This is a genomic window from Telluria sp. ZB4P36, assembly GCF_059685865.1.
The window spans coordinates 54452-107495 of the sequence record NZ_JCASIE010000018.1 but is presented as its reverse complement, the minus strand read 5'-3'; the positions used below and the strand labels follow the sequence as shown (position 1 = coordinate 107495).

At 65.7% G+C, this 53044-nt stretch carries 45 protein-coding genes and 1 pseudogene (1 of these 46 only partly in view); 22 read left to right on the top strand and 24 right to left on the bottom strand.

Annotated features, from left to right (window positions below):
• Together AC56LK_RS20310 and AC56LK_RS20305 are read right to left on the bottom strand one after the other, a co-directional pair.
• A partial coding sequence (locus tag AC56LK_RS20310; protein WP_497184478.1) for a transposase occupies positions 1-101 on the bottom strand: 101 nt, incomplete at its 3' end.
• A 63-nt stretch (positions 102-164) separates the two neighbouring features.
• On the bottom strand, positions 165-737 hold the full coding sequence (locus tag AC56LK_RS20305) for a hypothetical protein (protein WP_497186286.1): 573 nt from the start codon (positions 735-737) through the stop codon (positions 165-167).
• Positions 738-1615: 878 nt separating this feature from the next.
• Between AC56LK_RS20305 and AC56LK_RS20300 the strand changes: the two genes are divergently transcribed.
• The 7 genes from AC56LK_RS20300 to AC56LK_RS20270 all read left to right on the top strand — a co-directional run bounded on the left by AC56LK_RS20300 (position 1616) and on the right by AC56LK_RS20270 (position 10316).
• On the top strand, positions 1616-2599 hold the full coding sequence (locus AC56LK_RS20300) for a PEP-CTERM sorting domain-containing protein (protein WP_497186285.1): 984 nt from the start codon (positions 1616-1618) through the stop codon (positions 2597-2599).
• Between the two features lie 306 nt (positions 2600-2905).
• Complete coding sequence (locus tag AC56LK_RS20295; RefSeq protein ID WP_497186284.1) at positions 2906-3250, top strand: DUF5710 domain-containing protein; 345 nt, start codon at positions 2906-2908, stop codon at positions 3248-3250.
• A 106-nt stretch (positions 3251-3356) separates the two neighbouring features.
• Positions 3357-4337, top strand: coding sequence for an MBL fold metallo-hydrolase (locus tag AC56LK_RS20290; protein ID WP_497186283.1), 981 nt, complete (start codon positions 3357-3359; stop codon positions 4335-4337).
• Positions 4338-4440: 103 nt separating this feature from the next.
• Complete coding sequence (locus AC56LK_RS20285) at positions 4441-6162, top strand: energy transducer TonB (protein WP_497186282.1); 1722 nt, start codon at positions 4441-4443, stop codon at positions 6160-6162.
• Between the two features lie 152 nt (positions 6163-6314).
• Positions 6315-7400, top strand: coding sequence for a polysaccharide biosynthesis/export family protein (locus AC56LK_RS20280; protein WP_497186281.1), 1086 nt, complete (start codon positions 6315-6317; stop codon positions 7398-7400).
• 70 nt (positions 7401-7470) lie between these two features.
• Positions 7471-9747, top strand: coding sequence for a polysaccharide biosynthesis tyrosine autokinase (locus tag AC56LK_RS20275; protein WP_497186280.1), 2277 nt, complete (start codon positions 7471-7473; stop codon positions 9745-9747).
• A 272-nt stretch (positions 9748-10019) separates the two neighbouring features.
• Entirely contained in the window at positions 10020-10316 is a 297-nt protein-coding gene (locus AC56LK_RS20270) for a hypothetical protein (protein WP_497186279.1), read from the top strand.
• Between the two features lie 41 nt (positions 10317-10357).
• On the opposite strand, the gene AC56LK_RS20265 is transcribed toward AC56LK_RS20270, so the two are convergent.
• The 16 genes from AC56LK_RS20265 to AC56LK_RS20190 all read right to left on the bottom strand — a co-directional run bounded on the left by AC56LK_RS20265 (position 10358) and on the right by AC56LK_RS20190 (position 28056).
• A complete protein-coding gene (locus tag AC56LK_RS20265; protein WP_497186278.1) occupies positions 10358-11548 on the bottom strand; it encodes an acyltransferase family protein in 1191 nt (396 codons plus the stop codon).
• Between the two features lie 25 nt (positions 11549-11573).
• A complete protein-coding gene (locus tag AC56LK_RS20260) occupies positions 11574-12203 on the bottom strand; it encodes a hypothetical protein (protein ID WP_497186277.1) in 630 nt (209 codons plus the stop codon).
• A 13-nt stretch (positions 12204-12216) separates the two neighbouring features.
• Positions 12217-12807 (bottom strand): sugar transferase, encoded by a 591-nt coding sequence (locus tag AC56LK_RS20255; RefSeq protein ID WP_497186276.1) that lies wholly within the window; start codon positions 12805-12807, stop codon positions 12217-12219.
• A complete protein-coding gene (locus AC56LK_RS20250) occupies positions 12804-14012 on the bottom strand; it encodes a DegT/DnrJ/EryC1/StrS family aminotransferase (RefSeq protein ID WP_497186275.1) in 1209 nt (402 codons plus the stop codon). The genes AC56LK_RS20255 and AC56LK_RS20250 overlap by 4 nt, the downstream gene beginning before the upstream one ends.
• Complete coding sequence (locus AC56LK_RS20245) at positions 14005-15252, bottom strand: glycosyltransferase family 4 protein (RefSeq protein WP_497186274.1); 1248 nt, start codon at positions 15250-15252, stop codon at positions 14005-14007. Before AC56LK_RS20245 ends, AC56LK_RS20250 begins: the two co-directional genes overlap by 8 nt.
• Positions 15253-15295: 43 nt before the next feature.
• Positions 15296-16081: a hypothetical protein gene (locus tag AC56LK_RS20240; protein ID WP_497186273.1), complete on the bottom strand. Its 786-nt coding sequence runs from the start codon at positions 16079-16081 to the stop codon at positions 15296-15298.
• Positions 16078-16764: a hypothetical protein gene (locus tag AC56LK_RS20235; protein WP_497186272.1), complete on the bottom strand. Its 687-nt coding sequence runs from the start codon at positions 16762-16764 to the stop codon at positions 16078-16080. Before AC56LK_RS20235 ends, AC56LK_RS20240 begins: the two co-directional genes overlap by 4 nt.
• Before the next feature lie 87 nt (positions 16765-16851).
• A complete protein-coding gene (locus AC56LK_RS20230) occupies positions 16852-18033 on the bottom strand; it encodes a glycosyltransferase (RefSeq protein ID WP_497186271.1) in 1182 nt (393 codons plus the stop codon).
• Positions 17939-19240: an O-antigen ligase family protein gene (locus tag AC56LK_RS20225; RefSeq protein ID WP_497186270.1), complete on the bottom strand. Its 1302-nt coding sequence runs from the start codon at positions 19238-19240 to the stop codon at positions 17939-17941. The genes AC56LK_RS20230 and AC56LK_RS20225 overlap by 95 nt, the downstream gene beginning before the upstream one ends.
• Complete coding sequence (locus AC56LK_RS20220) at positions 19237-20496, bottom strand: lipopolysaccharide biosynthesis protein (RefSeq protein WP_497186269.1); 1260 nt, start codon at positions 20494-20496, stop codon at positions 19237-19239. The genes AC56LK_RS20225 and AC56LK_RS20220 overlap by 4 nt, the downstream gene beginning before the upstream one ends.
• Positions 20497-20506: 10 nt before the next feature.
• On the bottom strand, positions 20507-21634 hold the full coding sequence (locus AC56LK_RS20215) for a DegT/DnrJ/EryC1/StrS family aminotransferase (RefSeq protein WP_497186268.1): 1128 nt from the start codon (positions 21632-21634) through the stop codon (positions 20507-20509).
• A gap of 10 nt (positions 21635-21644) precedes the next feature.
• Complete coding sequence (locus tag AC56LK_RS20210; protein ID WP_497186267.1) at positions 21645-22259, bottom strand: acyltransferase; 615 nt, start codon at positions 22257-22259, stop codon at positions 21645-21647.
• A gap of 1 nt (position 22260) precedes the next feature.
• The gene (locus AC56LK_RS20205; RefSeq protein ID WP_497186266.1) at positions 22261-23322 is read right to left on the bottom strand and encodes a Gfo/Idh/MocA family protein; all 1062 of its coding nucleotides are present in this window, start codon (positions 23320-23322) and stop codon (positions 22261-22263) included.
• Between the two features lie 33 nt (positions 23323-23355).
• Positions 23356-24684, bottom strand: coding sequence for a nucleotide sugar dehydrogenase (locus AC56LK_RS20200; RefSeq protein ID WP_497186265.1), 1329 nt, complete (start codon positions 24682-24684; stop codon positions 23356-23358).
• 58 nt (positions 24685-24742) lie between these two features.
• A complete protein-coding gene (locus AC56LK_RS20195) occupies positions 24743-26653 on the bottom strand; it encodes a polysaccharide biosynthesis protein (protein WP_497186264.1) in 1911 nt (636 codons plus the stop codon).
• Between the two features lie 443 nt (positions 26654-27096).
• Positions 27097-28056: an N-acetylmuramoyl-L-alanine amidase-like domain-containing protein gene (locus AC56LK_RS20190; protein ID WP_497186263.1), complete on the bottom strand. Its 960-nt coding sequence runs from the start codon at positions 28054-28056 to the stop codon at positions 27097-27099.
• A 243-nt stretch (positions 28057-28299) separates the two neighbouring features.
• Here AC56LK_RS20190 and AC56LK_RS20185 point away from each other — a divergent pair, with 243 nt between their 5' ends.
• The 8 genes and pseudogenes from AC56LK_RS20185 (at position 28300) to AC56LK_RS20150 (ending at position 36565) form a co-directional block, all read left to right on the top strand.
• Positions 28300-31251 (top strand): TonB-dependent receptor, encoded by a 2952-nt coding sequence (locus tag AC56LK_RS20185; RefSeq protein WP_497186262.1) that lies wholly within the window; start codon positions 28300-28302, stop codon positions 31249-31251.
• A gap of 429 nt (positions 31252-31680) precedes the next feature.
• Positions 31681-32725 (top strand): annotated as a pseudogene (locus AC56LK_RS20180) (group II intron maturase-specific domain-containing protein).
• Positions 32726-33055: 330 nt separating this feature from the next.
• Complete coding sequence (locus AC56LK_RS20175) at positions 33056-33217, top strand: hypothetical protein (RefSeq protein WP_497186261.1); 162 nt, start codon at positions 33056-33058, stop codon at positions 33215-33217.
• A gap of 64 nt (positions 33218-33281) precedes the next feature.
• Positions 33282-33455, top strand: a complete 174-nt coding sequence (locus AC56LK_RS20170) for a hypothetical protein (RefSeq protein ID WP_497186260.1) — start codon at positions 33282-33284, stop codon at positions 33453-33455.
• 203 nt (positions 33456-33658) lie between these two features.
• Positions 33659-34048, top strand: a complete 390-nt coding sequence (locus AC56LK_RS20165) for a LiaF transmembrane domain-containing protein (RefSeq protein WP_497186259.1) — start codon at positions 33659-33661, stop codon at positions 34046-34048.
• Positions 34038-34751: a LiaI-LiaF-like domain-containing protein gene (locus tag AC56LK_RS20160; RefSeq protein ID WP_497186258.1), complete on the top strand. Its 714-nt coding sequence runs from the start codon at positions 34038-34040 to the stop codon at positions 34749-34751. The genes AC56LK_RS20165 and AC56LK_RS20160 overlap by 11 nt, the downstream gene beginning before the upstream one ends.
• A complete protein-coding gene (locus tag AC56LK_RS20155; RefSeq protein ID WP_497186257.1) occupies positions 34751-35821 on the top strand; it encodes a sensor histidine kinase in 1071 nt (356 codons plus the stop codon). The genes AC56LK_RS20160 and AC56LK_RS20155 overlap by 1 nt, the downstream gene beginning before the upstream one ends.
• Positions 35822-35824: 3 nt before the next feature.
• Positions 35825-36565 carry a LytR/AlgR family response regulator transcription factor gene (locus AC56LK_RS20150; protein WP_497186256.1) on the top strand — a complete coding sequence of 247 codons (741 nt, stop codon included), beginning with the start codon at positions 35825-35827 and terminating at the stop codon, positions 36563-36565.
• Here AC56LK_RS20150 and AC56LK_RS20145 read toward each other — a convergent pair.
• From AC56LK_RS20145 to AC56LK_RS20135, 3 genes are all read right to left on the bottom strand, one after another.
• Positions 36562-38817 (bottom strand): ATP-dependent DNA helicase, encoded by a 2256-nt coding sequence (locus tag AC56LK_RS20145; protein ID WP_497186292.1) that lies wholly within the window; start codon positions 38815-38817, stop codon positions 36562-36564. The two genes, AC56LK_RS20150 and AC56LK_RS20145, sit on opposite strands and share 4 nt — an antisense overlap.
• Positions 38818-38819: 2 nt before the next feature.
• Positions 38820-40466, bottom strand: coding sequence for a VRR-NUC domain-containing protein (locus AC56LK_RS20140; RefSeq protein WP_497186255.1), 1647 nt, complete (start codon positions 40464-40466; stop codon positions 38820-38822).
• Between the two features lie 112 nt (positions 40467-40578).
• Complete coding sequence (locus tag AC56LK_RS20135; protein WP_497186254.1) at positions 40579-41334, bottom strand: hypothetical protein; 756 nt, start codon at positions 41332-41334, stop codon at positions 40579-40581.
• 59 nt (positions 41335-41393) lie between these two features.
• Between AC56LK_RS20135 and AC56LK_RS20130 the strand changes: the two genes are divergently transcribed.
• The 4 genes from AC56LK_RS20130 (at position 41394) to AC56LK_RS20115 (ending at position 47864) form a co-directional block, all read left to right on the top strand.
• Complete coding sequence (locus AC56LK_RS20130) at positions 41394-42236, top strand: M15 family metallopeptidase (protein ID WP_497186253.1); 843 nt, start codon at positions 41394-41396, stop codon at positions 42234-42236.
• Between the two features lie 122 nt (positions 42237-42358).
• Positions 42359-46150 carry a type VI secretion system membrane subunit TssM gene (tssM, locus tag AC56LK_RS20125; protein WP_497186252.1) on the top strand — a complete coding sequence of 1264 codons (3792 nt, stop codon included), beginning with the start codon at positions 42359-42361 and terminating at the stop codon, positions 46148-46150.
• Entirely contained in the window at positions 46150-47115 is a 966-nt protein-coding gene (gene tagF / locus AC56LK_RS20120) for a type VI secretion system-associated protein TagF (RefSeq protein WP_497186251.1), read from the top strand. Before tssM ends, tagF begins: the two co-directional genes overlap by 1 nt.
• Before the next feature lie 14 nt (positions 47116-47129).
• Entirely contained in the window at positions 47130-47864 is a 735-nt protein-coding gene (locus AC56LK_RS20115; protein ID WP_497186291.1) for an OmpA family protein, read from the top strand.
• 28 nt (positions 47865-47892) lie between these two features.
• Here AC56LK_RS20115 and icmH read toward each other — a convergent pair whose 3' ends face one another.
• Genes icmH through tssJ form a run of 3 tightly spaced genes read right to left on the bottom strand, consistent with a single transcriptional unit; the run spans position 47893 to position 50617 of the window.
• Entirely contained in the window at positions 47893-48654 is a 762-nt protein-coding gene (icmH, locus tag AC56LK_RS20110) for a type IVB secretion system protein IcmH/DotU (protein WP_497186250.1), read from the bottom strand.
• Complete coding sequence (tssK, locus tag AC56LK_RS20105; RefSeq protein WP_497186249.1) at positions 48651-49997, bottom strand: type VI secretion system baseplate subunit TssK; 1347 nt, start codon at positions 49995-49997, stop codon at positions 48651-48653. Before tssK ends, icmH begins: the two co-directional genes overlap by 4 nt.
• Positions 49998-50047: 50 nt before the next feature.
• Positions 50048-50617 carry a type VI secretion system lipoprotein TssJ gene (gene tssJ / locus AC56LK_RS20100; RefSeq protein ID WP_497186248.1) on the bottom strand — a complete coding sequence of 190 codons (570 nt, stop codon included), beginning with the start codon at positions 50615-50617 and terminating at the stop codon, positions 50048-50050.
• 198 nt (positions 50618-50815) lie between these two features.
• Between tssJ and AC56LK_RS20095 the strand changes: the two genes are divergently transcribed.
• The 3 genes in view from AC56LK_RS20095 to tssC are tightly spaced (at most 52 nt apart) and all read left to right on the top strand, a layout consistent with a single transcriptional unit that may run on beyond the window.
• A complete protein-coding gene (locus AC56LK_RS20095) occupies positions 50816-51400 on the top strand; it encodes a tetratricopeptide repeat protein (protein WP_497186247.1) in 585 nt (194 codons plus the stop codon).
• A gap of 52 nt (positions 51401-51452) precedes the next feature.
• The gene (tssB, locus tag AC56LK_RS20090) at positions 51453-51965 is read left to right on the top strand and encodes a type VI secretion system contractile sheath small subunit (RefSeq protein WP_497186246.1); all 513 of its coding nucleotides are present in this window, start codon (positions 51453-51455) and stop codon (positions 51963-51965) included.
• A protein-coding gene (gene tssC / locus AC56LK_RS20085; protein ID WP_497186290.1) for a type VI secretion system contractile sheath large subunit crosses the window boundary here: on the top strand, positions 51965-53044 show its 5' portion. 411 nt of this gene lie beyond the right edge of the window; 1080 of the gene's 1491 nt are visible here — the first part of the coding sequence; it begins with the start codon at positions 51965-51967; the stop codon falls past the right edge of the window. The genes tssB and tssC overlap by 1 nt, the downstream gene beginning before the upstream one ends.

Below are 53044 nucleotides of genomic sequence, written 5' to 3'. Positions count from 1 at the left end.
CTGATGCCGTGCTCGCGGCACAGCTCTGGTACTGGGCTGCCGGCTTCGGCCTGCTTGAGGATGGCGATGATCTGGCTGTCGGTAAAGCGGGACGTCTTCATGTAGAGCTTTCTGTGTATTAAGTAGAAAATTCTACTTCTGATCGTGCTCTTTTTGTGGGAGGATTACCAGCGCACCTTACCAAGATCGACTACCTCGGAAAGGTCATAGAAGTTGTTGAAGATAGTACCGTAGCCGCCTATTCCGAATTCAGGCGCAGAGAAGTCGGATCCATCCAGAAGCATTATGAAATTCTGCGCGATCTGGTGACCATTTCCGAGACTATCTAATGACTGACCACCACTACCAACGTAGTAGGATTTACGGTAACCATTTTGTGCACCGGTCGATCTTTCGTGGACTATATTGCTGAACGTCCTTGTCGGTGGATCGTAGTTCACAGAGAAGTTTCCGAAGGCCGCAGAAAACTGAGTACTAAGGATTACCGGTGCTTTGCCCCAGCCAGCTTCTACCAGAAAGTGTTCGGTGTTTTCAAATGTTCTCGATATGGTCGGCGCCGCATTGACGTCAACAATCATACTTCCAGTTATCAGAGTGTTCTTATATAAATTTTCGTTTCCGACCAACAGATGATGATTAAAATTTACTACAGCCTCGAATACAATTTTGATGGGGGCAGCGCTGGCTGTCAGGTTGCACAGGGCTAGGCTGAACAATAGGGCAGCTTTTTTGCTCATAACGGGCTCCACTGAAAGCGTTCAGTGAAGCAAGATGTACGCCTGTGAGAAATATTCTTTTGAATCATTAATTTACGTTAGCCACTTAAACATGCCGATGTCAGAATGTAAAGTTCTTCGACACAGGAGCCCCTAGTTTAGGTTAATATACTGTACAAATGTACAGTACCGTAAAAAGATGCGTGAGCGCGGCAGGCGAAAGCACGACAGGGATATCCAGGCCGATGCAAGCACAAGTGGCATTCTGTCGCTCGTTTGCGTGGGTGGAATCTACGAGTTGAAGCTGTCCGACCGTAACGACTCAACTATGCAGCCGATCCTGCCGGTCCTGTGCGACGTCAAGTTGCCGACCCTTGGCTCCAGCCGAATGCTGTTCAAAGGCCTGGAGCGCGGGGCGGATGGAGCTGAGTGGGCGCAGGAGTGGGCCGTCCAGGTAAGCGGTGCATAGGTGTTGAAGCAATTGAGGGGAAGCGAGCTCGAGTGGCAAGCCTACTTTCGCAACCTCGTGTGCCAGTACCCTCGCCGTACAACCAGCCGAATTGACTGGTACGATGCGATGGAACGCTGCCAAGTTTTCAAAACGAAATGGATTAAGGAAGACCACAAAATACTTACTAACTTTTGTGGTAATGAAATCTGTTTTCCCAAAGCATTTACTTAATTCTTTAATCCGGGTTTGGCAACGTTTCTGCAAATAATGCCCCTTGGCTTTAAGGAAGTACCTCATTTGTCGGCAGGATTTACATCTGGCGAATCAAGCCGCCTAAGTCTTTGACTTGTATAAGTTGGTATGGATATTGCTGTACGTCGCATGCGGAAGGTGAATCCGTATAGGGAAAGCAGCTCAGTCCTCAATTTAATCAAATTCGGAGGCGGTAATGAAAAAATTATTTCTCGGGCTTCTCGTATTGGGTAGTTTGCTTTTGGAAATTCCTGCTCACGCCGGACCAATACCGTCCGACGCTGATTATTACGATACGTCTGGCAGCGTTGCTACGGGGAACTTCGCTGGATGTGCGAGCGTAACTTTTTCCGGTTGGGAGCAATCAAAATTTCGTAGAGTCGGAAACGGAGCGCATCTATTGCTCGGGCTTATTACCTATCAAAATCAGGTTTGTACGGGTGGTCCCACGACGCTGAATGGTTCGCTCAATATAAATCTCTATTTTTGGGAGTCTATATTGGAGGTAATCAATGATCCAATAGCGTGTGCGCCCTTCCTGTCCTGTACAGTTGAGAAGGGAAGGCGCCTCCTTCCGGGAACTATTACGGACCAGGTTCCTTTCACTTTAAACTTGACATCTAACACTGGCGATCCAGTAGGCGACAGTGACGGTGCATTTTTCCCCACTGCAAACAAGAGTCTCTGGGTAAAAGAAGGCGAATCAGCATCGTTTTTTGTCACAGCAAGTTTTGCTTCCCCGATTTCAATCCTAAATCTTATTCCGACAAATTCGGATGGTTGGGTAACAAATGGTACAGATCCTTTAGCGGAGCGGGTTTTCGCATCGCAGTCTGACTTAGAACTGTTGTCGTTGGCAGGGGTAGACCTTCCGGAGCCGACCTCCATCGCTCTATTTGCCATCGGAATTTTGGCCAGTATAGGTAGGCGCTGGGGGGGCGCACATCCGCTAGCTCGACTACCTAGGGCGAATCCAGAGGAGGCTTGTAGCTGCAATATGCCTCCTCTAAAAAAGTTGCGTGGCGCTCGAATCAGCAAGGCAGCGCCATACTCAATAACTGACATGTGGCCTTCCGCTTATGGCCAACGCTGGATAGTCCAACGTGCTTGGGAAGAGTCACTACTGGTCCCTACCTCAGGCGATCTCTCCGCCTCCGGCTCAGATAGGCCAGCAACGTAAATCGCCTTAAATCTGCGCTATTCAACTAAAGTGAAGTCAAGCAAATCAAGCACTTGCAAAGCGACGAAACCAATTTCTATAGCGCAGCGATCGCTAAGCAAGCATATGATTTAAATAAGGATTTTGGTGAACGAGCATCGCTCCTCTAAGCTGAGGGTCGCTGGTTCGAACCCAGCTGGGCAGGCCATCCCCGATCACGCGCGCACGCACATGGCTGTCGCGGCACTTTCACGATGGCGGCCCCTTGCAGTAAGATCACGGTCCCGGTGCCGTATCGCCGTTCCCGACCATTACTTTCGGACCCCCATGCTTTTCCTGACTGTTCCCTATGCCGAGAAGGATGAAGCGAAAGCGCTCGGCGCCCGCTGGAATCCCACCAAACGCCGCTGGTATGTCCCGGACGGCGTCGCCACTGATGCCTTCGCGAAGTGGGCCGGGCAGGGCGGCGATAGCGCCTCCCCGGCGACCACGGCAGGGGCCGGAAAGCGCGTCGACAGCTACCAGGGCAAGACCGTGACCGGCACGAACTACGTCGCGCTCGACCACGACTGCAATCCTTTCGCGCCCTGCGCGCAATGCGCCGCGGCGCTGGCCGATACCGAATGGCAGAAGGCGCGTCTACACCTGGCCGGGCTGGTCGCCAAACTCTAGCCGCCCTTGAGAATCGCATAAGCAAGCGAACGCCGTCCGCTACGCTGCCGTGTTAACGTTCCGGCAGCGCAGGCCGTCCCGGGCTGCGCGTTTCCGGAGGTCGACCATGTCGTTCGCACGACTGTTCCAGCGTTGTATTCGTGTTTGCGTTCCAACGCCGATCCTGTTTGCAGCGCTGTGCGCCACGGTTTGCGTTGCCCGCGCCGACGCGACCGCCACGCCGGCCCAGGGCGAAACCTTCACGCTGCAGCTGGCGGCGGACACTGCTCCGGCGCAGGCCGCCGATACCGGCACGGTGCAGTTCATCGGCACGGCTACGGTCATCATCCGCTTCCAGGGCTTCACGATCCTGACCGATCCGAATTTCCTGCATAAGGGCGAGCACGTGCACCTCGGCTATGGCCTGACCTCGGAACGCAAGACCAACCCGGCCATCCGATTCGAGGACTTGCCGCCGGTCGACCTGGTCGTGCTGTCGCACTTCCATGGCGACCATTTCGACCAGCTGGTGCAGGAGCGGCTCAAGCGTTCCACCCCGATCGTCACCACCAAGGAAGGCGGCGAGCGGCTCAAGCGCCACGGCTTCACGCATACGTTCGGACTGAGCAGTTGGGACCGGCTCGAGGTGAGCAAGGGCGCCGCGCGCCTGCGCGTGACCGCGACTCCGGGCCGCCACGGGCCGGCGGGCGTGGCGGTGCTGCTGCCCAAGGTGATGGGTTCGGTGCTGGATTTCGGCGCCGACCCGGCCGCACCCGACTACCGCATGTACATCAGCGGCGATACCCTGGTCTACGACGACATCCGCGCGATTCCGCAGCGTTTCCCGAACATCGACCTGGCGCTGCTGCACCTGGGCGGCACCCGCATCCTCGGCGTGGTCAAGGTCACGATGGACGGCAAGGACGGCGTGCGCATGATGCAGGTGGTGCGGCCGAAGAAGACCGTGCCGATCCACTACAACGATTATGACGTGTTCAAGTCGCCGCTCGAGGACTTTGCCCGCGAAGTGAAGGCGGCGGGGCTGGAGAAGGACGTGGTCTACCTCGGCCACGGCGAAACCTATTCCTTCGGCCGGGTACCGCCTTAGCCGGCCGGGCCGGGTGTCGGATCTGCTCAATCGTGCGCACTCGCCATACTGCCGAGTAAACGCTATGATGCTAGCCTGACAATAATTGCTTCCAAGCCACGGCATGCCCCGAGCGCACGATCCCAGCCCGAACGATTCCCTGGCCCAGCGCGACCGGCGGCTCGTCACCGGCATTGCGGTATCGGCTCTGCTGCATTGCTTGCTGCTGTCGCTGCAGTTCGGGGTTCCCGGCTTCGATGCCGGCTCGGGCGGGCCGATCCAGGTCAGGCTGGCCCCGCCGGCGCCTCCACCTTTGCCGGCTCCCGTGGACCTTCCCGCATCTGCGCTGCCGCCGCTGCCGCCCGTGCCGGCGCCGTCGGCCGCGCCCGCAAGGGGCTTGCGCCTGGTCGACCCGCGTCCCCAGCGGGTCGAGCTGGCGCAAGCGCTGCAGCCCAAGCCTGCCGCCCGGCCGGTGCGGCGCCAGAAGCCGAAGCGCCGCGCCCCGCTGGCGGCGCCGGTGATCGCATCGCTGGCGCAGCCCGATGCGCCCTTCGCCGTGGCGCCACCCCCGGCCGAAATCGAACCCGACAGCGTGCCGAGTACCGTCAGCAGCGACGCCGATGCCCAGCCCGCAGCCGAGGAGGTGGCCGTCGCGGCGCGCGAGGACGAGCAGGCCAGCGAGGCCGAGCGCCAGCGCCAGGAAGAAGCGGACCGGATCGCCGCGGCCGAAGCACGCCAGCGCCGCGAGGCGGACACCGCGCGCCTGCTGCGCGAAGAGCAGGAACTCGTGACCCGGCGCGAACGCGAAGCGCTGGCCCAGCGCGAAGCCGCCTTGCAGGCGGAAGAGCGGCAGCGGCTGGAACGGCAGCAGGCGGAGCAGAAATTCGCCGAACAGGAATTGGCGGCACGCCAGCTTGCGCAGCAGCAGCAGGTCGAGCGCGAGCAAGCGGAGCAGCGCGCTGCCGAGCAGCGTCAGGCGACGCAGCTGGCCGCTGAGCGTCTGGCGGCCGAACAGCAGGCGGCCGAGGGGGCACGCATCGCCCGCCAGCAGCTGGAAGTGCGCCAGCGCGCCGAAGCCGAGCAGCAGCGTGCGGCCGAGCGCACCGCGGCCGAACGGCTGGCAGCAGAACGCCTTGCGTCCGAGGAAATCGCACGCCGCCAGGCCCAGGCCCAGGCGGAGGCGCGCCGCCTGGCCGAGGAGCGCCTGGAATCGGAACGATTGGCGCACGAACGTGCCGAAGAAGCGGGGCGGCGTGCCGCCGCCGAGCGGCTGCAGGCTGCTGCGGGGCCGGCCATGGCCGGCAACGGCATACCCGGGTCTGGTGGTGACGGTCATGGAAGTGCACCCGGCGACGGCGCGGGAGACCGCTCTGCAGGCGGCGGCCCGGGCAGTGCCACGGCCAGCCGGGCGCGCGAACTGCTGCGCGGCATCACGATCCCGAACGTGGCGCCGCCCCCGGCGCGGCCTTTCGGCGACGCCGCCGGAGCGCGCCGCGCGCTCGCCGACGGCGCCGAGCGCGACGTGCCGCTGCGCCTCTACGTCGACAGCGTGCGCCAGAAACTGGAACGCACGGCGGTCCTCGGCGGCGCCCAGTTTGCAAGGAGCGAGGTCAGGATCGATCCCCTGGTCAGCCTGTCGCTGCGCAGCGACGGCAGCGTCGACGAGGTCACCATCGTGCGCTCGAGCGGCCGGGCCGACATGGACGATGCGGTCCGCCGCTTCGTCCGCCTCAACGCCCGCTACTCCGCCTTCCCGCCGAACGTCGCCGCGCGCTTCGACATCATCGAAATCCGCCGCATCTGGCGTTTTGCCGACGGCCTGAAGTTACTCGAGGAAATACGCTGAACCGCGCCGCAGCCGCAGTTTGATCAACTACAAAGCCAAGCCTGATGGACGCCGTACGCTGAACTGAACCGTTCAAGTAAGACGTCTATTTTTGACAGGCAACAATCATGGCTGCGATTTGTTCAGTTGCAATATCGGGTTGCCGGCTGCTCGTGCTGGCATGTGTCCTTTCCCTCGTCCTGCCGGGCTGTAGCACCGGCATCGGTTTCGCCGGCGGCGGGAAGGATGGCGGCGGGGGCGATGCGCCGCCGACGGAACTGATCACAGAGAAGCTGATCGACAGTGAGCGGCGCGCGCTGGCCGAGCAGTCCCGGCAAGACCTGTCGCCGCTGATCGTGCCCGATCCGGCGCCGTACACCATCGGCCAGGGCGACATCCTGTCGATCGTCGTGTGGGACCACCCCGAGCTTGCCGGCGGCGGCATGACCGCCGCCACCGCCGCCACCGACAGCGGCACCGCAGCGCCCAACGTGGTCCCGCCGGGCTTCGCGGTCGACCATATGGGCCGCATCCAGTTTCCCCTGATCGGACTGCTGCACCTCGAGGGGCAGACCGAAGAGCAGGCCAGGGCGCTGCTGACCAAAAAGCTGGCGCGCTACATCGCCCAACCGAGCCTGACCCTGCGCGTCCAGTCCTACCGCAGCAAGCGGGTCTACATCGACGGCGAAGTCAAGGCGCCCGGCCTGCAGCCGATCAACGATATTCCCATGACCCTGGTCGAAGCGCTGAACCGCGCCGGCGGCATGCTGGCCGGCGCGGACCAGAGCCGCATCATGGTCGAACGCGGTTCGCGCCGCTACATGATCAACCTGCGCGACCTGGTGCAGAAGGGCGTCAACCCGGGCACCGTGCTGCTGAAACACGGCGACGTGGTGCGCGTCCACTCGCGCGACGAAAGCAAGGTCTTCGTCTCAGGCGAGGTGGTCACGCCGAAGGCCCTCACCATGCACAACGGCCGCCTCACCCTGAACGAGGCGCTCGGCGAAAGCGGCGGTGTCAGCCCGCTGAGCGGCGACGCGCGCCAGATCTATGTGGTGCGCAAGACGCCCGAGCGCACCCGCGTGTTCCAGCTCGACGCGCGCGTGAGCGGCGCCCTGGCGATGGCCGAATCCTTCGAGCTGCGGCCGAAGGACGTGGTCTACGTCGCCGCGTCGCCGCTGGCCAACTGGAACCGCCACCTGAGCCTGCTGTTCCCGGGAGCGTTGACGTCCGCGGTCGGCGTCACGACCCGGCCCTGAGCACCGGTCTCCGGGCACCCGATTCCGAGCACCCGATTCCGAGCACCGTTACCGAGCGAGGTCCGCTACCATGAGCAATCCTGCCGACGCCCATCCGCTGACCCACATTTCCCACAGCCCGCCCGTGCTGTCGGTGCCCTTCGACCCGCGGCCGCCCGAGCCCTTGCCGGAAGAACCGACCGTCGACCTGAAGGGCTATTTCAACACGCTGTACGACAGCCGCTGGCTGATCGGCAGCATCACGGCCTTCATCACGGTGGTGGCGGTGCTGTATGCGCTGGTCGCCAAGCCGGTGTACGAGGCCAACCTCATGATCCACGTCGAAGAGGAAAGTCCGAACGCGTCCAAGAACATCCTGAGCGAGGCTTCGTCCCTGTTCGAGACCAAGAAGGCGGCCATCGCCGAGATGGAGCTGCTGCGTTCGCGCATGGTGGTGTCGCGTGCGGTCGACAACCTCCAGCTCTACATCGAAGTCCAGCCGAAGTACTTCCCCGTGGCCGGCTTCTGGTTCGCCACCCAGAACGCGGGCAACTTGTCCAACCCCGGCCTGTTCGGCTATGGCGGCTACGTGTGGGGCGGCGAGAAGGCCGACGTCTCGGTGTTCGAGGTGCCCGAGTCCTGGCTCAACCGCGAGTTCGTGCTGACCGCGCGCGCCGGCAACCGTTACCGTTTTTCCGGCGGCGGGCAGCGCCTGGCCTTCGACGGCACCGTGGGCCAGCGCTACCGGGTGCCGCTCCCCGACGGCCTGCTCGAGATCAAGGTGGACCGCCTGCATGCGAATCCCGGCGCGCGCTTCCGCATCAAGCGCAAGTCGCGCCTGGGGACCATCCAGGCCATCCAGAGTTCGATGGTGATCACCGAGCAGGGCAAGCAGTCGGGCGTCATCGAGGTCAAGCTGCAGGGCGAGAGCTCGGCGCGCATCAACAACCTGCTGAGCGAGATCGGACGCGAGTACATGCGCCAGAACCTGGCCCGCAAGACCGAGGAAGCCGAGAAGTCGCTGGCCTTCCTGAACCAGCAGCTGCCCATCCTCAAGCGCCAGCTGGAGCAGTCCGAAGACCGCTACAACCAGTTCCGCAATGCCCATGGCACCGTCGACCTGCGCGAGGAAGCGCGCATGAGCCTGACGCAGGCGGCGGCGGCCCGCACGCGGCGCATGGAACTGATCCAGAAGAAGACCGAACTGCTGGCACGCTTCACCGAAGACCACCCGGTGGTGGTGGCGATCAACCGCCAGCGCAAGGAAGTCGATGCCGAGATCGAAGCCATCGCCGGCCGCATCCGGACCCTGCCGGTCATGGAACAGGACGAAGCGCGCCTGACGCGCGACATCAAGGTCAACACCGACCTCTACACGGCGCTGTCGAACACCGCCCAGCAACTGCGCCTGATCTCGGTCGGACGAGTCAGCAACGTACGCCTGGTGGACGCCCCGATCGCGCCGGAAAAGCCGATCAAGCCGAACCGGCCGCTGATCGTCGCGATGGCAGTCGTGACCGGGCTGTTCCTGGGCACCCTGATCGCCTTCACCCGCAAGGCCATGCGCGGCGGGATCGACGACCCGCAAAAGATCGAACGCATGCTGCGCGCGCGGGTCGTGTACGCGTCGATCCCCCACAGCGGCAACCAGGACAAGCTGATGCGCAAGTCCAAGCCCGACGGCGTGCTGCCGCTGCTGGCCCAAATCCTGCCGGAAGACCCCGCCGTCGAGAGCCTGCGCAGCTTCCGCGCGGCCCTGCAGTTCTCGATGCCGCACTTCAAGAATAACGTGGTCATGATGGCCGGCCCCACCCGCGACCTCGGCAAGTCCTTCATCGCCGCGAATTTCGCCGCCGTGATGGCTGCCAGCGGCAAGCGCGTGCTGCTGATCGACGCCGACATGCGCAACGGCCACCTGCACCGTTACTTTGGCCTGGAGCGGGGCAAGGGATTGTCGCGCGCGATCGTCGGCGGCGCCAGCGTGGACGAAGTCATCCACCGCAACGTGCTGGACCGGCTCGACTTCATCCCGACCGGAGAATTGCCGACCAACCGGGCCGAGTTCCTCCTGCACCTCAACTTCGGCACGCTGCTGGAGACGGTCAGCCCGCAATACGATCTGGTGCTGATCGATCCGCCTCCGCTGCTGGCGGTGGCCGACGCCCTCATCATCGGAGCCCATGCGGGCGCCGTGTTCCTGGTGACCCGCTCCGCGGTGACCACCGAAGGGCAGATCAACGAGTCGATCAAGCGCCTGAACCATGCCGGGATCTCGCCGCGCGGGGTTCTGTTCAACGACATGGCGCTGCGGCTGGGAGACTACCGCTCGCAGTATGGGGGCGGGCCGCAGCTGGCTTATGTGGCTTGATAGGTATTCGCGCCGGTATCCGAGCAGACCGCGACGCAGATTCGCACCCAAAACACTTGTTACCGTCTACATGGTCTGCGTCCCATGACACAGGCGATAAAGCGAAGGCACAAGCCTTCCCAAGCATCACTGACTGGTTGAGAAGGTCCGTGTCGGGTCGGCTCCTGCTTCGTGACAGTCTGCTACTTTTTCACACCGCCCCGATGTTATGCTGAGCCCAACGGCCAAGTCCGGCCAAGTGCGGACCTCATCTCACCTTACGCGACGATACGATGAACAATGAAATCACGGCTATCGTCGTGGACGACGAAACTATTTTGCTCGGCGGGCGCAAGCTCGTTGGAATGGATGAGGTTGCCGACGCACTCAGGTCAGCGCTGGAGAACGATCCGAACTTCACTCTCGTCATCGAGTCAACGCCGACTGGACACTACCGCGGGATCGGTACAGTGATCTATGCCAGCCAGCGCGTTGGGATGCCGGTCGGGAACCTGCGTTGGACGATGGATGACGGTGCGGTAGTGTCCTTTGACGAGTTGAAGGCCCGAAATTCTACGCCGCCCATATGATGGGAGCGACCGTCCGCAACGACCGCCCGCATGATGCCGCTTCAGTCCGGCGACAGCGCGGCCCGGACCGGCTTGGTACGCGGCGTCAGCAGCCAGTTCTTCATGGCCTTGCGGATCCGCACGGTATGTCGCTCGAACAGCAGGTAGAACACGTAGGCCGCCAGCACGACTGTGCCGAGTACCAGGAAATACCACAGGAAATCCGTTGCCACGTTCGGGTTGAGGCGGTCACGGCCGAGGTATTGCCCTCCCAGGTAGCGCATCAGGTCGATGACCGGGATGTGGAGCACGTAGAGCGAGAACGAAAACTCCGAGAAGAACACCGCCACCCGGTTGGTCCGGACATAGGCCGGCGCGGCCGTGTCGACTGCCTGCTGGAGCGAGGCAAGCAGGAACAGGAAGGGGATGCTGCAGATGATGTCCTGCACGAAGGACCCTGGCACCAGGTCGTCGTTGGTCCCGCGCAGCCGGTAATACACGAACAGCGCCAGGGTCAGCAGCAGCAGCAAGCCGCGGCAGACCTGGCCGCAATCGATGCGAATACGCGAGAACGCGGCGCCGAGCAGCCAGATCGCGAAATACAGCGAGATCATGTCGCGCAGCGTCGACAGCAGCAGGACCAGGGCTGCGCCGGCGGCAACCCGGCGCAGCACACCGCCACCGGCGATCACCAACAGCAGCAGGGGGAACTGGATGTAGTACCAGGTTTCGTGCGCTAGGCTCCACAGCGGATAATTCCCGCCGAAGTCAGGCACGGTGACCGTCTGCAGGCCGAGCAGGTTGCCGGCAAACGAGGTCGCCGAGAACTCGTTGGCCGGGTCGAAGTCCATCGCTCCGGGCGCGGCGGCGCCAATCACCAGGCTGACGGCCAGGGTCAGCAGCAGGGTGGGAAGCAGGACGGTCCAGAGCCGGGTGAAACGGTCGATCGCATAGTGGGCCAAGGCTCGCGGCTTGCCGAAACGGTTCATCAGGCTGCCGCCCACCAGCCAGCCGCTGATGAGGAAGAACACGACCACCGCCTGGTGCGCGAAACCGGTGAAGAAGGCCAGTCCAAGGTAGGCGGGGCTCGGGTCTTCAAGCGTGCGCAGACCAGGGTAGATCTCGGCACGCAGGTGCGAAGCCGCGACCTGCAGGGCGGCCAGGCCGCGCAGCGCGGAGATCGACAGCGACTGCACCGCGTTCTCGCCCAGCGGGGCTCGTGCTTGCCAATGCATCGAGGGGAAGGAAATCATGTGTCTCTCCATTGGTAGAAAACTGCTAGCCGCATGTGTCCCAGGAATAGGGTTGCGTATTGCCGGACAGCGCCAGCGCGAGCCGGATCATCCAGTAACCGACATGCGCAGACTGCATCAGCGAGGCCGATGCGAGGAAAACCGCTACTGCGCAAACCGCCGGGGCCAGGCCGGCCGCGACGCTGTGCGGCCCCAACCGGCCCCCGGCTTGATGTTCGGCTTGATGCTCCGCTTGATACAGGGTGCCGACGCTGGCGCAGGCGCCGAGCAGCCAGCCGGTCGCCGCTTCCGCGACCGCATGTTCGTCTTGTCCCACCAGCACGACGGCCATCGCCAGTCCCAGCCCGAGCCCGGCGCCCGCAGCGGTCAGCGCGAGCCCGCGTCCGGCCGGGCGGCACAGCAGGTAGCCCAGCACCGGGTACACCGCCGTCACACCGGCGGCATGACCGCTGAAGGCCTTGAAATCGAGCATGGCGATATCGAGGCCCCAGCCCAGGTAGGCGACCTTGCTGCCGCCGACCAGGGCCATGGCCCCGAGGTAGAACAGGGCCCAGGCAATCGCAGCACGCCGGGCACGGGCGGCCAGCAGCCAGGCGCCGGCCGCCGCGGCCAGCGGCAGGGTCAGCTCGAGGTCGCCGAGGTGCAGCAGCTGCATCGCGGTTCGCCGTTCAGCGCACGACGGCAAGCAGCGTGTGCGCCAGGATGCGTACATCGCCCCAGAAACTGCGTTCCTTCACATAGCGCACGTAATAGTCCAGCTTGACCGGCAGTACGGCGTCGACATAGGCCCGCTCCGGATCCGCGGCGCGCGCCAGGATCGCGTTCTCGTCCTTGTAGCGGATCGCCGCCCAGTCGGTGATGCCGGGCGCGACCGACAGCACCAGGCGCCGCTGTTCGGGCGGATAGCAGTCGACGTAGCGCGGTACCTCGGGGCGCGGCCCGACCAGGCTCATGCTGCCTTGAAGGACGTTCCAGAGCTGGGGCAACTCGTCGAGCTTGTAGTGGCGCAGGAAGCGGCCGGCACGGGTGACGCGCGGGTCGGCGCCGACGGTCAGCTGGGGCCCATCTACCTTGCGCTGCTGCATGGTGCGGAATTTATAGATTGTGAACAGGCGGCCGCCGCGTCCGACGCGTTGCTGGCGGTACAACACCGGGCCGCGCGAATCGAGCCTGATCCAGAGAGCGATCAGCAGCAGCACGGGCGCCAGCACGAGCAGGCCCGCGGCGGCGCCGAGCAGGTCGAAGGCACGCTTGCTCATGACAGCAGCTCGTGCAGCGCCGCGATCACGCGGTCCTGGTCGGAATCGAGCATCCGGGTGTACAGCGGCAGCGTGAGCATGGCCTCGAAGCTGGCTTCGGCGACCGGGAAGGCATCCGGATCCAGCCCGTAGCTGTCGCGCCAGTAGGGCTGGCGGTGCAGCGGAATGAAGTGCACGCTGGTGCCGATGCCGCGTTCGGCGAGCTCGCCGATCAGTTCGTCGCGGCCGATGCCGGCGCCTTCCTGCAGGCGGACCACGTACAGGTGCCAGGCATGGGTACTGCCCAGTTCGGGATGGACCGGCAATTGCAGGGGCAATTCGGCCAGGGCCTCGTCGTAGCGCTGGGCGAGCCAGGTGCGGCGTTGCTGGAAGCGGTCGATCTTGCGCAGTTGCTCGATGCCGATGGCGGACGCGATGTCGGTCAGGTTGTACTTGAAGCCGGCCGCGACCACCTCGTAGAACCAGGATGGCACGCGCGAGGTATAGCGGTCGAACGCGTCCCGGCTGATGCCGTGCAGGCGCATGGTGCGCATGCGCGCGGCCAGTTCGGCGTCGCGGGTGACGACCATGCCGCCTTCGCCGGTGGTCATGGTCTTGTTCGCATAGAAGCTGAAGACGGTGATGTCGCTGCCGAGCGTGCCCACCAGTTTGCCGTCCAGCCGGGTAGGGAAGGCGTGCGCCGCGTCGTCGATGACGCGCAGGCCGTGGCGCGCGGCCAGCGCCAGGATGGCGTCCATGTCGCAGGCCAGGCCGGCGTAGTGCACCGGCATCACGGCCCGGGTGCGCGGGGTGATCGCGGCGGCAATGGCGGCGGGCGAGACGTTCAGGGTGACCGGGTCGACGTCGACGAATACCGGCCGGGCGCCGAGGTAGCGCACGACTTCGGCGGTGGCGGTGAAGGTCATGGTGGGGACGATGACTTCGTCGCCCGGACCGATGCCGACGCTTTCCAGCGCCAGGTGCAGGCCGGCGGTGGCGGAATTGACCGAGATTGCTTCCACGTCGCCGCCCAGGTAGGCGCGGAACTCCTGTTCAAAACTGCGCGTAACCGGCCCGGTGGTGACCCAGCCCGACCGCAGGCAGGCCGACACGGCACGGATCTCCTCGTCGCCGATGTCCGGCAGCGCGAAGGGCAGGAAGCGCGGTGGGATGTCGTCAATCGGGTCAGCGCTCGACTTTGCTGCGGTTAGTGCCTGTTCAGCCATGGGAAACCTCGTGTGCGAAAGTGGTCAGGAAACGTTGTCCGAGGACGGGATAGGTGAGCTTTGCCAGCGCATAGGCGCGCCCGCGCTCGCCCAGCGCGCGCCGTTCGCTCCCGGACATGGCCAGCAGTGCGGCCAGCCCGCGGGCAACGGCCGTCGGGTCTTCGGGTGTCACGGTCAGGCCGCAAGCGGCCTCGCGCACCGGGTCGTTGCCGGCTTCCACCGCGTGCAGCACGGGGCAGCCTCCCATCATGTAATCGATCAGCTTGTTCGGCGCGATGCCGAAGCGGTACAGCGGCTGGCGCTGCCAGCCGAGGTAAGCGATGTCGAGTTGCGCCATCAGGGCCGGGATCTGCGTTTTCGGGATGGGTGGCGCGAAATGCATGTGCGCGAGCCCCAGGTCGCGGGCGCGCCGCTCGAGCCGCGCTTTCTCGGGACCGTCGCCCACCAGCACGAAGGCCAGCGGCTGGTCGTGCATGAGCGCGGCCGCGTCGAGCAGGGTGTCGAGCGCGTTGGCCAGGCCGTGGCTGCCGGCATAGCCGACCACCGTGCGTGCCTGGGCGCGCAGGCCGGCGAGCAGGGCGCCGAGCGCCTCCGGCAGCGCCGGCGGCGGCGCCAGCCATTCGCCCGGATCGGTCCCGTTCGGGATCAGGTGCAGCTTGTGCGGCGCCATGCCGCGCGCCTCGAGGTGTTCGCGCACCTTGGGCAGGATCGACACGATGCTGTCGGCGTGGCGACAGGCGTAGTCTTCGGCCGACTGCAGCAGGCGGATGAAGGGATGGTGGCGCGAGAAGCCGCCCAGTTCGATCGGCGACAGCGGCCACAGGTCGTGCACCTCGTGCAGCAGGCGGGCCCCGGCCAGGCCGGCGATCCGGTGCGCCGGCCAGATGTCGAGCGGGTAGGTGCTGGAGGCGATGACGACCTGCGGCGCGACCTCGCGCGCCAGCGTGCGCGCTTCGCGCCACAGGCGCAGCACGAAAGCCGCCATGTTGCGCACCCTGGCCAGGCCGTTGCCGCGGTAGGGCGGCGTGGCGAACCAGGTGTAGTCGATGCCGTCGATAGTCTCGTCGTGCCGCTTGCGTCCCGCCATCTCGGGCGCACGGGCACGCACGTGGGCATGGCTGGCAGCCACGATCCTTACCCGGTGCCCGTGCCGCACCCATTCACGCGCCAGGTAGTAGGGCCGGTATTCCATGCCGTGGTGGACCGAGCCGGCATAATGGTTGATCAGGAGGATGTTCATGGGCGTGTTCGCGTCGTCCCTGTCTTGTGCGCGCCGGTCTGCCTCAGGCGCGCCATGCGACTTCTTCGACCAGGCGGCGCACGTTGAAGCGCGTGCTTTCGACCCAGTTGGTTTCCCACTGCACCGGATGGGTGAGCAGGCAGATGTGCTGGTACTTTCCCAGCGCCTCGAAGGGCGACACCGGGTAGTAGTAGACCGGGTGCTTGCGGTCGCTGATGTAGACGTCGAAGCAGCGCAGCAGTTCGGCGTCGTAGGATTCGCATTCGATTCCGCAGCGCTTGCGCAGGGCCTCGTCGCGCAGCAGCTCGTGGTTGATGACTTTCAGGCGGCGGTTGGCGAAGTCGCCGTGGCTTGCAACCGTCGTGATCGGCAAGCCCAGGCGCCCGACGATCTGGCCGACGTTGCGGGCAAACAGTTCGCGGATTTCGGGAAAGCGCTGGCGCACGGCCTCGGCGCAGCGCAGCCGGTGGCGCTTGGCGAAATCGGCCACTTCTTCGTAGTGGTAGCTGGCTTCGCTGCCGGCGGCTTCGATGTCGCGCATGAAGCCGTAGTCGAGGGTGCACAGGCGGAAGTAATAGCTTGCGTGTACACCATGGCGCGACTCGATGGCGAACATTTTCTTGGCGGTGCGCAGGTCGCTGTCGATGTCGTGCCGGTGCACGAAGCTGCGCCCGGTCGGGCTGCCCGCGCCATGGACCTGGCGGAAAAACTCGCGCACCGACAGCTGGGCATAGCCGGCCGCGGCGACTTCGCGCACCAGGGCCTCGTATTCGCCTAGCCGGCTCGGCATCAGGTAATCGGCATACACACGGTTGAGCATGGCGTTCATTGCAGGCTGTAGCTGGCGCGATAGGGACGGAAACCCAGGATGGTCTTGAAATGCCGGAGGCCCGGCTGGGCACCGAAAAAGGTGTCGTACATGATGTAGCGGACGTCGCCGGCATCGATCAGCTGGCAAACCGCCTCGCTCAGCAGCAGATGCATGATGCCGTCGTTATTGCGAATTCCCATCATTTGAGAAAACGCGGCGAAATTTCCGTAAATGCCCAGCGTTGCATACGCAACGAGCTTGCCTTGCGGATTTAAGACTCCCCAATAGCGGAAATGTTTTTGGTCGTCGAAACTCTCTTGCTTCGCCAGGTATTTCTCGTCCATTTTCCGGCCCTGGCGGACATCGAGGCTGGTATTGATTTCGTGGATATCTTCGACATAGGCGTTCCGGTCGATTTCGCGCACGACATAACCCCGGCTGCGTGCCCGTTTGGCGTGGTAGCCGCCATGGTTCTTGCCCTTGATGTGGTCGAGGTAGGCGTCGCGTGTCGGATATTCCGACAGGTCGATCAGGGCAGCACCGAGGGTCTTGTGCCGGATGATCTTGAACCGGGGATGTGGTTTCGTGTAGGCGCGATAGGTCGCCTTGATATCGACCGGATCGATTTGTTGCGAGAAATTAAGCCGGGCTCGGGGCAATTTAATTACCTCGAGAAACGTATTGTAATGTTGCAAGAACATACTTGGTCTCATATTTCTTTGATAACTAAACAATACGGCCGATGGCTGCGGTTCTTATTGAACTAACGTAAATCCCGGGCCTCGAAATCAATCAGTCGAACGGATTGAATGCGCGGGCAAACCGGGTTTGCCGACAAGCTTTTTGCGATGCGCCGTGGGCGCCAGCAGATCGGCATAAAACGCAATTAATTTATCGGCTTCGTTTTCCCAATTAAAGCGTTCGAGGACGGCACGGCGGCCATTGGCGCCCATCGCGCGCGCCTGCAGCGGATGGCTGGCCAAGCGGTCGATGGCGGCGGCGATCGCGGCCGGGTCGCGCGGGTCGACGCACAGGCCGCAACGGCTGCCTTCGACGATGTCGCGCCAGAGTGGAAAGTCGGACGCGATCACGGGGATGCCCGCAGCCATGTACTCGAACATCTTGACCGGCAGGGCTTCGCGGTAGCTGGCGGTCGGGTGCAGCGTGACCAGGCCCGCGAACGCGCGCGCCATCACGCCGGCCACGCCCGCGCGGTCGAGGTGGCCGAGCGCATCGACGCGGCGCCAGCCTGGAAGGCACCGGACTTCCGCATCCAGTTCGGCCTCGGCGAAGCTGCCGGCCAGCGCCAGCCGCGCCGGCGTGCGCAGCAGCGCACATGCCTGCACCAGTTCGCGCACTCCGCGGATCGCCGAGATGCCGCCCACGTAGCAGAAACTGTCGCGTGCTTCCGTGGACACCGGCGTCGCCGCCGCCGCGAATTCCTCTGCGCGCGGATAGTTGTTGACGTCCACGGTGAGGGGATTGTGGGCGGACAGCCGGTCGCGGATCAGCGGCGTGGCCGCCAGGACGCCGTCGAAGCGGCGCAAGGCGGCGCGCTCGAGCTGTACGAAGGCGCGCGCCAGCAGGCGCGCGCTGCGCGGCGACAGGTAGGGCTTGTCCAGCAGCTGGGAAGGCACGTCTTCGTGGGCGTCGAACACCACCTTGCGGCCGCCACAGGCGAGCCGGAGCCCGACCGGGATCAGCTCCGGGTCGTGCAGGTGGTAGGCGTCGGCATCGAGCGCCAGGGCCGCGCGCCCGACCCGCCAGGTCGTGCGCAGCATGCGTTCACGCCGGCCTGACGGGCGGCCGACGTCGAGGATCCGGATGCCGTCGCGGCACGCTGCGCCGAGACCGTCCGCCACCACGAGGGCGAGCTCATGCCCGTGGCTGGCGAGGCTGCGGCACTGCTTCACGAAGATCCGTGTATCGAAGCGCGGATGTGCCGAGCTCAGGTGCGCGATGCGGGCCATGTTTCCTCTCGTAGGAGTAACGCGCACAGGCGCCGAGGGTGGCGCTGAGCAGCATGTCGGTGAAATAGTGGGACGTCAGCAGCAGCAGGACGGTGACGCAGGCAAAGGCGAAAGCGCACATGAACAGGCCGCGTGCGCGGGCGGCGAAATACTCGTGGAAGAACATCGGCGCGATCGGCACGATCGCCAGCGCCGCCAGGTAGGCCATCCCGAACAGGCCGAGGTCGACCCAGGCCGACAGCACGTTGTGCGAGTAGTAGCCCGGTTTGTAGCTGGCATAGTCGCCGAACAGCGGATGCGCGGCCACGGTCTGCCAGGCATGCACGGTCAGTTGCTGGCGCTTGTTGGCCGAGGTCGAATGCGACAGGTCGAGCAGCTCGAGGATGCGGTTGGAGGGCAGGGACGCCAGGATCTGGTCGAAGTACATGGCCAGCAGCGCCGCCAGCATGACCGCGGCCAGCAGGAAGTAGAGCTTGTGGCGCGAATAGTAGAACTCGACCAGCGGAATCGCGAACATCAGGGCCGCGAACTCGCTGCGCGCCGTGTTGACGAACAGGGTCGCCGCCCCCAGCGCATGCAGGACCAGGCGCAGCGGCAGACGACGGGTAAAGCAGACCACCGCCAGGTAAGTAAACAGGTAGGAGCGCGAAAAGCCCTGGTAGGTGGCGAGCGCGTCGGCGTCCTTGGCGATGCCCAGCGCGCCCAGGTAGAACACGCCGTCGACCGAGTTCGCGAAGGCGATCGAGGACATGGCAGCCAGGCTGAGCAGCCCGACGATCCGGAAGCGGCGGCTTTCGAAGTCGATGAAGCTGAACTGGATGAAGACGAGCACCATGAACAGCACGCCAAGCATGTGATTGGTTACGATGACGCGGTTGGCGCCCGCAGCGCCGTTGACCACGACGACGGTCAGGAAGTAGGCGAAGAACAGGCCGTAGTGGAGGTCGACCATCGACATCCGGCGCCGGTCGCGCCGCATGCGTGACAAGTAGATCATGCACATCGGAAGGGCGAACAGCACCGCAACCGGCGCGAAATAGCCACCCAGGAAGGCTCCGGTTATCCCGGTGCCGAGCAGGGTGTGGTAGAAGAAGAAGCCGGGGAAGAGCGCGAAGAAGCAGCCGATCAGGACCAGCTGGTCGCGCCGCTCCCATCCGCGCAGATCTCGTCCGCGCAGTTCGCGTCCATCCTCGCGCAGCGTCTTCATGCCGCCGCCGGCACGTTGCGCGAGCACTGCCAGGACATGTGCAGGTAGACCAGGTAGAGGCAGCAATACCCGATCACGTAGCACAGCACGTTCTGCGCCATGCTCCCCTGGGCCAGGAAGGCAGCGAAGGTCATGGCGAACAGCGCGACCTGCCACCACAGGTCGGCCTTCTGGCGCCCGGCGACGAAGAACACGTAGCTGAGCGGGCTGGCGACGAAGTTCAGCAGGAACAGCGGCGCCATCAGTTGGGCCAGCTCGCCGGAGGCGCACCAGTTGGCACCGAATACCCAGGCGAACAGCTGCGGGGCGAACAGCAGCAGGAGCAGGGCCGGGCCGGCGCCGAGCACCATCAAGGCCTTGAACGTATGGCGATAGGCGCGGGCGCAGTTGCCGAGTTCCTCGAATTCGCGCACGGATTCGCGCTTGAACACTTCCAGCACGGAAGCGGCGAGCAGCGAGACCGGCGCCGACAGCACGCGCTGGGTCAGCGCGAACAGGCCGGCGGCCAGCGCGCCATGGCGCATGCCGATCAGGAACAGCGGCAGCTGGCTGACCATGCCGTTGAGCAGGTTGGATGGCAGCGAGTAGCGCCAGAATTTGTGGTGCCGCAGCAGGTGGGCGCGCTGTTCGGCGTCGAGGCGCCAGCCGATCGGCGCGCTGGGCGGCAGCAGCAGCATGCGTGCGGTGGCGAAGCCGGCGGCTGTCCCGAACAGATGCCCGAGCACCAGGCCGACGCCGCCCAGTCCCGCATGCAGCAAGGCCAGTTGGGTGGCGACGATGATGGCGGCGGTGGTGACCTTGGCGCGCGCCGCCTTGCCGAAGGCATTGTGCGAGGTGGCGAAGGCCAGCGTGGTCTGCATGCAGGCGGTGAGCCAGGTGGCGGCGCCGATGGTCAGCAGGGCGGTCCAGGGCAGGCGCGCAGCGGCATCGATGCCGGCCAGCCGCGCCGCGGCGGCCAGCAGGGTCAGCGCCAGGGCGGTGGCGCTGGTGCTGTAGAACACGACACGGAAGCAGGCGCGCTGCCGCTCCGGCTCGTGGTCGAGGATCATCGCCGCTTCCATGCGCAGGGTAGCGCCGATTGCCGCGACCGCGACGATGCCGAGCCAGACGCTGTAGGCGCCCAGCTCGCCGGGGGTGCACATCCGGGTCAGGAGCGGTGCGGCCAGCAGCGGCAGGGCCTGGGCGCCGATGGCCCCGCCCAGCACGGTGGCCACGTTGCGCCAGAACGGCGGCACCGGCATCGAGCGCAGCCTCATGGCGCCAAGCTCATGCCGCTTTGCCCGGCTGGACCGCCGCGCGGAGCGCCTGGCCGAGGGCCTGCACCACACGGTGCGCGCTTGGACGGTCGAGGAAGGGACCCATCGGCAGGCTCAGCACCTCGTGGGCCAGGCTGGCGGCCACCGGGCAGCCCCCGGGGATGGCCCAGTGCGCGTAGGCGGGTTGCTGGTCGATCGGCACCGGATAGTGGACCGCGGTCGGGATGCCGGCCGCCTGCAGGGCTTCCTGCAGCCGTTCGCGCTGCGGAACCCGCACCGTGTACTGGGCGTAGACGCTGCTGCGGTCCGGCCGGCAGCCGACCGGCTCGACCAGGTCGCCAGGCATGCTGCCGAGCAGGTCGTCGTAGCAGGCCGCGGCGCGCTGGCGCTGCCCGATCTCCCATTCGAAGCGGTCGAGCTTGGCCAGCACGACCGCGCATTGCAGGGTATCCATGCGTCCGCCCACGCCGATGCGTGTGTGCACGTAGCGGCGCGACTGGCCGTGCACGCGGATCTCGCGCATGGCCCTGGCCAGGCCGTCGTCGCTGGTGAAGAGGGCGCCGCCGTCGCCATAGCAGCCGAGCGGTTTGCTGGGAAAGAAGCTGGTGCAGCCGATGGTGGACAGGTTGCAGCTCTTGCGGCCGCGGTAGGTGGCGCCGAAGCTCTGGGCGGCATCTTCGATCACGGCCAGGCCGTGGCGTTCGGCGATGGCGTTGATCTCGTCCATGTCGGCCGGCTGCCCATACAGCGACACCGGGATGATGGCGCGGGTGCGCGGCGTAATGCGCGCCTCGACCAGGCGGTGGTCGATGTTGCAGGTGCCGGCCTCGACGTCGACGAACACCGGCGTGGCGCCCAGCAGCACGATCGCTTCGGCGGTCGCAATGAAGGAGAAGGGCGTCGTGATGACTTCGTCGCCGGGCTGCACGCCGAGCGCCATCAGCGCGATGATCAGCGCCTCGGTGCCGGACGAGACCGTGATGCAGTTGCGCGCGCCGGTGAAGGCGGCCAGCCTGTTTTCCAGCTCGGCCACCTCGCGCCCCATGATGTACTGGCCGTGGTCGAGGACCGTCTGGATCCGGGCGTTGATCAGCTCGCGGGACGCGAGATATTGCGACTTGAGGTCGATGAAATCCATGGGGTCCTCGTCAGGGTTGGGAAGCGGCGCGCTCGAGGTGGCAGGCACCGTCGTGCAGCACGTACAGGTCGCCGGTGTGGGGGCAGCGCGCCTCACCCTCGAGCTTGTCCTCGCTCGCAGCGCCCGGCAGAGGAAGCGCCAGGCGTTCGCCAAAGCGGCCGATCCAGCCGATCTGGCGTGCCGGCACCCCGGCCACCAGGGCAAAGGGCGGCACGTCGCGGTTGACGACGGCGCCCGCGGCCACGAAGGCGTACTCGCCGACGGTGACGCCGCACACGATGGTGGCGTTGGCGCCGATGGTGGCGCCGCGCCGCACCAGGGTGCGCCGGTATTCGTGTTTGCGCGTCACCGCCGCGCGCGGGTTGTAGACGTTGGTAAACACCATGCTCGGACCGCAGAACACCTCGTCTTCGAGCGTGACCGCGTCATAGATCGAGACATTGTTCTGGACCTTGACCTGGTTGCCGAGCACGACATCGTTGCCGACGTAGACGTTCTGGCCCAGCGAGCAGTCTTCGCCGATGCGGGCGCCGGCGCTGACGTGGGCGAAGTGCCAGACCCGGGTGCCGTCACCGAGGGCGGCGCCGTGGTCGACGATGGCGCTGGAGTGGATGACGATGGCCATGTCAGTACTCCAGCGGCAGGGCGATGCGCTTGCCGTCGCGTGCCGAACGGTAGGCGGCAACCAGTACCTCGAGCGATTTCAGGCCTTCGCGCCCGTCGGTTTCCGGCTCGGCCTCGCCGCGCAGCACCTTGATCACGTTGTCGTAGTAGAGCGGGTGGCCGAAGCCGTAGACCGAGGCGGTCTGGTAGCTGGCGTCCTTGACGCGCTCGTCGTCCGGATCGGGCCTGGCGAATTCCCACTGCTGCACTTCGTTGACGGCGACGCCGCCGATACGCGCGGTGCCGTGCTCGCCCAGGATGGTGATCGAGCCTTCCATGTTGCGCGGGTAGGTCAGCATGGTGACGTTCATGGAGCCCAGCGCGCCGTTGCGCCAGCGCAGGCTGATGACGCCGGTATCCTCGACCTCGATGTCGCGCGCCAGGGTGGCGGTATAGGCCTGCAGGCTTTCCACCGGGCCGACGATCCAGTCGATCAGGTCGACGTAGTGGCTGGCCTGGTTCATGAAGGCGCCGCCGTCGAATTCCCAGGTGCCGCGCCACTTGGCGCTGTTGTAGTACTCGTCGGGGCGGGTCCAGAACACGTTCAGGTTGACCATGTAGATGCGGCCGAAACGCTTCTTGTCGACCGCGCTCTTGAGCAGTTGCAGGGTGGCGTTGCGGCGGTTCTGCTTGACGACGAACAGGTGCACCCCGGCGGCGTCGGCCGCCGCCACCATGGCCTTGCCGTCTTCCCAGCGCGTGGCCATCGGTTTTTCGGTGAGGACGTGGCGCCCGGCGCGCGCCACCTGGATCGCCTGGTGCGGATGCAGCCCGGACGGCGTGCACAGCACGAAGGCGTCGGCCTCGCACTCGGCCAGCATGCGCTCCAGGCTGCGCCAGGTGCGCGCCCCGGTGGCGCAGGCAGCGCTGTCGAGTGCGCGCGGATCGACGTCGCAGACACCGACCAGTTCGCAGCGGTCGTGGTGTTCGCGGATGGCATTCAAGTGGTTCTTCGCAATGCGGCCGCAGCCGACCAGGGCGAAGCGGATCTTGCGGTCGATGATGGCAGGGGGGTAGGAACGCATCTTGTTCTCCGGGTGTCATTCGGTAGGTCGGGCTCAGGCCTTCACGACATTCGGCAGGCGTTCGGTGTAGACGCCGCGGGTGTCGACGATCAGGTTGGCGTACTGCCGCACCAGTTCGTAGTCGAAGGCGCTGTGTGCGGTGGCGAGCAGCACCACGTCGTAGGACGCGATGAGGTTCGGGGTGAGCGGCACGCTGGACAGCTCGAAGCGGTGTTCGCGCATGCGCGGGAAGACCGGCACGTGCGGGTCGGAGTAGTCGACGGTGGCGCCCTTGCGGCGCAGGATCTCCATCAGGGCCACCGAGGGCGATTCGCGCATGTCCTCGACATCTTTCTTGTAGGCGATCCCGAGCACCAGCACGCGGCTGCCCATGATCGACCGGCCGCGCTCGTTGAGCGCATCGGCCACCTTGCCGATCACCCAGTGCGGCATGTCGCTGTTGATCTCGCCGGCCAGCTCGATGAAGCGGGTATGCACGCCGTACTCGCGCGCCTTCCAGGTGAGGTAGAAGGGGTCGATCGGGATGCAGTGGCCGCCCAGGCCCGGGCCCGGGTAGTAGGGGGTGAAACCGAAGGGCTTGGTGGCGGCCGCCCGGATCACCTCGTGGATGTCGATGCCCATGCGGTCGGCGATGATCTTCATCTCGTTGACCAGGCCGATGTTGACGGCGCGGTGGATGTTTTCGAGCAGCTTGGTGAGTTCGGCGGCGCGCGTGGAGCTGACCGGCACCACGCGGTCCACCGCCGCCCGGTACAGGGCCAGGCCGGCCTCGAGGCAGGCAGGCGTGCTGCCGCCGCACACCTTGGGGATGGTGCGGGTCTGGAAGTGCGGGTTGCCCGGGTCTTCGCGCTCGGGCGAGAATACCAGGAACAGGTCGCGCCCCACGGTGAAGCCGCGCGACTCCAGGCGCGGGCGCAGTTCTTCTTCGGTGGTGCCGGGGTAGGTGGTGCTTTCCAGCGACACCACCTGGCCTTCGCGCACGTAGGGCAGCAGGGCGCTGACGGTGCCCAGCACATAGGACAGGTCGGGCTCGCGGAAGGCGTTCAGCGGTGTCGGCACGCAGATGATCAGGGCGTCCGCCTCGCCGGCGCGGGTGAAGTCGGCGGTGGCTTCGAAGCCGAGTTCGCGCGCCGAGCCGATTGCCTTGGCGTCGATGTGCTTGATGTAGCTCTCCCCGCGGTTCAAGCGCTCGACCTTGTCGGTATCGATGTCGATGCCGAGCACCTTGAAGCCTTGCGCCGCATAGCAAAGGGTCAGCGGCAGGCCGACGTAGCCCAGGCCGACGATGCCGATCACGGCGGTGCGGTCCTGCAGCTTGTCCAGCAGCTGCTCCAGGTGAGGGGAGGTGTTCTCGTCGCGCATGTGTTTCCTCGTCGGTCAGTGGCAGTGGTGAAGGGTTTGAATACCGCGCTGCGCGGATCTAGATCCGGAACGGCACGAATTTCTTGATCAGGCTCGGGCCCTGGGTATCGGCCACCAGGGGCGGCGGCGCCAGCGGCGAGGTCGGCACGTACTCGGCGACGATGGCCTTGACCATCGATTCGATGGTGCCGCGCTCGTGGGTCTCGCAGGCCATCATCAGGCAGGTGATGCAGGTCTCCAGCACGCTGGGACGCAGTGCGCTTTCCTTCATCCGCATGATGCGCGGGTGCTCGCTCGGGAAGACGGTGCCTTCGGTCAGCAATTCCTCGTGCAGCTTCTCGCCGGGGAACAGGCCGACGAACTGGATCTCGATGTCGCCGCGCGGGTTCTGCGGCGTGCGTTCGGTCAGGCCGGACATGGCGATCATGGTGCGCGCGAGGTCGACGATCTTGACCGGCTCGCCCATGTCGAGCACGAACACGTCGCCGCCCTTGGCCATGGCGCCGGCCTGGATCACCAGCTGGGCCGCTTCAGCGATCAGCATGAAATAGCGCGACACTTCAGGATGGGTGATGGTCATCGGACCGCCGCGCGCGATCTGGCGCTGGAACAGCGGAATCACCGAGCCCGACGAGCCGAGCACGTTGCCGAAGCGGACCATGCAGAAGGTCGTGTGGGCGCCGTGGCGCACCGCGGCCGCCTGGAAGATCAGCTCGGCGATGCGCTTGCTGGCGCCCATGATGTTGGTCGGGCGTACCGCCTTGTCGCTCGAGATCAGCACGCAGGTCTCGACCTGGAGGCGGGCGGCGGCGCTTGCCACCACCTGGGCGCCCAGCACGTTGTTGCGCAGGCCCTCGACGATGTTGGCCTCGACCAGGGGAACGTGCTTGTAGGCGGCCGCGTGGTAGATCGTGTCGATTTTGCCGTCGCGCAGGACGCGGTCGATCAGGTCGTTGTTGCAAACCGAGCCCAGGTGGGCGTGGATGGCCAGGCCGGGGAAGCGCGCGGTCAGTTCCTGGCGCACTGTGTAGAGCGCGTATTCGGAGTGGTCGATCAGGTGCAGCTGCGCCGGGGTGAGGGTGACGATTTGGCGGCACAGCTCGCTGCCGATCGAGCCGCCGGCGCCGGTGACGAGCACGCTCTTGCCGCGCACGCAGCGGGCGAACAGGTCGAGCCGCGGCGGCACCGGCGGGCGTCCGAGCAGGTCTTCGAACTTGAGTTCGCGGATCGAATCGCGCGCCGGCGGGCGGTCGTCGGCCAGGTCGACCAGGCGGCTCAGGATCTTGACCGGCACGCCGGCCTGGCCCAGTCGCTGCATGATGTCGCGCAGACGCTCCGGCGACACCGAGGGCAGGGCGATCACGATGGTGCGGATGCCCTGGGAGGCGACCAGTTCGGAAAGGCGCGTGGTATTGAACACGCGCAGGCCGGCGATGGTGCGCTCGTTCAGGGCGCGCTTGTCGTCGAAGAAGCAGAGCGGGCGGTATTCGTCGCCGTGCCGCATGGCCTGCACCAGGCGCGCCCCGGCATCGCCGGCGCCGTAGACGGCGACCGCGTCGAAACTGCCGGCACGCCGTCCGCAATAGGCGCGCAACAGGTTGCGCAAGCCGATGCGGGAAATGACGACATACGAGAAAACCACGAACCAGTAAATGGCGAGCGCGCTGCGTGGAAAACGCGGCTCGTTCATGATGATTAATATGACATAGACGCACAGGATGGCAAATGCAAGTGCGGCACCGGTAAAACTCAATAAGCGCTGGTCGATAAAGCGGATGACGGCCCGGTATAAATCGGAAATGGAAAATGCGGCGATCGTGACGATGGCTACCAGGGCATAAGAAGCCGGCCCGAAATTCTTCGCAAGCTGTAAATCGCCACCCCGCAATATCATCGCGATCAGGAAGCATGCCGGCAATGCAAGCAGGTCGACCCCCACCATCAGGGCGATTTTGCTGGTCCGGTTCATCGACACCATCCGTACGCAAAGCTGGCTGAAAAGATCGGCGCTCAAATTGGACATGGCAATCCGCTGCGGGTTAATAATCCATTGAAAAGCGAGAAGGCGAGATAATCCTGTCCTTATCCAGAAATCATCTGGAACATATATCCAGAAGATGGGAAGGAGGTTTTGTAAATTTATTATCTGGCGACCACTGCTTACGGCGTTTGACCTGACTCAACGGCGGCAAGTGAATTAAATAGAAAGCGCCTAAAAATAATAATGGGAAATGAAAATAGGAAATAAATCGCCTATTTAATTTCCATTGTTTATTTAATTGATGAGCGGAACTGATGAGCAGGGCGCGGCCGTGCTCATGGGGTAAAAGGGAGGGGAAGGCAGGATGACGCGCCGGCGGCGCGGCGCGTCATGAAGAAGCAGGGAGCTTGCCGGCATGCCGGCAGGGAAGGTCAGGCGCCGGGGCGGCCCGGACGCGGCTGCGGCGCCATCGGCGGCACCGTGATCTGTTCGTTCAGGCGCAGGAACTTGAAGCCGGCCAGCACCTGGCCGGGCTTGCCCTCGCGGGCATTGCGCGCTTCGCGCTCGGCCGCGCGCGCGATGAAGGAGTCGAAGCTCTCTTCGCGCACCTGCGGCGCCTGCGAGTGCAGGAAGCGGCGCTCGCCGTCCGGGCCCAGCACCACCAGGCCCACGTGCGAAGCCCAGTATTCGCCATTGCGGGTCGAGATCACGTTCACGAAATCGCCTTCCTGCAGGCGCCCGGCGATCGCCGCCACCCCTTCCTTCGGCACATAGGCCTGGCGGCTGGTCTCGACCGGGATGTCGCGCACGGTGTTGTGGCGGGTGCGCAGGAAGCGCGCGCGGTCCACCGTCATCCCGTACGCGGGCCCATCCGGGCCGGCCAATTCGGCGCTGACGTCCGTCACCAGCCAGCGGTTGGCCACGTTCCAGTCCATCTCGGTGTAGTGGTTGCGGCTGGCCACGCCGATCACGCCGTCGCGGTAGCGGATCCGCTGCAGCATCCAGAAGAATTCTTCCCAGGACTGGGACAGGGCCATTGCGTAGGTGTGTTCGGCAAACACGACGCAGTCGCTTTCCTTCAGGCTGAACAGCGGCAAACTGTCGTGTATTTCATACGGAAATTCGCCCAGCAAGTGCAGCGAGTAAGGCTGGCCGAGGTTCTTGCGGCCGATTGCCGCGATCCGCTTGCGCAGGTCGGGCTCGGCCGTGTGGACGTGGGCGATGTAGCGGCCCGCCTCCTGCGGCGTCATCTGGTAGATCGGTTTCTGCAGCAGGGCCGCAAGCGGGATTTCCGCGGCCGGGGTGGCAGTCGTCGGGGCAGGCGTGCTGGCGCAGCCGCCGAGGGCGGCGCCGGCGAGCAGCAGGCAGCTGAGGCGTACGGCAATGGACATGGGAAGTTACCGGTGTCAGTTGAAGGTGCGGCCACGCTACTCTTGCGTGCCCGCGCATGGGTAATGAAATTATGTTTATTCGGTATAACTTTTGCAATGCTCGCATATGTACATTCCTCAAAGTTATATAGCCGCGAAAACAAGTGATTATTCAGCAAGGTGCACTTCATCAATACTCCCGAGAATGGCAGCGATGGCGCCTGCCATTGCAGACCAATAGCTATAAAACTCAGGAGAGACTCTATGTTCAAGCAGAAGCCGCTCGCAGCGGCCGTATCGATGGCGGTACTGGGACTGGCAGCCGTGCCGGCCATGGCGCAGGATGTGATCCCGACCGTGGAGGTGACCGGTATCCGAGCCTCGATGGCCAAGTCGCTGGCTGTCAAGCGGGATGCTACCGCCAACGTCGAGGTGATCACCGCCGAAGACGTGGGCAAGATGCCGGACAAGAACCTGGCCGATTCGCTGCAGCGCCTCGCCGGCGTGGCCGTGCGTACCGACTACGACGAAGCCGAGAAGGTCGCCATGCGCGGCACCAACCCGGACCACACTCTCATCCTGTTCAACGGCCACACCGTCTCGGGCGGCGACTGGTACGTCGCCGACCAGCTCTCGAGCAGCCGCTCGACCAGCCTGTCGCTGATGCCGTCCTCGGTCCTGAACCAGGCCGTCATCTACAAGACCTCGCAGGCCAACATCGTCGACGGCGGCATGGCCGGCACCATCAACGTGAGCACCCGCAAGCCGCTGGCGCAAAAAGAACGCCTGACGGGCATCGTCAATCTCGGCGGCGTGTACTCCGAACTGCCAGGCAAGGCGGCGCACGACGTCAACGCCTCGATAAACTGGAAGAACGAGTCGAACACCTTCGGCTTCATCCTGCAGGGCTTTGCCGAAAAGCGCTTCGTGCGCCGCGATTCGGCGTCGCGCTTCGCCTACTCGGGCGGTAGCGGCTGGGACGTGATCAATACCTCGACCATGCTGGGCATCACCGACGCCTCGCTGGCCGGCACCGGCTACAAGGCCTCGGATCTGAACGGCGTGCGTATTCCAGGCTCGATGAGCACCGAATTCGTCGAAGGCGTGCGTGACCGCAAGGGCGGCATGTTCTCGGCCCAGTTCAAGCCGAACGCCGACCTCGACATGACCATGACCGGCTTCCATTCGGAAATGAAAGCTAATAACTTCGGTCGCCTAAACGCGGGCGCCATGTTCAGCATGCTGCGCGGCTTCGGCGGCGTGCAGGGCGCCACCACGCCCACCAGCTCGAACGGCCAGCGCGTCTATGCGCAGATCAAGAACCCTGTCATCGTCAACGAGCGCACCATCTACGGTCACGACCTGAAGGTGCTGAAGTCGGCCGACATCGTCTACCCGGCCGGCACCACGCCGCAGTACATTGGCGAGACCGAAGGCGCTTACCGCGACGGCGCCAAGGCAACCAGCGCCTTCCTCGACCTCGACGTCAAGTACCGCCTCAGCCCGGACCTGACCGTCAAGGGCCTGTTCTCGACCACCAAGGGCGTCGGCCAGACCGGCCTCGACCAAGGCCTGACCTACACCCGCTACGGCACCGGCGTGCGCTATGCGCTGGGCGACCTGCGTGATGCGCCCTTCGTCCAGTACCTCGGCACCGGCCCCAACGTCCCGGGCCGCAACGCCGACGGCAGCGGCTTCGTGCTGAGCGGCCGCGCCGCTTCGGGCGTGAAGACTACCGACAAGGAGAACAGCCTCAACCTCGATGCCGAGTACCGCCTCGAGCATGCCATGGTCAAATCCCTGGAGTTCGGTGCACGCCATGCCGACCACCGCCGCGACAGCGCGCGCCGCTTCCCGCAGCTGCGCACCGCCGCCCTGTCGGCGAACGAGCCGACCGCCGCGTCGAACTTCATTCCTTATCCGTCCGACTTCGGCGCTGAACTGGACGGCCCGGCCGGCTGGGACAACACCAGCTGGACCCTGACCCCGGAGGCGCTGAAAGCCTACTTCGCGGCCAACTACAAGCCGACCAACGCGGAGTGGGAACGCCGCGTGTCGACCGAACTGGACATGCGTGAGCGCCAGAGCTCGGCCTACATCATGGGCAACCTGGAAGGCGAACGCTGGTCGGGCAACCTTGGTCTGCGCTACGTGCGCACCAAGATCAACGCCGCAGTGCCGTCGCCAATCCCGGTCGGCACCTGCCCGCGTACCGAGCCGGGCAAGCCTGCCACCACCTGTGCCGCCGTGCCGGGTGCCATCACCACCGCGAGCGATGGCGTCCAATACTACGACGGCGTGCCGTTCAATCCGCTGGCCGGCGTGATGTACTTTAAACAGGCGAAGGAAAGCACTTTCAACAACCTGCTGCCGAGCCTGAATATCCGCTACGAGCTCGCCAAGGACCAGATCCTGCGCTTCGGCGCCAGCAAGACCATCTCGCGCCAGAACTACAACCTGCTCGGCGCGGGCTACGGATCGCCGGCCTGTACCGACGGCATCTGCCAGGTCACCGGCCCGAACCCGAACCTGGAACCGCTGTTCGCCAAGAACATCGACCTGTCCTATGCCTGGTACTTCGCACGCCGCTCGATGGTGGGGGTGAACCTGTTTGCCTCGAACATTACCGGCTATCCGAAGACCGGCATCGCCGGCCAGGACACGGTGGAGCTGCTCGACCCACGTGACTCGCAGATCAAGCAATTCGCGGTGAATTCGGCGTCGCAGCAGGGTGCCCGTATCCGCGGCATCGAGCTGATGTACGAACAGCCGTTCGGCAACAGCCCGTTCGGCTTCACGTCGAACGTCAGCAAGTCGAAGACCAAGGTCGACGACGGCCGTCCAATGGTCGGCGCCTCGGAATACGCGGCCAACCTGGGCGTGTACTTCGAGAACGACAAGCTGTCGGCGCGCCTGGTTGCCAACTACCGCAGCGAGTACATCAACACCTCGACCGCGCCGGCGCCGAACGCCAACAGCCAGGGCCTGTCGACCATCAACGGCATCCTGATGCCGGTCGCGCCGACCTACGCGGCTCCGGTGACTACGCTGGCCTTCAATGCCAGCTACAACCTGATGCCGAACCTGCAGCTGTCGTTCAATGCGACCAACCTGACCAACGTGAAGCGCGCCTACTACCGCTACAGCGAAGAAGAGCAGCAGAAGCTGGACGTGTCTGGCCGCATCTACTACCTGAACCTGAAGTACCGCTTCTGATTCACGTGTAGATCCGTCTGAAGGGGAGCTCCGGCTCCCCTTTTTCTATGTGCGCCCAGCATGGGCGCACTCTTGCGGGTGCAAGTCCCGCCGTGAGCTGACCACAGCGAGCGAAGTGAAGCGCAACTGCGTGAGGGCGACCGAGCGTGGAGAGGAAGCGTGGAGCGAAACTGCGAGCCGATGAACAAGAATCGGATACAAGGCGCTGCCGAGCAGGACGAGCGGGCATGAACCGCGAAGCTCTTGTGGTCAAGGCGAAGTGGCGTAAATCCGGCGGTTGTGCAGGGAAGGAGTGCGTTCTTACCTGGGGAGATCTCGCCTTGCGCCTGAAAGGGCGACGAAAAAAAATCGGAGCGAGAAGTCAGCAGAGGCAGTAGTAGCTGAGTTTTTTTTCAGCGAAGGGCCGAACGAGTAGGAGTGTCGAACAACTTGTCGATGAATCGTGTACGGCATCAGATGCCCGCATCAGCGGGGCGGGTCGCGGCAGGGCGGGGTGAAGCCTCGTCCAAAGCGATCAGCGATGAAACACGGTCCCCGCGACAGGAACTGGAAGGCACAGGGCGAGACTTACTCATGCAAGCGCTCGCGAGGGAGAACATGCAACGCGCGTGGAAACGCGTGAAGGCGAACAAGGGAGCCGCAGGTGTCGATGGTCTGGACATTGCCCGGACCGGACAACACCTGAAGCACGCTTGGCCGACCATCAGACAGCAACTAATGGCAGGCACGTACCGGCCCATGCCGGTACGGCGCGTGGGCATTCCGAAGCCGGATGGAAGCGAACGTGAGTTGGGGATACCCACCGTGACCGACCGTCTGATTCAGCAGGCACTATTGCAGGTGCTGCAACCGCTAATCGATCCCCACTTTTAGTGAGCACAGCCACGGGTTCCGTCCCGGCCGGCGTGCGCGTGATGCCGTGCTCGCAGCACAGCAGTACGTGCAGGGGGTGATGGCCCTGCTCAAGCGCCAGTACGACAAGCTGCACTTGAAGATCAACGAATCGAAAAGTGCCGTAACTAGTGCGTTTGGCCGAAAATTTCTTGGTTACGAGCTGTACACAACCGGGAAAGGCGAAGTCAAACGGGCTGTGTCGTACAAGGCACAGAAGGCTTTTCGGCAGCGGATCAGACAACTCACTCGTCGATCCGGCGGACGCAGTATCACCCAGGTGATTGAAGGCCTGCGCTCTTATGTACTGGGGTGGAAAGGCTACTTTGGTCTGGCGCAAACCACAGCCGTCCTGAATAAACTGGACGAGTGGATGCGCCGCCGAATGCGTGCGCTCCATCTGAAACACTGGAAGCATGGGGCAACGATCTACCGGGAAATGCTGAAACTCGGAGCAAGGCCCGACGTTGCGCTACAGGTGGCATGCAATAGCTGCCGCTGGTGGCATAACAGCAGGCTTGACCTGAACAAAGTGCTGACGATTGCCTACTTTGACCGTCTTGGCATGCCTCGCCTCACTTAACCTCAACTACTCGACCCGCCCGGTGCGGACCCGCATGCCGGGTGGTGTGGGAGGGGCCGGTCAGCATGCCGACTGCCCCTATCCCGATGCCGCCGCGGTGCCGCTTCCGTCAGGTCCCGCCGCCTTGTAGGAGACGGCCTATCGAAAAATGTGCGGCACCTAACGGTGGATATGAGAGCCCATCGTTACCATGGGAACCGTCTGAGTGAGGAACCTGTGCGGCCAACGCGCGGTAGCCAACAGCTCAACAGGTTAGCCGGTCGCCTCGAGGACCGGCACCAATTCGGGCCGGCGCGCAGGCGGCGGCTCACAACGGAAGTGGAGGTCGCCATGTCCGAGATGAAGCAGCCACCCAAGCACCTGGTACGCGAATACCTCGAGCGCCGTGCGCGGGATAGCGCGCCGCCGCCGACGCCGGAGGAAATCCGCCGCCAGCTCGGCTGGGGCATGCTGATGCCGTCCGATCTGAAGATGGGGACCAACCGCTCCTAATTCTTCCCGCGCCAGGACGGCGCGGGCCATCACCGTGCAATCGGTGTCCACCCAGGAGACGTTCATGACCAAAGCTATTGGCAACAAACACGAAGCACAACACCGCGGCAAGAAAGAGCGGCTCGAGATCCGCCGCACCAACATCGCGCGCGAAGCCGTGAAGATGGCCGAAGCCCGCGCCAAGTACCGCAACCAGGTCAAGGGCCGACCAGACATGGATCTGTCGGCAACGGCCTGAGCGCCCTTCGATTCGCGAATCGACCAGATTACGCTGCCCACCTGGCCCGCCCTCAAGGCGGGCTTTTTTTCGTTCGTCGCCGGCGTCCGCCGAAAATTTCGCCGTTCACCGCCCGCGCGCCGCCATTCACCGAAAGGCGCTTTGCCGGTTGCCGGGTCTTCGGTATCGTGTGTCCATTCCAATCACAGACGGAGTCACGCAACATGCATACCGAAGAAGCTTACCGCTGGCGCAAACAGGTGGTCTGGGGCCTGCTCCTGATCGCCGTCGGCACGGTCGTCCTGCTCGACCGCCTCGATTATCTCGACCTGGGGTCCTACTGGCACTACTGGCCGCTGCTGCTGGTCGTGGTCGGCATCAACCAGACCATCGGCTACCCGAGCCCGCGCGAGTTCGGCAACGGCCTGTGGACCGTCTTCATCGGCCTGTGGCTGTTCGCCTGCTTCGAACACATCTTCGGCCTGACTTTCCGTAACAGCTGGCCGCTGTTCATCCTGGCCTGGGGCGTCAAGCTGGTGTTCCAGCCGCTGGTCGCGCGCCGCCTTGCGCAACAGCCTGACCTCAAGCACATGGAGAACAAGCATGAAGGATAAACTCCAGATGAAGGGCGTCACCAGCCAGGTCGTGCTCGGCCTGCTCGTGATCCTCATGGGACTGCTGTTCCTGCTCGATAACCTCGATATCATCGCGATCCGCAGCTTCATCTCGTTCTGGCCGATGGTGTTCATCATCCTCGGCATCGTCAAGCTGTGCGACACGCAGACCCGCGGCGGCCAGATCCTCGGCGCGGTCTTCATCGGCGTCGGCGTGCTGTTGAGCCTCGACCGGATGGACGTCATCGATTTCAACTGGCGCACCCTGTGGCCGCTGTTCTTCATCGGCTTCGGCGTCTACACCTTGTACAAGGCACGAACCGGACGCCGCCTGATCTCGATCGACGGCGTCAAGGGCGAGAACGACCTTGGCGGCGAGGGCGTGGTGGACGTCACCGCGATCCTCGGCGGCTTCGACCGGCGCGTCGTCACCCCCAACTTCCGCGGCGGCGAGATCACGGCGGTGATGGGCGGCTGCGCCCTCGACCTGCGCAATTCCTCGATCCAGGGCGAGGCGGTGGTCACCGTGTTCGCCTTCTGGGGCGGGGTCACCCTGAAGGTTCCGACCGACTGGACGGTGGTCCTGAACGGCACGCCGATCATGGGCGGCTTCGAGGAGAAGACCATCGCGCCGCCCGACAACAGCAAGCGCCTGATCGTGCGTGGCTACGCCATCATGGGCGGCGTGGAAATCCGTAACTGATGACGGGGGCCTTCTGGGCGCGGCGCAGCGTCGCGCTCTACCTGCTGGCCTGGCTGATGCTGGGCGTGCTGCTGGCGGGGCTGGTCGTCACGGCCACCGACGCCGGACCTGCCGCCAGCCTGCTGTTCGCGCTGCCGCTGACGCTGTGCTACGCCTTTGCCTGCGGTTTTTCCGCCTACTACCTGTGCCGCGCCTATCCGCTGGCGCAACGCAGGCTGGGCGCGGTACTGACGGTGTTCTTCTTCAGCGGGCTGAGTGCGGCGCTGCTGTGGTGCGCGGCCGGCAGCGCCTGGGCCGCCCTGTGCCGGCTGCTGGCGCCGGAAGCGGCGGTGGCGGTCAACCGGCCCTTCGCGGCGCTGATGTTCGGCATCGGAATGCTGCTGTACTGGATGACGGCGGTGGCGCACTACCTGGCGCTGGAGTTCGACCGGGCACGCCGCGCCGAGACGCGCGAACTGGAGTCGCGCCTGCTGGCCCGGGACGCGGAACTGCGCATGCTGCGTACCCAGATCGATCCGCACTTCCTGTTCAACAGCCTGAATTCGATCAGCGCGCTCACCGCGATCGACCCCGGCCGGGCGCGTGCCATGGCCCTGCAGCTGGCCGGCTTCTTCCGCCAGACGCTCGGCTTGGAAGCACACCGTAAGGTATGCTTGAAGGACGAGCTGGCGCTGGTCGAGCGCTTCCTGTCGATCGAACAGGTGCGCTTCGGTCCGCGCCTGGTGTTCGAACACAGCGTCGGCGAGGGCGCCGGAGCATGTTTGCTGCCGCCGATGATCCTGCAGCCGCTGGTGGAGAACGCGGTCAAGCACGGCATCGGCGGCATGCTCGAAGGCGGTACCATCCGCCTCGGCGCGGAACGTGCGGGCTCGCTGCTGCGCATCCATGTCGAGAACGATGTCGATCCGGAGGAAGCGGGACGCGCGCCGGCCGGCAACGGCATCGGGCTGGTGAACGTGCGCCAGCGGCTGGCGGCGGCCTACGGCAGGGAAGCCAGCGTGCACTGGGCACGCGTAGACAATACATTCCGGGTGGACCTGGCGCTGCCCGCGGAGACGGAGGAGAAGTAGATCATGCGAGTTCTGATCGTCGACGACGAACACCTGGCGCGCGCGCTGCTGCGCGAGTACCTGGCCGGCCATGCCGACATCGAGATCGTGGGCGAATGCGCGAACGGTTTCGAGGCGGTGAAGGCGATCGGCGAGCTCGATCCGGAGCTGGTCTTCCTCGACATCCAGATGCCCAAGCTGGATGGCTTCGAAGTGGTCGAGCTGGCCGGGGCGAATCAGAAAAATTCGCCGCATTATGTCTTCGCCACCGCCTACGACCAGTTCGCGCTGAAAGCCTTCGAGGTGCATGCGATCGATTACCTGCTCAAGCCCTTCAGCCGCGAACGGCTGGCGCAGGCGCTGGACCATGCGCGCAACCGCCGTCCGCAGGCGCCGCGGCTGGAAGCGGTGGTGCAGGAGGCGGCGCAGCGGCGCGGCTACCTGGAGCGTGTCCTGATCAAGGACGGAGCGCGCGTGCACGTGGTCCCGAGCGCCACTATCGACTACATCGAGGCCCAGGACGACTACGTGCAGGTGACGGCCGGGGGCAAGGCCCACCTCAAGAACCAGCGCATGTCCGAGCTCGAGGCCCAGCTCGATCCGCAGGTGTTCATCCGCATCCACCGCTCCTACATCGTGAACGTCGGCGCGATCGCGCGCATCGAGCCGGCCAGCAAGGACAATTACTGCGCCGTGCTGAAAGACGGGACGACACTGCCGATCAGCCGCAGCGGCTACCAGAAAGTCCGCGACATGCTGAATTAAACGCGGCCATCGACGTCCCACCAGGCTGGCAGCAGGGCGCGCACGTCCTGGCGTCCGAAGCGGTCGTCGATCAGCCAGACCACGCCGCGGTCCGTCTCCGTGCGGATCACGCGGCCGGCCGCCTGCACCACCTTCTGCATGCCCGGGTAGAGGTAGGTGTAGTCGTAGCCCGCGCCGAACATCGCCTGCATCCGCTCGCGCAGCTGTTCGTTCACCGGGTTCACCTGCGGCAGGCCGAGCGTGGCCACGAAGGCGCCGATCAGGCGCTCGCCCGGCAGGTCGATGCCTTCGCCGAAGGAGCCGCCCAGCACCGCGAAGCCGACGCCGCGCCCTCCCGCCGTGAAGCGATCGAGGAAGGCGGCGCGCTCCGGTTCGCTCATGCGCCGTTCCTGGCGCCAGGCCGGGACCTCCGGATGGCGCTGCGCCAGCTGCTCCAGCACCTGTTCGAGGTAGTCGAAGCTGCTGAAGAAGGCCAGGTAGTTGCCGGGCCGCTGGAGGTATTGGCGCGCGATCAGGTCCGCGATCGGACCCAGTGAGGCGCTGCGGTGCTGGTAGCGGGTCGAGATGCCGCCGGCGATGTGGACCTCGAGCTGGCTGGCGCTGAAAGGCGAGGCGACGTCGGCCCAGGCGGTATCAAGCGGCATGCCGAGCAGGTCGCAAAAATAATGCCAGGGGCCGAGCGTGGCCGAGAACAGGGTCACCGAGTGCGCCAGCGCGAAGCGCGGCGCCAGAAAGGGGGCCGGCACCACGTTGCGGATGCTGATCGTCGAGTCGCGCACGCCCGCGCGGGTCAGGTCGCACAGGGAATGCTCGCCAAAGGATTCGGCCAGGCGGATGAAGCCCAGGGCGTCGAAATGGAAGCGCTGCAGGTCCGGATCGAGCGGTCCGGGGTGCTCGGCCAGGAAGTCGTTGACGGTACCGGTGGCGTTCTGCAGCGCGTCGAGCAGCTTGCCGGGCACTTCCGGCAGCACCTGGTAGGGCGCCGGGGCTTCCTTGTCGACCCCGGTCCAGGCGCGGCCGACGCGTTCCAGGGCCTTCCTGACCGGCTCCGGCGCATTGGCGCGTGCCGCGCGCAGATTGGCGCGGTCCAGCTCCGCGCTGTACATCGAGCGGGCGCGCGACACCATGTTGTGAGCCTCGTCGACCAGCACGCTGGCCTTCCAGCCCCGTTCGAGCGCCAGCGCGTAAAGCATGGCGCTGCCGTCGAAATAATAGTTGTAGTCGCCCACCACCATGTCGGCCCAGCGCGCCATCTCGCTGCCCAGGTAATAGGGACAGACGTCGTGGGCCAGCCCGGCTTCGCGCAGGGCATCGCGGTCCAGCAGCGCGACCTGCGCCGCGGCCGCGCGTGCGGCAGGCAGGCGGTCGTAGAAGCCCTTCGCCAGCGGACAGGCATCGCCCTGGCAAGCCTTGTCCGGATGCTCGCAGGCCTTGTCGCGCGCGGTGAGTTCGAGCACGCGCAGCGGGATATTGGTGCCGGCGCCCAGGCTGGCGGCGGCGTCCAGCGCCAGCCGCCGGCCCGGCGTCTTGGCGGCCAGGAAGAAGACCTTGTCGAGGCTTTGCGAGGGCATCGCCTTCAGGACCGGGAACAGGCTGCCGACCGTCTTGCCGATGCCGGTCGGCGCCTGGGCCAACAGGCAGCGCCCGCTGGTGTTGGCGAGGTAGATGTTCTCCGCCAGCTGGCGCTGGCCGGGCCGGAAGTCCGGGTGCGGGAAGCGCAGCGTGCCCAGGGCCGCATTGCGTGCGGCGCGGTGCGCGGCTTCCTGGGCGGCCCAGTTCGAGAAACGTTCGCACAGCGCAGCGAACAGCGCGGCCAGCTCCGCCGCATCCCGGCTTTCACGCAGGACCGTTTCCTGGCCGCTGCCGATGTCGTAGTAGACCAGGGCCAGGTCGACCTGCTCCAGGCCCAGCTGCCGGCACAGCAGGTGGCCGTAGACCCGCACCTGCGCCCAGTGCAGGTGGCGGTGGTTGTCGGGGATGGAGGAGAATTTGCCGCGGTGGGTCTTGATCTCTTCGATCAGGTTCTGGTCCGGGTCGTAGCCGTCGGCGCGCCCGCGCACCTGCAGATTGCCCCAGCCGCCTGCGAGCGCCACCTCGGTGCGGTAGTTGGGGCCGCGCCGGCCCGTCACCACCGCATGGCCGGCGATGCCTTCCTGGGCGGTGGGCGAGGGTGTGAAGCGCAGGTCGAGGTCGCCCTGCTTGGCGGTGAACTCGCACAAGGCGCGTACGGCGACGCTGTAGCTCGCGTCCACCGTCAAGCGGCCTGCTCCCACTGCAGGTAGCACACCGATACCGGCATCCCATGCGTCGCGCAGTAATCGATCCAGCGCAGCTGGTTGTCCTGCAGGCGGTCGCCCGGGCCCTTCACCTCGATCATGGTGTAGCGTCCCTCGGCCGGCCAGAACTGGATCAGGTCGGGGAAGCCGGTATGGTTGGCCTGGACGTCGGCCAGGATGCGCTCGCACCACTTGCGCAAGTGCTGCGGCGGGATGCAGGCCAGCGCCAGCTCCAGCAGTTCCTCGCTCAGCGCTCCCCAATACACGAAGGGCGAGGCGATGCCCGCCTTGTCGCAGTAGGTGGCGCGGATGGTGTCGCGGTAGGCGCCGTCCTCCAGTTCGGCCAGGCAGGCTGCGAATTCGGCTGCGCGGCGCTGGTGGAAGTCCGGGCTGTACAAGTCGGCCGGTCCGCGGTGGAAGGGGTGGAAGAAGGCGCCGGGAAGCGGCGCGAACACGGCGCGCCAGCACAGCAGGCCGAACAGGGAATTGGCCAGCGCGTTCTCGACGTAGAACACCGGCGCCTCGGCGCTCGCCAGGTGCTCGCGCACCACGCCTTCGACCCACCATTCTCCACTCGGCATCGGCAGGCGCAGGTCCAGCCGCTCGACCGCGGCGCTGCGGCGCGCCGGCAGCCTGGCGTGGCCGAGGCGGCGCGCCAGACGCGGGCCGATGCGCAGCAGGTGCTGGCGTTCGGCCTCGCTTTCGGGCGCGGCCTGGGCCAGCTGGAACAGGGCGTAAGCCTCGTCGAAGCGCTCATGCTTTTCCAGCACCCGGATGGCGCGCCCACGCGCGCCCAGGTAACGGCATTGCGCATAGACGGCATGGGCATTGTCCCAGTCCTTGAGGTTTTCGTAGCCCTGACCGATCTGGAACAGCAGCTTCTCGCGCCGGCTGACCAGCCAGTCGTTGTCGAAGTCGTGCGAGGGCAGGTCGCGCAGCACTTCGTCCAGCGCTTCGCCGGCGTAGAAGCGTTCCTTGCAGTGGTGCAGGCGCAGGTAATGCTCGACGTCCGCGCGCGAGCGGAAGCCGCGCGAGGCCTGCGAAATCTCGACCTGTTCGAAGCGGAACATGCCGAGGTCGGACAGCACGAATTCGGTCCAGTCCTGGTGCAGGTTGCCGAAGAAGATCAGGCGCAGGCGGTCGCACAGGGGCTTGGCCAGGATGCGCAGGGCGACATCGGTGCAGCCGGGGTACCAGCCGGAGAAAGGCCGGCTGTCGCCGCAAGCGGCGCGCAAGGCTTCCAGCTGCTCGGCCTTGCGCGCGTTCTTCTGCGGCAGCCGGGCCCCGAAGGCGTCGGCGATCTCGGGCTTGGACAGCAGCTCGAACAAGTCGTCGAGGGAGAGCAGCGGATCGGTGTCGATCCAGCCGGTGTCGAGCAGGAGGCGTGCGGCCTCGAGCGGGCAGCCGATCTCGGCATAGACCAGCTTACTGGCGCGGAACAGATTCCCCTTGCGCATGACCATGCGCACGAACAGGGCGCGCGCATTCTGCGGCAGGGCGGGGAAGGCGGCAAGGAAGGCGAGCTCGTCGGTGTCCAGCAAATCGCGATACCGCTCGCCGATCCAGTCAAGGACGCGCTGGAAATTGTCCAGATAATAAAACTCGTTTTCCAGAACCCTGATCATCTCGTGCCGCCGTACTGTGCTTATGTACAGTATAACTCCACGAAGAATCAATAGCCCAGCAGTATCCCTATATTTCGCCGATTTTCTCGGTCATTGCGGGCTTTTCGCCACGTCATGGGCGTGGTGGACGGGCCTGGCAAGCGTCGTTCGGGCACAGCAGCTCGGTCATCTGCGAGCCCTCGGGGGCGTGGCCGTTGGCATGCACGATGACGGCCGAGATCAGTGCCACGTCCGCATCCACCGGCCCATCGGTTGTCCTGGCCGGGGTGACACCGCGCTGGGCCTTGGGCGTCACCGGGCGAACGGCGCCTTTCGCCGCCATGGCGGCTTTGGGTTTGGCCGGCGTGGCGGGCGCCGCACGGGGCGTCGGAACTGCCCGGGCCACCCGCGGCGCCGGCACGCTTGCCGCGGGAACGGGAGCGGGGGCAGGGACGCGGGCGGTCGCCTTTTCCGGCGCCGGTCGCAAGAGGCGCAAGGGCGGAACCGCGTCTGCCGGGGATGCCTGCTCCACCTGGTCGACGATCAGGGCCGCTTCAGCCGCCGGCGCCATGGCCACTTGCCGCAGCACCGGGCCGGCCGCGGGCAGCGGCGCTTGCCGCGCTTCGGCCAGCACCGTGTCCTGCGCGTCCAGCCGCGCGCCGTCGTTGTTGGCAGCCAGCCAGACCAGCGCACCGGTCAGTACCACCGCCAGCGAGGTGCCGGCGCCGTACCAGGCCAGCCGCGTGCCCGATGCCTTGCTGCCGCGCTTGCGCGCAGGCTCGCGCTCGAGCAGGGCCAGGATGCTGTCCTCACCGGAGGTAGCGACGCGGCGGGGCGACATCAGGTTCGGACGCGTGGACGTGGATTGATTTTCGTCTGTAGGCCGCACGGCAACCCTCCTAAGATTGGTTCTTCCAATTCTGATTAGAAACAATCTTGGAGGTAGCGATGCTGATTTTTCTCGCCCTTCTGTACTTTTGTCTGGCGACGGCCGCGATCTGGCTTGCCTTGTTCCCGGGCGGACGCGCTGTTCTTGCCCGCGGGCTGTCCGCGCTGAGGCATCGCCTGTCGCAGCGCGCCGTCGGCTGGCAGATCGCGGGCAGCCAGTACGCCGGTGCGCTGCGGGGGAATATTCCGCGCGATCTCCTGGGCAGCATCGCCGGTTTCGTGCGGCGCCACCGCATCGCCTGCGCGATCGGGGTGCCGGCCGTGCTGATCCCGTCGCTGCTGGCGCTGGCCCTGAGTAGTCCGGCCATGCTGCCGGTCTACGAAGGCGAGGGCGCCGCGCCGGACGTCCAGGTCGCAGCCCTGCTGCAGGGCGAGCGCCTGGTGCCGCCGGTGGCCCTGCCGCCGATGGCCTTCACGACCGCGGAAGTCGAGCTGGTGCGGCCAATGCTGGTCAACGCGAGCCGCAACTGGGGCCTGCTGCACCCGGACTTCAGCCAGCGCCTGCTGCTGGCCTTCAAGATCATGAAGGAAAAGCACGGCTACGACATGGCGCTGCTCGAAGGCTACCGCAGCCCGGCGCGCCAGGACGAGCTGGCCCGGGCCGGCGGCCACGTCACCAATGCGCGCGCCTTCCAGAGCTGGCACCAGTACGGCCTGGCCGCCGATTGCGCATTCTGGCGCGACGGCAAGCTGGTGATTTCCGAAAAAGACCCCTGGGCCATGCGCGGCTACCAGCTGTACGGCGAGGTGGCCGAATCGCTGGGCCTGACCTGGGGCGGGCGCTGGAGGATGATGGATTTCGGCCACACCGAACTGCGGATGCGCGGCGTAATGCAGCGCTGAGCAGAAAGGCGGCCCGGCCTACCTTGCCGGGCAACCCTTGAGCCGTCGCAAGTGCCGCCCAGCGAGGGCGTGCGAGCATTTCCTATAGAACATCCCCCCAACCTACCCACCTTGCTCCCGCTATGGCACGAATCTGGCAGTTACTGACCGACAGCCGAGTGCTGGCCGCGATCGGCATCGCCGCGCTTGCGGCTTGCCTCTTCATCGGCGCCGACCTGATCGGCATCGACCCGATATGGGCCCTCATCGCGGGGCTGCTGCTGCTTGCCTGCTGGGGTATCTGGTGGGCAGTGCGGCGCACCTTTCGCGGGCGTGCGGCGAAGCGGCTGGGCGAGGCCATCATCCCGGGCGACGAAGCGCTCACACATGCGGCCGGCGCCGGCGCCACCGGCGACATGGCGGTCCTGCGCAAGAACATGCTGGAGGCGATCGCCACCATCAAGACCTCCAAGCTGGGCCTGACGCGCGGCGCCTCGGCGCTCTACGAGCTGCCCTGGTACATGATCATCGGGAACCCGGCGGCAGGAAAGAGCAGCGCCATCGCACGCTCCGGCCTGACTTTCCCGATCCCCGGCAACAAGGCATTGCAGGGCGTGGGCGGGACCCGCAACTGCGACTGGTTCTTCACCACCGACGGCATCCTGCTCGATACCGCCGGCCGCTATTCGGTGCAGGACCAGGTCCAGGAAACCGACCGCGCCGAGTGGTTCAGTTTCCTCGACCTGCTGAAGAAGCACCGTCACAAGGCCCCGATCAACGGCATCCTGATCGCCGTCAGCGTGGCCGAACTGGTAGCCGGGCCGACCAGCGCCTCGCACGAACTGGCCAAGAGCCTGCGCACCCGCGTGCAGGAGCTGACCGAGCGCCTCGGGGTGCACGCGCCGGTCTACGTGGTCTTCACCAAGGCCGACCTGGTGGCCGGCTTCACCGACTTTTTCGCCGATACCGAACGGGCGGAGCGCGACCGCATCTGGGGCGCCACGCTGCGCTACAACCGGCGCAGTGCGCCGCAGGACGTGCTGGGGTTCTTCGACGAGCACTTCGACGAACTGTACGACGGCCTCAAGGAGATGAGCCTGGCGAACATGGGCGCCAACCGCAGCACCCAGATGCGTCCCGGGGTATTCACCTTCCCGCTCGAGTTCGCGGCGATCAAGACGCCGCTGCGCGCCTTCCTGTCCACGCTGTTCGAAGAGAACACTTACCAGTTCAAGCCGGTGTTCCGCGGTTTCTACTTCACCAGCGCGCTGCAGGAAGGCAGCGTGCAGGACCTGTCGAGCAAGCGCGTGGCCAGCCGCTTCGACCTGGCCTTGCGCGAGCAGAAGGGAGAGGAAGTCGCCGAGCAGTCCGGCTACTTCCTGCTCGACCTGTTCCGCAAGGTGATCTTCGCCGACAGGGAGCTGGTCAAGCGCTATACCAATCCTTCGGCGGCGCGCTGGAAGGTGGCGGCCTTCTTTGGCGCCACCATCCTGCTGGGCTGCGCGTTGGGCGGCTGGAGCTGGTCTTACATGGGCAACCGCCAGCTGGTGGCCAACGTCCGGTCCGACCTCGACAAGGTCGCGAAGCTGCAGGCCGGCGGCATCGACCTGCAGTCGCGCCTGGAAGCGCTCGACATCCTGCAGGACCGCATCGAGCAGCTCGACAAGTACCGCCAGGAGACGCCGTGGGCACTGGGCTTCGGCCTGTACCAGGGCGAGGCGCTGGAACGCAAGCTGCGCGACGAATACTTCGCCGGCGTGCGGGCGGTGATGGTCGAGCCGGTCACCGCGGCGCTGGAGACCATGCTGGCCGAGGTAAATGCGAATGCCGCCCAGCTGCCGCCTGCCGCGGCGCCGGATGCCGCCGCACACCTGGTGTCCGCGCCCGCGGCGGCGCCGGGCGCGGGTCAGTACCAGAGCGTCTCCGCCACCAGCGTGGCCGACGCCTACAACGCGCTCAAGACCTACCTCATGATGGGCGACAAGACCCACGCCGAGCCGGGCCACCTGAACGACCAGCTGACCCGCTACTGGCGCACCTGGCTCGAAGCCAACCGCGGCAACATGCCGCGCGAGCAGATGATCCGCAGCGCCGAGCGCCTGCTGACCTTCCACCTGTCGCAGGTGCAGGACCCGGCCTGGCCGCAGATGACGCTCAAACTGAGCCTGCTGGACAGCACCCGCGAACACCTGCGCCGCGTGGTGCGCGGCACCCCGGCGCGCGAGCGCGTCTACAACGACATCAAGACCCGCGCCGCGACCCGCTTCCCGGCGGTGACGGTGGCGCGCATCGTGGGCGAGCAGGACCAGGGCCTGGTGGCCGGCAGCCATGCGGTCTCGGGCGCCTTCACCCGCCAGGCCTGGAAGGAGTACGTGCTGGGTGCGATCCGCGACGCTTCCAGCAGTGAGGCGCAGAGCGCCGACTGGGTGCTCAAGACGGTGTCCAAGGACGACCTGACCCTGGAAGGCAGCCCCGAACAGATCCAGAAGGCCCTGATCGACCTGTACAAGGCCGAGTATGCGCGTGAGTGGCTGAAGTTCGTGCAGGGCGTGGCGATCGCCGACCTGAACGGCTTCGACGGCAGCGTGCAGGCCATGAACCGGCTGGGCGACCCGCAGGCCTCGCCGATCGCCAGGCTGCTCAGGACGATCCACGACGAGACCGTGTGGGACAATCCGGGCGCCGCCGGCGCCGGCCTGAGCAAGACCGAGCGCGGCTTTGCCGACTGGTTCAAGGAAAAGATCCTGCGCCGCGCACCGGCCGACGCGCGCACGCTGGCGAATGCGGTCGACCCGGCCTCGCTGCCGGGCGCGCAAGGAGCGGGCCCGATCGGGCGCGAGTTCGCCGGCGTGGCGCGCCTGGTCGGGGTCAAGGAAAAGGACGCCTCGCTGATGACGGGCTACCTCGACGCCCTGTCGAAACTGCGCACCCGCCTGAACGCGCTGAAGAACCAGGGCGATCCCGGCCCCGGCGCCAAGCAGTTCATGCAGCAGACGCTCGAGGGCAGCGGTTCCGAGCTGGCCGACGCGCTGCGCTACGTCGACGAGCAGATGCTGACGGGGATGAGCGACAGCCAGAAGGCGGCGCTGCGTCCGCTGCTGGTGCGCCCGCTGATGCAGACCTTCGCCATGATCGTGCTGCCGTCCGAGGCCGAGATCAACAAGACCTGGCAGCTGCAGGTGGTCGAACCCTTCCAGCGCACGCTCGCCACCAAGTACCCGTTCGCCGCCGGCGGCAGCGTCGAAGCCACGGCCGCGGAGATCGGCCAGATCTTCGGCCCCGAAGGCGAGGTGGCCAAGTTCGTCAACACGGCGATGGGCCCACTGGTGGTGAACCGCGGCGGGGTGCTGGCGCCGCGCACCTGGGCCGACATCGGCATCACCCTGGCGCCGCAGGTGGTGTCCGGTTTCCCGGGCTGGATCGCGCCGCTGTCCTCGAAAGGCGTGGCGACCGGCGCCGGCCCGCAGACCGTGTTCCAGATCCTGCCGCAGGCGGCACCCGGCACGCTCGAGTACACGCTCGACATCGACGGCCAGCAGCTACGCTACAAGAACACCCAGCCCGCCTGGACCAATATGGTGCACCCGGGACCGCAGGGCCTGGCCGGGGTCCGCATCAGCGCCGTCACCTTCGACGGGCGAACCGTCGAGCTGCTCAACGAGCCGGGGCAGGCCGGCCTGAAACGCATGATCGACGCGGCCCAGAAGAAGAAAAAGGACGGCGGCGTGCACGAGCTGCGCTGGAGCGCGGGCAACGTGGCGGTGACGGTCGACCTGAAGATCGTCAGCAGCGCGGCCGCCAACGGCAGCGGCGAGCAGGGCCAGGGTTACCGCGGGCTGAAGCTGCCGGCCACCATCGTCGGCCGCCAGGCCGAAGGTCCACCGAACGGCGCGGCGGGCCAGCCGGCGCTGGCCAGCGTGAACGGAGGCCAGTGATGCGCGGCCCGGCTTCGGAACGGATCGGCTACTTCGGCAAGGTCCCGGCGCGCGCGGATTTCGTCAAGCTGGCCGACGACCCGGCCGCCATCGCCATGCTGGACCGCTGGCTGGCGCAGGTGATGACGCAACTGGCCGAGGATGCGCGCTGGCGCATCAACTACGACGCCATGCCCCCGGTCAGCTTCGCCCTGGTCGGGCCGGCGCGCCGCCACGCCATCGCCGGCCACCTGCTGGCCAGCCACGACCAGTCGGGCCGGCGCTTCCCCTTCCTGGCAGCGCGCACCCATGCGGTACCCGACCCGGCCGCCTTCGTGACCCGCTGCCCGCTGGCCTTCGCACCGCTGTGGACCTTCCTCGAGTCGCGCTGCCCGCGCGTGCTGTGCGACGCCGATCCCGGCCCGCACCTGCAGGCGATCGCCGACGCCGCCGTCACCCTGGGCGACGCCGAGCCGACCCTGTCGCACCTGCTGGCCAACGGCACCGTCGGCTCGCTCGGCGCGCTCTTGGGCGAGCGCCAGTTCGCGCGCATGGTACTGGCGCTCGGCCTGCTGCTGCAGCCGGTGATGCACAGCCAGCCGGCCGAATTGCACAAGAGCCTGGTCCTGCCGCTGCCGAACGACCCCCAGCAGCGCTACCCGGTGGCCGCCTTCTGGCTGCAGCTGGTGGCGCCTTTCCTACGCCGCGCGAACTTCGACCTGGCGATCTTCATCACCCGCCAGGAAGGCCGGCCGGTGCTGGTGGTGGGCTTTTGCGCGGCCCTGGCCGAAACCCTGCGCGCGCTGGTCGATCCGCTGGTCGGCGCCGAGCAGCAGGTGCGCCTGAGCGACACCGGCTGGATCGACGAGCAGCTCTACATCGACCTCGACGTCCGTTCGCTGGCCAGCTACCTGGGCCAGGCCGACCTGCCGCTCGGGCTGGCGCGCGACATGTTCATGAAGACCTTCATCGGAGCCGCGACGTGAAATTATCCGCCTTGATGTTGTTCGTGCTTTTTTCCAGCGCCGCCCATGCCCAGCAGGAGGCGCCGGTGGTCGTCAGCGGCACCGTCGCCGATGAAGCCACCAGGGCGACCCTGCTCGAGCGCCTGCGCAGCGTCTACGGGGCCGCGCGCGTGGTCGACCAGCTGTCGGTCGGCACCGTGGCGGCGCCGGCCAACTGGAACGAGTACGTCGCGAAGCTGATCAACCCCAACCTCAAGCTGGTCAGCCGCGGCCAGCTCAAGGTCGAGGGCAGCAAGGTCAGCCTGCGTGGCGACGTCGCCAACGAGGAGCAGCGCCGGCAGATCGCCGGCGACATCGCGGCCAGCCTGAACCCGACCTACACCGTCAACAACGGGCTGCGGGTGGCGGTGTCGGAACAAGGCGTGCTGGATGCCGCGCTGGCCGACCGGATCATCGAATTCGAGTCGGGCAAGGCGGCGCTGACCGAAGCGGGGATGGCCGTGCTGGACCAGATGAGCGCGGCGATGCAGAAGCTGAAGGGTGTGAAGGTGGAGGTGATCGGGCACACCGACAACGCCGGTTCGCGCGCCGGCAACCTTTCCCTCAGCCAGGCGCGGGCGGAGGCGGTCAAGGCCTATATCGTCGGCAAGGGCATCGCGGCGGACAGCATCGCGGTGTCGGGGGAGGGGCCGGACCGGCCGGTGGCCGACAACCGCACGCCGGAGGGCAAGGCGCGCAACCGCCGGATCGAGTTCAAGGTCATCCAGTAGGCAGGCAGGCGGGGACCCGGCGCCATGCTCAGGGCAGGGTAATCGTCACATGCGCCGCCTTCGGCGGCAGCCTCACCAGGTCGTTATACGCGGCCATCTGGGTCCCGGTTTCGTTCGACAGCGCCGTGCGGAAGCCCAGGTAGGCCCCCAGCCCCGCCACCATGAACACGGCACCCAGCACCCACAGCGACAGATCGCTCTGCAGCCGGTTGACCACCTGGTCGGGGCGCTCGGCGTGGGGCGCGAAGCCGCGGGTGCGGCCGCGCATGCGGGCGATCTCGTCGCCCAGGCGCGCCACCAGGTAATCCAGCTTGTCGCGGCCGTCGAGGGCGTAGCGGCCCTGGAAGCCGAGCAGCAGGCACATGTGGAAGACTTCGAGCGCCTCCACGTGAACCTGGCCCTTGGCGCGCAGGTCCTCCAGCCGGTGGAAGAAGTGTTCGCCGGCGAGCTGGTCGCCGAACACGCGCAGCTGCAGCGGCCGGGTCTCCCAGGCCTCGCGCACCTCGTAGGTCGAGCGCAGGATGATCTCGTCCACGGCCGAGCAGAACGCGTACTTGGCGGCGGTCACGTCGTCGGCCGAGATGCCGAGGGCCTTGGCGTTGCGGTCGACGTCGGCCAGGAAGCCGGTCATGTTGTCGGAGAAGGCCACCTTGTCCTGCGGCCCGCAGCCGTTCTTCAGCAGGAACAGGGCGTAGAAGCCCTCGTACATGATGTCCACCAGGCGCTGGGGCGGACGGGCGGCTCGCAGTCCGGGTTGCGGCGCCAAGCGCCGTTCGACGAAGGCGCTCATGCCGCCACCGCGATCAGTTCGAGGCGCAGGTCGCGGATCCCGTTCGGGACGTAGATCGAGATCGCCTGCGATTTCAGCATCGTTTCATACAGCATGCCACGGTTCTCCAGGATGAAATAATAGGTATCGGGCCGCACCGGCACCGCCGCCGGCACCTGGGGGGCGTGCACCAGCTTCACGCCGGGCAGGGCCGACAGCACGAACTTGTCGACGTCTTCCGGCGCGCCCACCTTGAACTGCAGGGGCACCGCGTCCACCAGCTGCAGCGCCGGCATGTCGCCCGCTACCGCCAGGTAGAGCGTGGTCTGCAGATTGATGCGTCCCGAATCGAGGGCGCCCAGGTAGTAGGAGGGACGCTCGCGGTTCAGGACGATCGTGAAGTAGCGCGACGAGATCACGGTGTCGAGCAGGTCGCGGATGATGCCGTCCAGACGCGCGAATTGCGGCCCCGGGTCGGCATGCACGTAGGCCGGCAGGTCTTCCAGCCGGTAACTGCGCGAATAGGTCATCAGCCCCCCCGCCAGGGCCAGCAGCTCGCCGAACAGGCGTTCCGGGTGCAGGTCGCGGTGGCCGAGGTAATGCGACAGCGCCGCGTAGCCGGTGCTGGCCGTGTGCAGCAGCCAGAAGGCCGACACGTCGCCGCCGCGGATCTCGATCACGTTCTTGCTCGGTTCGCGCATGTGGCCGTACAGGGCGTTCACCTTGGCCAGCAGCTTTTCCATCAGGCGCGCCAGGTTCAGGTGCAGGCCGGGCGCGGCGTCGATCGACAGGCTGGGCGGGACGAAAGAGGGGTCGGCCTCGAAACCGCCGGTCGGCACGCGCCGCAGCCGCACCAGCGGGAAGCTGTCGTAGGCTTCCAGCGCGTCGGTGTCGGCCACCAGCCGCAGCGCCTTGCGCAGGTAGGTGACCGGGGCCTCGGCGGCGCGCGTGTACAGGTCCTGGGTCTCGCGTTCGTGGCTGCTGAAACGGGCGTCGGGCTGGACGTCGCCCTCGGGCGCGGCGTTGTCGCCCCAGGCCTTGAGCGCCGGCAGGGCGGCATGGAAGGTCACCGACTGCAGGCCGGCCGGGAGTTCGCCCAGGCGCACCTGCAGCGGCAGCGGATCGCCGTCGGGTGCGCGGTAGACCTCGCCGTCCGGGAACAGGACCGACAGCTCCTCGACCCGCAGGATGTCGTGGCGCAGGGCGTCGTAGTCGACCACCAGCTTGCGCACGCCCCAGGCATAGGGGTGGAGCGCGCAGGCCGTCTGGTTCAGGCGCGCCTCGTGGTAGCGGTCCTGCTGCTGGAAATGCTGGGGCCGGAGGAACAGTCCCTCGCCCCACAGTAGCTTCGCTGGCATGGTCATCAAGCGCCTCCGGCTCAGAAATTCCTAGCTTGGCGGAAACAACAAGGGCTTCATTGACAGCGCACAGAAGAAAGCATCGAGGATTTGGAACTCCCCCCGGCGGCGCTGGTCAGGGCGCAGGCATGAAGGCCCAACGTCAGGCCGCTGCGTTCGGCGTCGGCTGCCGCCACCGTCGTCCGCCAGCGCCCCTCCGCCGGACGCTGGAACAGGGCGACCAGCGCCAGGTGGCTGGCTTCGCGGCTGACTTTTTCCGTCGCCTCGTAGCGCTGGCCCGGGACCAGCATGATCTCGCGCACCCCGACCAGGTCGCTGCCCAGGGCCGCGCGCTCGGCCTCCGGGCTCAGGAAGGCGGCATAGGGCGCCTGCTCGAAGGCCTCCTTTTGGCGCAGCGCGTACAGGCGTACCGAGAGCGCGAGCGGCTGGCCGCGTTTGTCGAGGTTGAGCTTGGGAGAAGCATGCAGGCGCAGCGCCACGCTGCGCGGCGGCTTCTGCGCATCGGGAATCTCGGGCGGCTTGCGAAGCCCGGTGGCTTCGAGGGCTGCGCTCGCGATCCCGTTGCTGCCGCAGCCGGACAGCGCGCAGGTCGCCAGCAGGATGCCTAGGAGTGAACCGTTCCTCATTGCCATTTCCTTTACTCACAGTTTGCGGGTCAAGGGGGGATTGAACCGCAGTGGTGGGCAAAGCTTGTGATCACGCGCAAGCGCAAGCCTTCCGCAGCCGAAAGAAGGCGAACTCTGCTTTGGTTGACAGTGCGCAACTTCACCCGGAAGCGCTTGCGAATAATGGTGGCTGGTTCAACTGTCGTGGAGAAAAACAGCATGATGTACAAACGCTTGATGCCTTTGATCGTGGGAGTCGTCGCCCTGGCCGGGTGCGCCAGCGGCCCACAGCAAGCCATGGCGAGCAAGTCGACCGCCGCCGTGGGCGAGCAGGTCTTCACCGAGGCCGATGCCGCGATTGCGGCGAAACAGGAGGAGAAGGCCTACGCCATGCTCAAGGCGGCGGGCGAGGCGCATCCGGTCGACAAGCGGCCGTGGGTCAAGATGGCGCAGATCCGCTTCAACGGCGGGGTCTACGGCGAGGCGATCACCAATGCGCACGAGGCGCTGGAGCGCGATCCGGAGGACACGGTGGCGCACAGCATCGTCGCCGTCAGCGGCCTGCGCGTGGCCAGCAAGGCGCTGGCCGACCTGACCCGCAAGAACAACCTGGTGGGCGACGTCAAGAGCGAGGCCCAGGACCTGGCCAAGCTGCTGCGCACCAGCCTGGGCGAGACCGACCTGTTCAAGAAGGGAGAGCCGGCCAAGGTGACCCCGGTGAGGGCGAGGCCGACGAACACCGCCTCCGCTGCCCCGGCCAAACAGGCCGGCAACGACAAGGACCCGTTCTCCGGCCTGAAGTAATCCGCGCGGCCGGCCCCGCCGGCTGTCCCATCCCCCGCAACCTGGAGTCGACATGGCCAAGAATGAAAGCGTGCAGAAACGCTTGCAGAAGGTGCGCGCGCCGCGCGTGCAGATGACTTACGACGTCGAGATCGGCGACGCCATCGAAAACAAGGAACTGCCCTTCGTCGTCGGCGTGGTGGGCGACTTCGGCAACGATCCCTCGGCCGAGAAGAAGCGCCTGAAGGACAAGAAGTTCGTCAACGTCGATGCCAGCAATTTCGACGAGGTGCTGGGGGCGGTGGCGCCGGTGGCGAGCTTCCGGGTGGACAACCACCTGTCGCCGGAGGGCGGGCAGTTCGCGGTGCAGCTGCAGTTCAAGGAGATGAATGACTTCCGTCCCGAGTCGGTGGTGCGCCAGGTGGCGCCGCTGAACGGCCTGCTGGAAGCGCGCACCAAGCTGGCCGACCTGCGCAACAAGCTGGCCGGCAACGACAAGCTCGAAGACATCCTCAGCGAAGTGCTGGGCAATACCGAGAAGCTGGCAAGCCTGAAGAAACAGGGCAAACCTGGAGGGGAGGCATGATGGCGGCAGTCCTCGATACCGCAAGCAAGTCAGCATCCACGGTGGAACTGGATAGCTCGCTGCTCGACCAGATCGTCGAGCAGAGCCGGGTGGCGAAATCCAGCAGCGAACACGAACGCGCCCGCGACATCATCTCGGAACTCGTGACCCAGGTCATGCAGGGCACGATGGTCATGTCGAACAACCTGTCGGCCATGATCGACGCGCGCCTGGCGGAGCTGGACCGCATGATCTCCGAGCAGCTCTCCGCCGTGATGCACGCGCCCGAATTCCAGAAGCTGGAACGCAGCTGGACAGGTCTGAACTACCTGGTCAGGAACAGCACCACGGGCGCCAACCTGCAGATCCGCATGCTCAACGCCAGCAAGCGCGAACTGGTGAAGGACTTCCAGTCGGCCCTGGAGTTCGACCAGAGCACCATGTTCAAGAAGGTCTACGAAGAAGAATTCGGCACCTTCGGCGGCGCCCCCTACGGCACCCTGATCGGCGACTTCGAGATCTCGCGCCAGCCAGAGGACATCTACTTCCTCGAGCAGATGTCGCACGTCGCCGCCGCCAGCCACGCGCCCTTCATCACATCGAGCGACCCCGGGCTGTTCGGCATCGAGAGCTTCGGCGACCTGGGCAAGCCGCGCGACCTGGCCAAGGTCTTCGACACAGTCGAATACGCCAAGTGGAAGGCCTTCCGCGAATCCGAAGATTCGCGCTACGTCGGCCTGACCCTGCCGCGCTTCCTGGGCCGCCTGCCGTACAACCCGATGGACGGCATGACGACCGAAGGCTTCAACTACGTCGAGGACGTGGACGGCAGCGACCATTCGAAATACCTGTGGTGCAACGCCGCCTACGCCTTCGCGAGCAAGCTGACCAAGGCCTTCGAGTCCTACGGCTGGTGCGCGGCGATCCGCGGCATGGAGGGCGGCGGCTGCGTGGAAGACCTGCCGACCCACACCTTCAAGACCGACGAAGGCGAGGTCGCATTGAAGTGCCCGACCGAGGTGGCGATCACCGACCGCCGCGAGAAGGAGCTGTCGGACCTCGGCTTCATCTCGCTGGTCCACTGCAAGAACACCTCGTAC

What these genes read in the sequence shown, in the direction of transcription:
- AC56LK_RS20305 (WP_497186286.1), bottom strand. Translation starts at nt 737, where the DNA reads ATGAGCAAAAAAGCTGCCCTATTGTTCAGCCTAGCCCTGTGCAACCTG.
- AC56LK_RS20300 (WP_497186285.1), top strand. Translation starts at nt 1,616, where the DNA reads ATGAAAAAATTATTTCTCGGGCTTCTCGTATTGGGTAGTTTGCTTTTG.
- AC56LK_RS20295 (WP_497186284.1), top strand. Translation starts at nt 2,906, where the DNA reads ATGCTTTTCCTGACTGTTCCCTATGCCGAGAAGGATGAAGCGAAAGCG.
- AC56LK_RS20290 (WP_497186283.1), top strand. Translation starts at nt 3,357, where the DNA reads ATGTCGTTCGCACGACTGTTCCAGCGTTGTATTCGTGTTTGCGTTCCA.
- AC56LK_RS20285 (WP_497186282.1), top strand. Translation starts at nt 4,441, where the DNA reads ATGCCCCGAGCGCACGATCCCAGCCCGAACGATTCCCTGGCCCAGCGC.
- AC56LK_RS20275 (WP_497186280.1), top strand. Translation starts at nt 7,471, where the DNA reads ATGAGCAATCCTGCCGACGCCCATCCGCTGACCCACATTTCCCACAGC.
- AC56LK_RS20270 (WP_497186279.1), top strand. Translation starts at nt 10,020, where the DNA reads ATGAACAATGAAATCACGGCTATCGTCGTGGACGACGAAACTATTTTG.
- AC56LK_RS20265 (WP_497186278.1), bottom strand. Translation starts at nt 11,548, where the DNA reads ATGATTTCCTTCCCCTCGATGCATTGGCAAGCACGAGCCCCGCTGGGC.
- AC56LK_RS20260 (WP_497186277.1), bottom strand. Translation starts at nt 12,203, where the DNA reads ATGCAGCTGCTGCACCTCGGCGACCTCGAGCTGACCCTGCCGCTGGCC.
- AC56LK_RS20255 (WP_497186276.1), bottom strand. Translation starts at nt 12,807, where the DNA reads ATGAGCAAGCGTGCCTTCGACCTGCTCGGCGCCGCCGCGGGCCTGCTC.
- AC56LK_RS20250 (WP_497186275.1), bottom strand. Translation starts at nt 14,012, where the DNA reads ATGGCTGAACAGGCACTAACCGCAGCAAAGTCGAGCGCTGACCCGATT.
- AC56LK_RS20245 (WP_497186274.1), bottom strand. Translation starts at nt 15,252, where the DNA reads ATGAACATCCTCCTGATCAACCATTATGCCGGCTCGGTCCACCACGGC.
- AC56LK_RS20240 (WP_497186273.1), bottom strand. Translation starts at nt 16,081, where the DNA reads ATGAACGCCATGCTCAACCGTGTGTATGCCGATTACCTGATGCCGAGC.
- AC56LK_RS20235 (WP_497186272.1), bottom strand. Translation starts at nt 16,764, where the DNA reads ATGTTCTTGCAACATTACAATACGTTTCTCGAGGTAATTAAATTGCCC.
- AC56LK_RS20230 (WP_497186271.1), bottom strand. Translation starts at nt 18,033, where the DNA reads ATGGCCCGCATCGCGCACCTGAGCTCGGCACATCCGCGCTTCGATACA.
- AC56LK_RS20225 (WP_497186270.1), bottom strand. Translation starts at nt 19,240, where the DNA reads ATGAAGACGCTGCGCGAGGATGGACGCGAACTGCGCGGACGAGATCTG.
- AC56LK_RS20220 (WP_497186269.1), bottom strand. Translation starts at nt 20,496, where the DNA reads ATGAGGCTGCGCTCGATGCCGGTGCCGCCGTTCTGGCGCAACGTGGCC.
- AC56LK_RS20215 (WP_497186268.1), bottom strand. Translation starts at nt 21,634, where the DNA reads ATGGATTTCATCGACCTCAAGTCGCAATATCTCGCGTCCCGCGAGCTG.
- AC56LK_RS20210 (WP_497186267.1), bottom strand. Translation starts at nt 22,259, where the DNA reads ATGGCCATCGTCATCCACTCCAGCGCCATCGTCGACCACGGCGCCGCC.
- AC56LK_RS20205 (WP_497186266.1), bottom strand. Translation starts at nt 23,322, where the DNA reads ATGCGTTCCTACCCCCCTGCCATCATCGACCGCAAGATCCGCTTCGCC.
- AC56LK_RS20200 (WP_497186265.1), bottom strand. Translation starts at nt 24,684, where the DNA reads ATGCGCGACGAGAACACCTCCCCTCACCTGGAGCAGCTGCTGGACAAG.
- AC56LK_RS20195 (WP_497186264.1), bottom strand. Translation starts at nt 26,653, where the DNA reads ATGAACCGGACCAGCAAAATCGCCCTGATGGTGGGGGTCGACCTGCTT.
- AC56LK_RS20190 (WP_497186263.1), bottom strand. Translation starts at nt 28,056, where the DNA reads ATGTCCATTGCCGTACGCCTCAGCTGCCTGCTGCTCGCCGGCGCCGCC.
- AC56LK_RS20185 (WP_497186262.1), top strand. Translation starts at nt 28,300, where the DNA reads ATGTTCAAGCAGAAGCCGCTCGCAGCGGCCGTATCGATGGCGGTACTG.
- AC56LK_RS20175 (WP_497186261.1), top strand. Translation starts at nt 33,056, where the DNA reads ATGTCCGAGATGAAGCAGCCACCCAAGCACCTGGTACGCGAATACCTC.
- AC56LK_RS20170 (WP_497186260.1), top strand. Translation starts at nt 33,282, where the DNA reads ATGACCAAAGCTATTGGCAACAAACACGAAGCACAACACCGCGGCAAG.
- AC56LK_RS20165 (WP_497186259.1), top strand. Translation starts at nt 33,659, where the DNA reads ATGCATACCGAAGAAGCTTACCGCTGGCGCAAACAGGTGGTCTGGGGC.
- AC56LK_RS20160 (WP_497186258.1), top strand. Translation starts at nt 34,038, where the DNA reads ATGAAGGATAAACTCCAGATGAAGGGCGTCACCAGCCAGGTCGTGCTC.
- AC56LK_RS20155 (WP_497186257.1), top strand. Translation starts at nt 34,751, where the DNA reads ATGACGGGGGCCTTCTGGGCGCGGCGCAGCGTCGCGCTCTACCTGCTG.
- AC56LK_RS20150 (WP_497186256.1), top strand. Translation starts at nt 35,825, where the DNA reads ATGCGAGTTCTGATCGTCGACGACGAACACCTGGCGCGCGCGCTGCTG.
- AC56LK_RS20140 (WP_497186255.1), bottom strand. Translation starts at nt 40,466, where the DNA reads ATGATCAGGGTTCTGGAAAACGAGTTTTATTATCTGGACAATTTCCAG.
- AC56LK_RS20130 (WP_497186253.1), top strand. Translation starts at nt 41,394, where the DNA reads ATGCTGATTTTTCTCGCCCTTCTGTACTTTTGTCTGGCGACGGCCGCG.
- tssM (WP_497186252.1), top strand. Translation starts at nt 42,359, where the DNA reads ATGGCACGAATCTGGCAGTTACTGACCGACAGCCGAGTGCTGGCCGCG.
- tagF (WP_497186251.1), top strand. Translation starts at nt 46,150, where the DNA reads ATGCGCGGCCCGGCTTCGGAACGGATCGGCTACTTCGGCAAGGTCCCG.
- AC56LK_RS20115 (WP_497186291.1), top strand. Translation starts at nt 47,130, where the DNA reads ATGTTGTTCGTGCTTTTTTCCAGCGCCGCCCATGCCCAGCAGGAGGCG.
- icmH (WP_497186250.1), bottom strand. Translation starts at nt 48,654, where the DNA reads ATGAGCGCCTTCGTCGAACGGCGCTTGGCGCCGCAACCCGGACTGCGA.
- tssK (WP_497186249.1), bottom strand. Translation starts at nt 49,997, where the DNA reads ATGACCATGCCAGCGAAGCTACTGTGGGGCGAGGGACTGTTCCTCCGG.
- tssJ (WP_497186248.1), bottom strand. Translation starts at nt 50,617, where the DNA reads ATGAGGAACGGTTCACTCCTAGGCATCCTGCTGGCGACCTGCGCGCTG.
- AC56LK_RS20095 (WP_497186247.1), top strand. Translation starts at nt 50,816, where the DNA reads ATGATGTACAAACGCTTGATGCCTTTGATCGTGGGAGTCGTCGCCCTG.
- tssB (WP_497186246.1), top strand. Translation starts at nt 51,453, where the DNA reads ATGGCCAAGAATGAAAGCGTGCAGAAACGCTTGCAGAAGGTGCGCGCG.